Here is a 57671-nt window from a genome sequence, read left to right on the forward strand (position 1 = left end):
AACGCAGGGATCTAGATTAAAATACCTTGGTATAGGAGAATGGGGTGGTGAAGAGGATGGAAAAAGAACGGATGGGCCAATGGTTAGCCTTCACGAATCAGCATCAAGCGATCGAAGCTCGCTTGGAACAAGCCCTCAAAGCAGAAAGCAATCTGTCTTTGAATGAGTATTACGTGCTTTATTACTTAGAAAAGACCCCCAATCATAGCATGCGCCTCAACGATTTGATCGCCCATTTTGATTTGAGTCAAAGTGCGATGTCACGCATGATCATGCGCATGGAAGACAATTTGTGTGGTGTGATCGAACGGCATTCTTGTCAAGAGGATAAGCGGGGGATCTATATTGATTTGACCCAATCAGGGGAAAAGAAACTGCAGCGCTCAAAAGTCGTTTTTGAAAAAGTCTTGGAGGAAATGCTAGACTAAAGATGTTTTCACTTGTTTTCTCCTTGATTCTTTTGTAATATAGATGCATGTGCATGTATATTTTGGCAAAAGAGAAAAAAATGCACCGATTTGCTTTAAGGATCTCCTTAGGTAACGAAGCCAGTCAGATTTACAAAGCGAAATGAATCCAGTGGAAAAGGTGGGAAACCCATGCGAAATGTAACAGACAAAGCAACATTTAAGCGCGGATTACAGTTGAAAAATCGAATCATTATGGCACCAATGACGACCAAGATGTCCTTCTTTGATGGGGTGATTACGAAAGATGAGTTGGCTTACTATGGTTTACGCTCTGGGGAAGTCGGAGCAGTCATCACAGCGGCAGCCAATGTCCAAGAAGATGGCAAGGGCTGGGAAGGGGAATTAGGCGCTTATGACGATGCCTTTTTACCTGGATTAAGCAAATTAGCCAGCACCATCAAAACAAATGGGACCAAAGCCATTTTACAGATTTTTCATGCCGGTCGGATGACGGATGACTCAGTTCTACGAGGCACACAACCCATATCCGCCAGCGCGGTTGCAGCTGAACGACCAAATGCCCAAGTTCCCCGGGAAGTTACGGTGGATGAGATATTAGCGATTATTGAAAACTTTAAAAAAGCTACCGAACGGGCGATCAAGGCGGGGTTTGATGGTGTAGAACTCCACGGAGCCAATACGTATTTGATCCAACAATTCTTTTCTCCTCACTCAAATCGTCGGTCCGATGAATGGGGTGGCTCACTAGAGAACCGTTATCGTTTTATTGAGAAGCTCGTCGATGAAGTATTGGAAACAGTAGACCAATCAGGTGTGAAGGAGTTTATCGTCGGTTATCGGTTTTCACCGGAAGAATTCGAAGAACCAGGGATTCGCTTTGAAGATACGTTGTTCTTAGTGGACCAACTGGCAGAAAAAGGATTAGACTATCTGCACATTTCTCTTGCGGATTATACCCGTAAATCGATTTCAAAAGCGTATCAAGAAAAATCGATGTTGGCGTATGTCTATGAAAAAATCGCTCAGCGGGTTCCTTTGATTGGTGTAGGGGATGTCCGAACGTCGAAAGATGCCGCGGGCTTGCTAGAACATGCAGATTTTGTTGCAGTGGGGCGGGCATTGTTGATCGATCCTCATTGGGGACAAAAAGTCTTAGACGGTCAAGATGAGTTGATCCGCACCACGGTTTCTACTTACGAACGTGAGGAACTCGTATTACAAAACGGCGTTTGGGGTTTTATGGAAAACATGATGCCAGATCGACTAAATGAAGAAAAATAAGTAGACAACCACCTTTGCCTTGGGCAAAGGTGGTTTTTCGCGATTGCCACTCATTTGGGTCACGTTGAGAAAAGCTGTTTTTTTCTCTAATGAAACCTTGTTAGCTTCAAAATAGCGAATCAAGAGAAGAATGTGAGAAACAAGCCTGTAATCGAAAGAAAGAGCGTGAAAAGATTTTTTTAGTTAAAATACACGAATGAATTTTTGCTTTATTTCAATAAATAGTCAAACAATTCAGAATCATTCATTTTTCTTACAAAAAGATAGCGCAAGTCGAGTTGATTGATAAAAAAACAATCAGTTGTTAGACTGAATACAGGTTAAAAAAACAAAAAGGGGATGTAATGATGAAAAAAGGATTCAGAAATTATTTAGGTTCAGATGAGCGGGAGGCAGGCTATAATTTGTCTTGGGGTTCTATCTTTGCAGGGGTCGTAACATTTATCGCATTGTTCATGACACTGTCAATGATCGGCTCAGCAATCGGTTTTGGTTTGGTGGAACCAACATCAAATAATCCATTAGATGGTGTGGGTACAGGATTATTGATTTGGACAGTCATTACCTTTGTCTTGGCATTATTCGGTGCTGGTTTTGTTTCAGGTGTGGCGGCTCGACGTGTTGGATTGGTTCATGGTTTCTTAACATGGGCAACTAGTATGATCGTGATGATGGTTATGCTCTCTTACTTAACGATCGGTGCATTTTCTGTAGTCGGTTCACTTTTAGGAAACGTTGCTTCTGCTGTTGGCAGTGGCGTTGAAACAGTTGCCTCAGGTGCTGGCGACGTCGCTTCAAAAGCCTTCGATGAAATAACAGGAAACATGGAAGACGTCAATACAGATGAATTACAAGCGAATGTCAATGATGTTTTACAAGATACCGATGTTCCTGAATTGCAACCAGACTACTTGCAAAATCAATTGTCTGATGCGACGAACGACATCAAAGATGCCGGCAAAGACATTGCAACCAATCCCAATGATGCTGATAAAATCATTGATGATTTAGCAAGCAAATTACAAGATCGTGCTACAACGATCGGTGATTCAGTCGATAAAGAAGCAATCTCAAATGCAGTGGCTCAAAACACAGATCTAAGCCAACAAGAAGCGGAAGAAGCAACGAACAATATCGTGAACGGCTTACAAGATGCTTCTGATGAAGCACAAAAACAAATCGAAAATGCACAACAAAATCTTGAACAAGCCAAACAAGACATTGACCAAGCAGTGGAAGACGCTCGTCAAAAAGCGGAAGAAGCAAGTGATGCAACAGCCAAAGCGTCTATTTGGGGCTTTGTGGCAATGGTCTTAGGACTCGCTCTTACGTCAATCGGTGGTATGGTGGGAGCAAACTTAGTTAAAACTGCTGACCACGAAAACCGTATCTAATTTTACCTCTCATCAAGAGAGCTAGTGATTTATAAACCAGTGAACAGCGTTCTGCCAAAGAGTCAAATGGCAGCAGCGCTGTTTTCTGCTTTTAAACAAGCGGTTGAAAATCCCCATTGACGAGTGATTTTTCTCATGCTACACTGGCTCTGAGGATTGTTACCGCTTTAGGCGGGCTATACCTATTTTTTTGTGTGAAGAAATCTAAAGAAGAATAGGGTCGTTAAAATGAACGTAACAAAAGTGATCAATAACAACATTGTGATTTCTGAGAATGAGGAAAAACAAGAATTGGTCGCCATGGGCAAAGGCTTAGGCTTTAAGAAAAAGCCGGGCGATGCGATCGACGATACCAAGATTGAAAAAGTCTATCTCAGTACACAAGAGTGGAATGTCACAAAACTAACCCAATTACTTTCTTCTATCCCTATCGAACATATTCAAGCAGCGAATGAGATCATCAGTTTTGCAAAAGTTTCCCTTGGGAAAAAGTTGAGCGAAAAATTGTTTCTGACGCTGACCGATCATATCAATTATGCTATCGAGCGCTATCAAAACGGCATGGAAATTAAAAATGCCTTGCTATGGGAGATCAAGCGGTTTTATAACCATGAATACCTCATTGGCAAAGAAGCGTTATCGATCATTAAAAATCGCTTGGCGATCGAGCTGCCGGAAGATGAAGCCGGCTTCATTGCTCTGCACATTGTCAATGCTGAGTTGGATATGGCGCAGGTCAGTCAAGTATCGGAAATGGCGAAGATCATTCAGCATATCCTAAACATCGTCAAATATCATTTTTCAATGGAGCTTGATGAGTATTCATTGAACTACGAACGCTTTGTGACCCATTTGAAATTTTTTGTCCAGCGCTTATTCAGCGGTACAAAGCTCGATGATGCAGGAACCGGCAGTTTTATTTTTATGTTGAAAGACCGCTACATGAAGGAATATGCGTGTGCGTTGAAAATCAGTGACTACATCAACAAAGAATTCGGTAGACCGTTAGAAGAAGACGAATTGATCTATTTAACTATACACATCAAACGAATAACAAGTGCTTAGGATTGTTACTGGATTGGCAGGCTATACCTAAATGAACTCCCAAGGGGTTTGTTTAGGTATTTTTTTATGGTTTGACACACAAAAAACAAGCGAAAGACCAAAATAGGAGGAACGACATGAATTACAAAGAGTTAGCAAAAACGATCATCACCAATGTTGGTGGGGAAGAAAATATCCAAAGCTTGACCCATTGTGCGACACGCTTGCGCTTCAACTTGAAAGATGATAGCAAACCCCAAGAAAGTACTTTAAAACATACACCAGGGATCATGGGTGTGGTCAATAAAGGTGGGCAATACCAAGTAATCATCGGCAGTGATGTTGGCAATGTCTACAACGAAATCACTGCCCAAACCAATTTAAACAGTGACCAAGAAACAGCAGAAGACGATCGCGGACGTGTTGCGAAAGTCATCGATACGATCACCGGGATCTTCACTCCAATATTACCAGCCATCACGGCAGCTGGGATGCTAAAAGCGGTTCTTTCATTGCTAGTGGTCTTCAATGTCTTGACGGCAGAGAGTCAAAGTTACCAAATATTAAACTTTATGGCGGATGCGGCGTTCTACTTCTTGCCGATTTTGCTGGCTGCTTCTTCTGCACAAAAATTCAAAGCCAATATGTATTTAGCTATGATGGTAGGGGGGATTTTACTCCATCCGAACTTTATCGCGATGGTGACAGCAGTCAATGAGGCAGGCGGCGGCATCCATTTATTCGGCTTGCCGATTTCACCAGTGAGTTATTCATCATCGGTTATCCCAATCATCTTGAGTGTTTGGTTTATGTCTTACGTTGAACCGATCGCCGATAAAGTCTCGCCAAAAGCAATCAAATTCTTCAGCAAACCGTTGCTAACGATCTTCGTCGTAGGGACAGTAGCATTAGTTGCTTTAGGCCCTCTAGGCTACATGATCAGTGAAGCGATCTCTACAGGGATCCAAGCCTTAGAAACGGTTAGCCCATGGATCGTTCCATTACTGATTGGCGCCTTCACACCATTGTTCGTGGCAACTGGTACCCACTATGGATTGGTTCCTATCGGTATCAACAACCGGATGACCACAGGTTATGACACAGTGATCTACCCTGGCATGCTGGCTTCAAACGTCAGTCAGGGAGCTGCAGCTATCGGCGTTGGTTTTAAATCAAAAGATTCTACGATCAAACAACTGGCATTTTCTGCTGGTCTGACTGGGCTATTCGGCATTACTGAACCGGCGTTGTATGGGGTCAATTTGCGGTTTAAAACACCCTTGTATGCAGCAATGATCGGTGGCGGATTTGGTGGTCTATTTATGGGAATCATGCGTGTCCGCAATTTCTCAGGCGGATCACCAGGCCTGTTGACTTTGCCAAGCTATATCGGCGATGACACCTTACGTCATTTGACCAATGCTTGTATCGGTGCGGCAATCAGTATCGTGATCACATTTATTGCGACATTATTCTTATACAAAGACCCTGTCACAGAAGAAGCACCTGAAGCAACACCGACAGACAAAGCGCAAGAACCCGCACATCAAATCAGCGGCGCAGAGATCAAAGCACCTTTAAAAGGGGAACTAAAAAGCTTGCAAGCAGTCAATGACGGCATGTTTTCGGAAGAGATTCTTGGCCAAGGGGTAGCGATTGAGCCAACCGTCGGAGAAGTGCTAGCTCCAGTAAACGGGACTGTCACAGCAGTCTTTGATTCAAAACATGCTATTGGCTTGACCAGTGAGGAAGGCATTGAACTATTGATCCACGTGGGGATCGATACAGTGCAATTAAATGGTGAAGGCTATGCCTATCAAGTAGAAAAAGGGCAAAAAGTGACAGTCGGGGATCCATTGATTACGTTTGATATTGAATTTATTAAAGAAAAAGGCTATCCAGTAATCACGCCGATCGTTATCACCAACAGTACTGAAGTGGGGGACATTTTGACGGCTAACAGTGGCCCGATTACGTTTGGCGATCAAATCATCAAAGTGATCGGCTAAAAAAGGAGAATAAGACATGGGATTTCCAGAAAACTTTTTATGGGGCGGTGCAACAGCCGCCAATCAATGTGAAGGCGGGTTTAATCAAGGCGGGCGTGGGCTTGCCAATGTCGATGTAATTCCGACTGGCAAGGACCGCCGAGCAGTTATTACCGGCAAGCGTGAGATGCTTGCTTTTGAAGAAGGGTATTTCTATCCAGCCAAAGAAGCGATCGATATGTACCATCATTTCAAAGAAGATATCGCCTTGTTTGCGGAGATGGGCTTTAAAACCTATCGTTTATCGATTGCTTGGTCAAGAATTTTTCCGAAGGGGGATGAAGAAACCCCTAATGAAGAAGGCTTGCGCTTTTATGAAGAACTTTTTTTAGAGTGCCGGAAATACCAAATCGAACCCTTGGTGACGATCACTCATTTTGACTGTCCGATCCATTTGATCAAAGAATATGGCGGTTGGCGCAACCGTAAGATGATCACCTTTTATGAAAACCTTTGTCGAGCGATCTTCACTCGATACAAAGGATTGGTGAAGTACTGGCTGACCTTTAACGAAATTAATATGATTTTGCATGCCCCATTTCTCGGTGCTGGGCTGACCTTTGCTGAAGGCGAAAATGAAGAACAAATTAAATACCAAGCTGCTCATCATGAATTAGTCGCAAGTGCGTTGGCAACAAAAATCGCCCACGAGATCGATCCAGAAAATAAAGTTGGCTGTATGCTGGCTGCGGCTAGTTATTATCCTTACAGCTGCAATCCGAAAGATGTCTGGGAAAGCAAAAAAAGCGATCGCGGCAACTATTTCTTTATCGATGTGCAATCGCGAGGAGAATATCCAAATTATGGTTTGAAGATGCTAGCTGATAAAGGAATCACTTTGGAACGAACCGCCGAAGATGCGGCTTTATTAAAAGCCCATACCGTCGATTTTATTTCCTTTTCATACTATGCCTCTCGGGTTGCTGCTTCAGAAGATTCCGGTGTTGAGAAAACGGAAGGCAACTTGTTCCCGACCATTAAAAACCCGTATTTAGAAGCGTCAGAATGGGGCTGGCAGATTGATCCGCTTGGTTTGCGAATCACGATGAATGATCTCTATGATCGTTACCAAAAGCCGCTTTTCATCGTCGAAAACGGTCTAGGAGCGGTGGATACGCCAAACGAAGATGGAAAAATCAATGATGTGTATCGCATCGACTATCTACGTGCGCATATCGCTGCGATGAAAGAAGCGATTGACCAAGACGGTGTGGAACTGTTGGGCTATACTTCATGGGGCTGTATCGATTTGGTTTCTGCAGGAACCGGAGAAATGAAGAAACGCTATGGCTATATCTATGTCGATCGCGACAATGAAGGCAATGGCACATTAGCCCGCAGCAAAAAGCAATCCTTTTATTGGTACAAAAAAGTGATTGCCACAAATGGGGAAGATTTGGCTTAAGCCAGTTAATTAACGATTATCATTAAGGAAAGAAACGCCAGCGGAACAGAACTGCTCATGGAAGCAGCCTGGTTCAGTTGGCGTTTTTCTTATTTAATGAAAGAAATTATTCTGCTTCCTCCCGCTGGATCGGCAGCAGCAAGCGAACGGTGGTTCCTTCGTTGATGCGTGATTCTACAGTCAATCCGTATTTTTCCCCATAGAGCAGCTTGATACGCTGATCAATATTGTCCAAGCCAATACCCGAATAGTGTTCAAAATGGTTGGCGGAGCTGGTTGGGTGCTCTTCATTGAACCCGATGCCCGTATCGATGATCTCAATTTTCAGGCCTTCCTTACTGACACGAGAAAAAATCTGGATCAATCCTGAATCCTCTTCGGGAAAGGCATGCAAGTAGGCATTTTCAATAATCGGTTGCAAAATCATCTTCGGTACGAGAATATCTTCGCAGCCATCTTCTGAAAAAATCGTTGACTGGATGCGATTGCCGTAACGTACGTTCATTAAAACGAGGTATTCTTCCACGATCGCTAGCTCATCCTTTAAGGGGACGATCTCTTTGCGGTTAAAGGTGTGCCGCAACAATTGGACAAAGCTTTCAATCGCTTGGGTGGCGGCTTCTTGTTCGTTTTGCCAGATCAAAAACTTGATGGCAGTCAATGTGTTGTAGACAAAATGCGGTTGGATCTGCATTTGCAACGAGCGGATCTCGAACTTGCGTTTTTCGGCTTCTGTAACCATTAAATGATCGACATAAGATTCCAAGTCCTCTAGCATCAAGTTATACGCACGCCCCAATTCTCGCGTTTCGTATGTCCCGTTGATGGTAACCTTGTCGCTGAAATCGCCTTGTGTGACCGCAGGCAGCTTGGCAATCAGCTGATAAATCGGTTGGGTGATGTTGCGGATGATCCAAAATGCCAGCAGACTAAAAAGTAAAATACTGACGACAGAAATCAAAAGAGCTGGCTTGATCAGATTCATATTGCGTACTAGATGCGATTCATCCAAAACATCGTAAAAAGTAAAATGATACGAATAAAGGGGCAGCTGATTGATGCTAGTATCTCTTTTGACCGTGACGAGATGATCTTCAAACGGCTTGCCTAAAAGGCTCGGATCAGAAGTGGAGAGAATTTGATTTTGTTCATTGACGATATAGATCGAGTGAAGACTGGTATCTAAGAGTTGACGATAAATTGAAGAAAAATCGGATTCCTTTAAGAAAATCAGGGCATAGCCGAAAATCGTTTCTTCTTTCATCAATTTGCGCACGTACATCAAGCCGGGGGAGTCGCTGGTGGAGGTACTTAAGCCTTGGTCCAAGAAATAATACTGACTGATGGCGTCATTGTCATTGATTTGCTGGATAAAGGTACTGGCGAGAAAATCATCCACCGATTGATTGCGAACCGCATCGTTTTGAAAAAAAGTACCCCCATTGACCCCAATCAACACTAAATTTGAGGGGATGTCTTGAAACAAAGAGCGGGTGTCTTTTAATTGCTCGTTTAATTCTAAAATCGTACGGCCTTGATTCATGTCGCCTTCTAAGTATGTTTCAACGGCTTTGCTTTCATCGATGATGTCAAAAATCCGATGGATATTCTCGTTCAGACGCTCATAATCTTCTTGGATTTTTTCCAGTAGCAGCTGATTGGAATTCTGGTACGAAGCGACATAGGCATCTTTCGAGCGACCATAGATCACGACGACGGTTAGCAGACAAACACTAATGACCCCGACGACAACAAAGAGGAAGATCCGACTGAATAATTCATTTTTCTGAATCCATTGGTTGATTTTCATAATTGATTCAACCGCCGATACTTCGATGGGGTGACCTGACATTCTTTCTTAAAGATACGAGAAAAATAGCTGATATCCGAATACCCGACCGCTTCACTGATTTCAGATAGATTCAGATCAGATTGTGTCAGCAGTTCTTTGGCTTTATCCAAACGGGTTTTCTTAACGTACTCAGAAAAGCTCATTTTCAGTTTTGCAGAAAGAAAAGCCGAAAGATAGGTGTAACTAAAATGAAAGGTTTCAGCCAGTTCAGACAAAGACAGACTTTTGGTGTAGTTGTCTTGAATAAAGCGCTGGATCGCAACGAGTAGATCATCTTCATCCAGCGGTGATAATGTCGTCAGCTGTTGACGAATATCATCGATGGTCGCTAACAATAAATCAGAAAAATCTTCCAAATACTGCACGTGACCGATAGCGTGCAAAAATTCAGCTTTTAAGCGGCTAAAGCGTGGAGCAGTGGGAAATTCTTCTTCCAAGCGGGACAGTAACGTGTAAAAAATACTGCTGGCCTGCTGTTTTAAGAATGTCGGATCGACATTGGATAAGATCATGTCATTAAAATATTCCTCAATTCTGGTGATTCCTAATAAAAAGTTGTTGTCTAACAAAGCCCGTAAGAACTTCTTCGTATCAAAGCGATCACTTTCAATGTACAAAAAGAGTTCTTGTTCTGGCACCAACCGTTGTCGTTTATAAAAAAACGATTGTCCGTGGCTTTTGGCTTTAAGGGTCACAAAATGGTCCCGCAACTGTTCAATCTTTTGAAAGGGCACACTGAGAGTAAAGAAGGCGTCTGGCTCGGTAAAACGCAATTGTTCCAACGTTTCTTTCAAAGAGGAATAAACATCCGTTCCTTCTGGATAACTGATCACTAAGCCGGCATCTTTGTTACTGGTTTGAAAAAAGAGCGTCTTTACCTGCGGTTGTGATTGAGTAAATTCCGTTAATGCATGTAGCAGCTGATCATTGGCACGAAAGCCACTAAAATTGGTGGTCAAAATTTGGGCTTGCTGTTGCGACTGATCTAATGCAAGGTAGTCCGCCAAAGGAGCCAACGGTTCTTCATACCCTGCTAAATAGCGATTCAACGATTCTTGCAGCTGCGTCTCCTCAGTCACGGAGCCTTTTGTATGTGACAGCTTTTGTGAGATGTTGTGCAGCGTCTTCAACAAGAGTGTCGGTGTCAGTGTCGGTTTTAAAAGATAATCTACGGCACCATTTCTAAAAGACTGACTGACGTATTGGAAATCATCGTAGCTGCTCAAGACCAAAAAATGGACTTCTGGATATTGTTGTTGAATGATCGTTGTGAGTTGAAGACCGTCCATTTGTGGCATTTTCAAATCCGTGATCACGATGTCGGGATTCAGTTCATGGATCAGCGCCAATGCTTCTTGCCCGTTCGCTGCATCGCCTAAGAGACGGAACCCTTCTTGCTCCCAACGTATCATATGTTTCAATCCATCTCGGATCGTTGCCTCATCATCAACGACTAAGACCGTGCGTAAAATAGTCATGGTATCCCCCCTATATCTCTTCTTTATTATAAACGCTTTCAAAAAAGAAAGGTATTGTAACTTTTTTCTATTTTTGGACAAATTTAGTAAGCTCTTTCATAATCATTGAATACGGTTACAAAATCAGTGTATAGTTAGCCTTGTAAATAAAAGGAAAGAGGGATAAAAATGAAAAAACTACTTGCATCGATGGTAACGGCGGCTGCAGTGCTGACTTTGGCGGCTTGCGGAAACAGCAACACAAGCTCTGGGGATTCCGGCGAGTCCTCAAACAAAGTCACGGTCTGGGCATGGGATGAGACCTTCAACATCAAGGCAGTCAATGAAGCCAAAAAAGTGTATGAAAATCAAGATGTCGATGTGGAAGTTGTGACGATGTCGCAAGATGATATCGTCCAAAAATTAAATACTAGTCTGGCATCAGGAAATACGGACGGACTGCCAAATATCGTCTTGATCGAAGACTACCGCATCCAAGGGTACCTTTCTTCTTATCCAGATGCGTTTAGTGATCTAACGGATATCGTGAATGAGGAGGATTTCTCCAGCTATAAATTTGCGGTCAATAAAGTCGACGATGTCATTTATGGGGTGCCATTTGACAGTGGCGTCGCAGGACTATTTTACCGCACAGATTATTTAACCGATGCAGGCTATGAGCAAGCGGATCTCGAAGATATTACTTGGGATGATTTTATCAGTATTGCCAAAGATGTCAAAGAAAAAACGGGTCACGCTATGATGTCGTTAGACCCAAGCGATCTTGGCTTGGCACGAATCATTATGCAATCGGCAGGCGAATGGTATACCGGTGAAGATGGCTCCACTGTGACCATCAAAGACAATGAATCCTTCAAAGCCGGTCTAACTGTCTTAGCAACATTGTTGAATGAAGGCTTAGTTGAACAAGTTTCTGATTGGGATGGCGGGGTCAATGCCGTTCAATCGGGGAATGTCGCTTCTGCGCCAACTGGTGCGTGGTATTCCAGCACGATTCAAGGCGCGGAAGACCAAAGCGGCAAATGGGCGATCGCTCCAATCCCATCTATCGCTGGCGACAGCAATTCAGTCAATGCTTCCAGCATCGGCGGAGCAGGCTGGTACGTGATCAAAGGGGTTGACGGTGAAGAAAATGCCAAAGACTTTTTAGCCAATACCTTTGCTTCAAATAAAGAATTGATGGGTACATTAGCTACCGAGATCGGTTTGGTTTCAACCATGAATGCTGCAGAAGAAACGGAAGAATATACGTCGGGGCTTGATTTCTATGGCGGTCAAAAAGTCTTCCAAGATTTCTCTCAATGGTCACAAGAAATTCCAGCCGTGAACTACGGCAATCACACCTATGCCATTGAATCTGTCTTGACTGAAAGCTTGCAACGAGTGATCAACGGCGAAGACATCGACAAAGTATTAGAAGAAGCACAATCACAAGTGGAAGCACAAATTGCAAACTAATCGAACAACTTTGCAGAAACTCGTGAGCGATCGCGAGTTTCTGTATTAAGGGGGAATTACAATGAAAAACAAAACAAAAAATTGGTTTGCAAACGGCAATGCCTTTATTACCTTACCCGTCATTTTGATCACGATGCTGGTCTTTATTCCGATGGTCTCGGCATTGTTCACGTCATTCCAATCAGGACCACCGACAGCGATGACCTTTAACAGTCTTGGCAACTATCAGCGGATGTTGAGCGACTCAACCTTTAAAAAAGCCTTTGGCAATACGTTTTTATACTTATTAGTCCAAGTTCCGATCATGCTCTTTTTGGCGCTGATCGTATCGAACATATTGAATGACAAAAAATTGAAATTTAAAGGGCTGTTCCGCACTGCTTTGTTTTTACCCTGTATCACATCCTTGGTTTCTTATTCCTTGATTATGAAAAGTCTCTTTTCGGCAAATGGGTTAGTCAATAACTTTTTGACGCAGCTACATCTGATCGATGCACCGATCCAATGGTTGACGGACCCCTTCTGGGCAAAAGTATTGATTATTTTTGCCATCACGTGGCGTTGGACCGGCTACAATATGATCTTTTTCATCTCAGGCATGCAGAATATCGATCCAAGTATTTATGAAGCGGCAGAGATCGATGGCGCTTCAAAATGGGATCAATTCTTCAAAATCACGATTCCCAACTTGCGTCCAATCATCCTATTTACCACGATCACTTCAACGATCGGTACGCTGCAATTATTCGATGAAGTTCAAAATATTACTGGCGGTGGACCAGCCAATGCTACGACGACCTTGTCACAATACATCTACAATTTAAGTTACAAATTCACGCCAAACTTTGGGTATGCCGCTGCGGTCTCCTTTGTTATCGTGATTGCAATCGTGATTTTATCGATCATCCAAACGAAAATAGGAGGAAAAGAAAATTGAAAACAATCTCACTCACTTTAAAATACGTCTTTCTGGCGATTTTGGCTTTCATCTCTATTTTTCCATTTGTTTGGATGATCCTAGGGATGACCAATCAAACCTTTGATATCGTTGCCGGGAAAATCATGATTGGGGATCAGTTGGTCATCAACTTCCAAAATCTTTTTTCTTCCGATTTGAATTTTACTCGGGCATTAGGAAACTCAGCGGTGATTGCCGTGATTACGACCTTCTTTGCACTGTTGTTCTCCTCCATGGCAGGGTATGGCTTTGAGATCTATCGGACGAAAACCAAAGACCGTATCTTTAATATTCTGTTGCTGTCGATGATGGTACCTTTTGCCGCTCTAATGATCCCGTTATATCGGATGTTCAGCAAGCTTAGCGGCACACCAATCGGGATCAATACCTTCGCTGTCGTGATTTTGCCCTCGGTCTGTACCGCCTTTTTGATTTTCTTTTTCCGCCAAAACATCAAGGCATTCCCTAGAGAATTAGTCGAAGCTGCTCGGATCGATGGCTTGAATGAACTGAGTATTTTCTTTAGAGTCTACATGCCAACGGCTAAAAATACTTATGCAGCTGCCGCGATCATTACGTTTATGGGCAGCTGGAACAATTATTTGTGGCCATTAGTTGCCTTGCAATCACCAGACAAACGGACCGTTCCACTGGTTCTTTCGGCTATGGGTGCTTCTTATACACCTGATTATGGCATGATGATGTGCGGCATTGTGATCGCCACACTGCCAACGGCCATCATTTTCTTCGTTTTACAAAAACAATTTGTCCAAGGTATGCTGGGATCCGTGAAATAAGCGGGGCATCAGCGAACAATTATAAAGTAGAGGGTACGATATGATTCTTTTTGACAAACAATTAAACGTCTTTCATTTAAGCAACGATCAAATCAGCTATCTCATACAAATAGAAGAAGGGGGCAATGTGGCACACCTTTATTTTGGAAAAAAAATCGCTCATTATTCTGGCGGCTATCGTTATCCACGTCTTGATCGGTCCTTTTCGCCCAATCCCCCAGACAGCAGCGACCGACTTTTCTCATTAGACACCTTGATGATGGAATTTCCTGGCAACGGCTTCGGAGATTTTCGAGAAGCAGCTTATAGGATTCGCCAGTCTAACGGTAGCCGAGTCAGCCATTTTGTCTTTAGTGATTACCAGATTCAACAAGGCAAACCCGCCCTAGCAGGATTGCCTCAGACCCATGGTGCCGACGACGGGATCGAAACACTGATTCTGTCCTTAAAAGATGATGTAGCGGGACTCGAACTACAGCTGTTTTACACGATTTTTGAGGATGCGGCAGTGATCGTCCGCTCAAGTAAAGTAATCAACCACGGAAACCAGCCTGTTACGATCGAGCAGTTGGCGAGTCAAGCGCTCGATTTTCCTAACCGTCCCTTTGATTTGATCCACTTGCCGGGGGCATGGGCGAAAGAACGCCAAGTCACCCGAGAACCAATCAATCGCGGCATCAAGCGTTTGGACAGCAAGCGTGGTTCCAGTAGCCATCAGCAAAATCCCTTTGCCGTCATACTGGAACCTAATGCTACGGAGTTTGCTGGGGAATGTTTTGGTTTTAGTTTGCTGTATAGTGGCAACCATGAAATTATCATCGAAAAAGATCCTTACCATCAGACTCGTGTGATAATGGGGATCAACAGCCATCAATTTGCCTGGCAATTGCCGCCAACTGAAAGCTTTCAAGCCCCAGAAGCCATGATTGCTTATAGTGAGGCTGGCTTGAACCAGCTGTCAGCCACCTATCATGACTTTTATGATGAGCATTTGATTCGGGGCAAATACAAAAAGCAAGAACGGCCGATCCTGATCAATAACTGGGAAGCAACGTACTTTGATTTCAATGAAGAAAAACTGGATGCCCTCGTTGATGAAGCGAAGGAGCTGGGAATCGAACTGTTTGTTTTGGATGACGGCTGGTTTGGTCAGCGAGAAGATGACCAAACCTCATTAGGCGATTGGTTTGAAAACGAAGGCAAGCTAGCTTCTGGCTTGGCAGGATTTGCCCAAAAAGTCCATGACAAAGGGCTGCAATTCGGGCTTTGGCTGGAACCAGAAATGGTTTCGGGTGACAGTGAACTGAACCGACAACACCCCGATTGGCTGTTACAAGTACCAAATCGCAAGCCAGCGCTTAGCCGCAGTCAGTATGTGTTGGACTTTTCTCGACAAGATGTCAGAGACCATCTCTATCAGCAGTTAACCCAACTGTTTGATACGGTTGCCATCGACTATATCAAATGGGACATGAACCGCAGTCTGTCGGATGTCTATTCCTTGCTCCTCGATCCTGCCCAGCAAGGGGAGGTCGCACATCGCTATCTGCTGGGCTTGTACGAGTTCCTCGAGAAACTGACCACTGCCTATCCGACGATCCTGTTTGAAGGCTGTTCTGGCGGCGGCGGGCGCTTTGATGCCGGTTTCTTGTATTATATGCCGCAGATTTGGACCAGCGACAACACCGACGCCATCGCCCGCTTGAAGATCCAGTACGGTACCAGTCTGGTCTATCCGCCATCCACCATGGGTGCGCATGTCTCAGCGATCCCGAACCATCAGACCCAACGGGCAACGGATCTAGCGATTCGCGGCAATGCTGCGATGTCTGGCTTGCTGGGCTATGAGCTTGACTTAACACAGCTGACAGAAGAAGAAAAAGCGCAAATCAAAGAACAAATCACTTTTTATAAAAAACATCGGCGCCTGCTGCAGTTGGGCCGCTTTGTTCGACTGCTCAGCCCTTATGAAGGCAATGACGCCGCCTGGCTGTATGTTTCTCCAGATAAAAAAGAAGCGATCGTCTTTTACTTCCGAGTCTTAGCCGAAGCCTCTGCACCATTGGTTACTTTAAAGCTGGCTGGTCTTGATCCTGACCTCACCTATCAAAGCGGGGGAGAGAGCTTCGGTGGCGATGAATTGATGCAACTCGGGTTGTATATAGATCCTCATTTAGCCGGGGATTACGCCACGCAGCGGTTTCATTTTGTTGCAAAAGTGCCCCACAAATGAAAAAAGCGTCCCGTCAAAACATGCTGCTTTGACGGGACGCTTTATTGTGCTGCCGTAAGCTTTTGGCTAATGATCGGCAACTGAGAGGCTATTTTAGAACAAATGATTTATTTTTTTCTCGAGAAGTCGTATGATGAAGGAGGAGGCAGGCAGTTTGCTTCTGACAATCAGTAAGAGGAGGGTGTTCAACATGGACGAACAGCCACTAGCGAATGAAACAGAAGAAGGGTTGATTGCTGCAGGATATCGGAAGTATCGTGGTGAAGCGATCGATATTTATTACAACAAAGAGATCTGCACCCACAGCGGTAATTGTGTGCGGGGCAATCCCGCCATTTTTGAAGTTGGACGGCGTCCCTGGGTGATTCCTGATAATGGGGAAGCAGCCCAAGCGGCACAAGTGATCCATACCTGTCCAAGCGGTGCATTAAAGTATGTGTTAAAGGAGGAACAATCATGGAAATCTTAGAAGAAAATGCTCGATTTGTGTTAAAAGACGGTGACAAAGAAATTGGTGAAATGACGTGGTCAAAAGCCGGTGAAACGCGTATGATCATTGATCATACCTTTGTCGATCCTGCTTATCGGGGACAAGGACTCGCCGAAAAATTAGTGGCAAAAGGGGTGGAAAAAGCCCGCAAAGAACAAAAGAAAATCATTCCTTTGTGTCCCTTTGCCAAAAAAGAATTTGAACGCAAACCAGAATATGCCGATGTTTGGAACCAATAAATCAACCAAAACAACCCCCGCCACCTCAAGAGTCTCTCTTTGAGGTGGTGGGGGTTGTTGTATGACTGATCAATGTTGGAATTGAGCATGGTACAGGCGATAGTAATAGCCTTGTTCTGCCAGTAATTCTTCATGGGTTCCTTGCTCCACGATTTGACCGGCATCCATTACAAGGATCTTGTCTGCTGCTCGAATCGTTGATAACCGATGGGCGATCACAAAGCTGGTTTTGCCTTCCATCATTTTCAAAAAGGCATCTTGGATTTTTTTCTCAGTCAGAGTATCAACCGAACTGGTTGCTTCATCCAAAATCAGCATGGGTGGGTTACTGATCATCGTGCGGGCAATCGTCAATAGCTGTCGTTGTCCGTCAGAGATCTTGATGCCTTGATGACCGATCGGTGTATCTAGTGTTTCTGGTAAGCGCATCACATATTCATACATATAGGCATGCTTTAGGGCATCATAGATTTCTTCATCTGTGGCAGTGTCATTTCCGTATTGCAAGTTTTCTCGTAAAGAGGCATCAAAGAGCCATGTATCTTGCAAGACCATTCCGAAGCTTTGCCGTAATTCTTCTCGTTTCAACTGACGAATATCGGTGCCATCGATCTTGATCGCGCCTTTATCAACATCATAGAAACGCATCAACAAATTGACCAACGTCGATTTACCGGCACCGGTTTTTCCGACGATCGCGACGGTTTCTCCAGGTTTTGCAGTAAAAGTGAAATCTTCGATCAATTTTTGACCAGGATCATAAGCAAAAGACACCTCCTCAAAGGCAATCTCGCCTTTGATCTCACCCAGTGATTGAGATTCTTGGTCATCGGCTGTTTCTGGTTCTTGATCCAACAGCTCAAAGGTTCTTGAAAGTCCAGCCAATGCCGTTTGGATCTGGGTCGTAATTCCTGACAATTCAATGAATGGTTTCGAAAACTGACTGGAGTAGATCGTAAAGCTGGAAATCATCCCAACCGTGACAGCACCTGAACCAGAAAAGTAAAGCAGACCGCCGACAAAGCCGACTGACAGATACGCCAAATGATCGACGAATCGTGAAAGGGGATTGGTCAAAGAAGAAGAAAACTGTGCCTTTTGCCCCCGGACATTCAATTCTTGGTTGATCGTTTCAAAACGGTTTTGGTTGATGGTTTCTCGATCAAAGGCTTTGACGATTTTTTGATTGCCAATCATTTCCGTAACAAAGCCAGAAATTTCGCCGACGATTTCTTGTTGGCGAGCAAAATGCGATTGTGACGTTCGTGCCACGATCCAGTTGACCAAAAAGATGATCGGGGTCGAAACCAATACGACCAACGTTAAGGGCACACTCATTTGCAGCATGACGACTAAGGCGATCAAGACGACCGAAATACCAGAAAACAGCTGGTTAAAGACTGCAGCGACGGCAATGGAAATATTATCCATGTCATTGGTAAAACGACTGACGATGTTGCCGTGGGAGTTTTGGTCATAATAGCGCAAAGGCAATGTATTGAGATGCGCAAAACCTTTTTTGCGCAAATCGGCGACAGATAAATACGCCACGCGGTTGCCCAGTCGCTGGATCAACCATTGACTGACCACAGTCACTAAAACCACTCCGGCAAACAGAAGCAAAATACGATAGAGAGTGCTAAATTGCACTTGATCAGCACCTATCAGCTGATCGACGGCTTGACCAATCTGATACGTCATATAAACCGAGGAGACGCCAGCAGCGATCCCGAGGACAACTGCTGCCCAAGTTTCCTTCGCGTAGGCAGTTAAATAAGGGAGGTAGCGACGAAAGGCCGACCAATCGAATGATTTCTTTTTCATGCTTCTTCCTCCTCTGCCTGTGATGCGACGATTTCTTGGTATTCTTTTGAAGATGCCAACAGCTCTTCATGGGTCCCTTTGCCTACCAAATTCCCTTGGTCTAAGACTAAGATCTGCTGCGCGTCTTGAATGGAGCGAACCCGTTGAGAGATAATGATGACCGTGCCACGAATGCTTTCTTTTAAAGCCATCCGCAAATCAAGATCGGTTTGATAGTCAAGGGCGCTCAGAGAATCATCCAAAATCAAGATATCTGGTTTAGCAATCAACGCTCTGGCGATCGTTAACCGTTGTTTTTGTCCCCCAGAAAAGTTCTTGCCACCTTCAAAAATCGGGGTATCCAGTTGCTGCGGCAAGGCTTCAACGAAGTCACGGCTTTGAGCGATCTCTAAGGCGCGCCAGCATTCTTCATCGGTGGCCTCTTTTTTGCCCCATTGCAAGTTTTCCCGAATCGTCCCCGTAAACAGCACGGCGGTTTGAGGCACCATAGCAATTTTTTGGCGTAATTGCTGTAAAGGCCATTTCCGCACATCGTGACCGTCAACGATCACTTTGCCATCTGCTACATCGTAGAAGCGGGGAATCAATTGGGTCAAGGCAGATTTCCCACTACCGGTTGGTCCAGTGATACCTAAAATAGACCCTGGCGCGACTTGGAAATCAATGTTTTTCAAAGCTAATCCGTATTCTTTTGAAAAGCGGAAATCAACATGTTCAAAGCGAATCGCTCCGACGTTGTTTTTCGGCTGATCCATAAAGACTTCTGAAAGTTCATCGCCGATCGATGGCTCAGTGGTTAAAACTTCGTTGATCCGTGAACCTGATGCTGCCGCACGGGTAAAGATGATCACTAAGTTGGAAACCACGATCAATGCTAAGAGCATTTGATTCATGTAATTGACCAGTGCCAGCACTTGTCCTTGCTGCAAATTGCCTATATTGACTTTGAATCCACCGATATAAAACAACGCGATAATGCCGACATTCATGATCAAGGTGGTGGCAGGCGTCAATAAAGCAGACAGATTTGTCACCCGTAAATAGACCTCACTTAAATCATCAGTTGCCTTATCAAAGCGTTTCGTTTCCGTTTTTGTGCGGGCAAAGGCACGAATCACCCGAATCCCGCTTAAATTTTGACTAACTAGCTCATTCAACTCATCTAAATGGACTTGAACTTTCTTATACAATGGCACGGTTTTGGCGATGATCCAGAATAAGACGATACAAAAGAGCGGTAAAACGAGTAGGAAAATCAAGCCAGCTTGCCAATCAATGACAAAGGCCATAATCACGGAACCGATACTTAAGAAGGGTGCCCGGACCACCAGCCGAATCAGCATCGCCAAAGCAATCTGCATCTGATTGATGTCGTTGGTCATTCGAGTAATCAACGTATCAGTACCGAATAAGTTCAGTTCGCTATGGGAAAGGGTGTTGATTTTTTTCATCAAGCGATTGCGTAATTCTGTCCCGAATCCTTGAGAAGCGACGGAAGCATAATACTGACAGATGACGGCACAGATCATCCCCACCACGGACATCACGATCATCCAGATCGTCATTTCAACGACCTTCGACCAATTGTTTTGCCGTAGGCCCTCATCGACTAAAGCGGCCATCTGCAAAGGCAGAACCAATTCAAACACCGCTTCTAAAAATTTGAAAAACGGACCAAGAATAATCTGTTTGCGATAATCCTTGGCGTAGCGTAACAAGCTTATCATAAAAAACCTCCTAAATTATTTCGGATGAGCAGGATATTCACTGGCTAAACAGGCAAAAACCAAACTATCGGTCCATTCCCCCTTGTTCCACCAGTCTTGGATAAAATGTGCTTCTTGGCGCAATCCAATCCGTTGGCAAAGCTTGGCTGAGGCCTGATTGCGGGCATCTAGCGTCGCTTGGACCCGATGGATCTTCTGACTGGCAAACAACCAGTCCAACAACTCTTTCAAGGCTTCTTGAGCAAACCCTTGTCCGCCAAATGACGGATGGAAGGCATAGCCGATTTCAACGGAAGACGGATGACCAGTAGACCACACCGACAAATCGCCGATGACCGTTTGATCGTGTAGTACCGCCAAAGAAAGACCTGCTTGGTCCGTCAAGGTGTGCTGTTGACATTTTTTGGCAAAAGACGCCGCTGCCGTTTCTGTCTGCCAAGGCTCATGAAGTAAGAAACGGCAAACTTCCGCTTGCTGATAAATAGCAAAGGTATCGGCAAAATCACTTTCTTGAAACGGACGGATCGTTAACCGTTCACTTTCCATACATACCATAGACAGCCTCCATTTCTTTAGGGACATCTTACCATAGAACGAAATAGCCGAAAACATTATCAGAAAAATACAACAACTTTCTTGTAAAAGAGTGTAAATTTCATGAAAATTCTTTCTTTTACAATTAGAACTTGCCAGTTGCTGCCTATTTACCACGCCTGCCAGCGGGCAAGAAAGGTTTTTTGCCAATCCCCCAAGGGCAAAATCACTCGCTGCATTTGAAAACGGTAGGTTTCCCCTTTATAAGTAAAGCGAATCGGGACGAGCATCCCTACAACAGGATCTTTGTGCTGTTTTTTTAGCTCAGCAAGCGGCACGATTTTGTGCTGCAGGACTTTTGTCGAGAAAAGATTCAATGCCAAAATCGTCAATTGCTGATCATCTAAGACGAGCAGGGTACGGCTGGTGATGGCATTGAAGGACTGCCATTTTGCATAACCGATCACAGCTCCTTCCGTCAAATAGGGGGCTGCCAACGCTTGGAAGGTTTTTTTATTTAAAAGAAACATGGGTAGAAAACTCCTTATAAGTAAGAATCGTTTTAGGCAGAGTGTCAACCATCATCGAACAGCGTGAAGAAGCTTAGTCAGTTGTAAATGGCTGCAGCATCCGCCGAACTTTTTCAGTATACGCCTGTTTGAGGGCTAACGGTTCGATTTCTTTGATGGTTGGCCCAAATTGCAAGAGAAAGTCAGCTAGAAAATCAAGCTCATTGTCGGCAATGTGTCCTTCTAAGCAAAGCTCACTAGGACGTTCCACCACTGCCATATCAGGATATTTTTCTTGCCACAAGCGTTCCTTTGCCGATAGATCAAAGCGGATGTGATAGCCCAGTGTTTGTGTCAACACTTGTTGCTGCAGCTGTTTTTCAGCTAACTGCTGCAAGGTATAGCCTGTTTTTTCAGTCGGAGCAAGTTCCTGCATTGCATCACAGCGATAGCGGCGAAAGGCCTGCTTTTGACAATCAAAGGCCAAACAATACCAGTAACCAGCACGAAAATCCAGCTGATAGGGTTGTACGGTCTTGTACGTTTTTTGATAACGCTGATAGGTAAATTGGATGACCTGTTCTTGTACGATTGCTGAAAAAAGCGCTGAGAGGATCGGTGCACTCGTCAATTGAGGCACCCCTTGAAACGAAACCGCCGTCTCCATTTTTTCTAACCAGTCGGTATCTCCTTGATAAAAAGACTGCAAAAGTTTTCGCCGCAGCCCTTGATAGCTCCGATCAAAAGGAGAATCGGACAGTTTTTGTAAGAGCTGTAAAGCAAAGAAAAGGGTATAACGTTCATTTTTGTCAAAGTACAAGGGGGTCAGTTGATTTTTTAAGATCTGATAGCCGCCATAACGACCGGTTTCTACCACGAGAGGCAAGCCCAGCTCTTCCAACGATTGGACATCGCGGACGGCTGTGCGTTTTGAAATCGCAAAGGTTTTCATCAAATCAGCTAGATGAAAAGTGGTTTTTCCTTGTAAATACAATAGCTCCTGAGTTAAACGTTCTGATTTTTTCATTTCTTTCTCCAATGGTGCCAAGTTTTGGCAATATTCACAGTTACACTTATGGTAACAAGAAAAGGAGGAACCAACAAATGATCGAACCAAAAATCGCTTTATTTTTAACCTTAGACGGCAAAGCCCAAGAAGCCATCCACTTTTATCAGGAAACATTAGACGCGACCCTCTTATTCGCCATCACCAACCAAGAATATCAAAAAAAACTTGATCCAACGCTGGAGATTCTTGCAGGTCAAGAACAGTATCTTTCTCATTCCATCCTACAAATCGGAGATTTCCAGTTGCAGCTAGCTGACAATCCATTGATCGAAGGGGAGCCCATTCAAGCAGGGAATCACTTATCCTTGAGTTTGACGATAGACGACACCAAAACAGCTCAAAAGCTTTATCAACGACTAGTGGAAAAGGGCAGTCAGGTGATCCAGGCACCCAGTGAAAATCCGTTTGCGTTTTTTTATGCAAGTGTTCGCGATCCATTTGGTGTAATTATTCAGCTTACTGTCGAAAAAGAAGTTGATACATCAAAAAAGGGTGAATGAAATAAATCGTTTTTTAATAAAATATCCATAGAAGTTGACTAATTATCCAGCTTTCTTTCATCATCAGAATTATTTTTAAGGAATGTTTAAAGGACTTCACAGAAAAAGAATAAAACTTCTTAAAAAAATAGGCGGATCGCAAAAATTCTGGTACAATCGGGGAGAGCAATTCAGGAGAAATGAAGGAGGCACTATGGATAGAAAGACGAGATATAAACAGCAAAGAGCCCACAAAGCGCGCAACAAACGCGTGATTATTGGAGGAATCTTTCTTTTCGCCATTGCAGGCATCGTTTTATTTGCCGGCTATACGTATTATGCAGCAAAAAATTCAGTGGATAAAATGTTTAAAGAATCCGCTGTGATAACCTCTAACAAAGAAAAAGAGGATGGATCACTCAAAACATCCGATGTAAGTTCTAAGTTCGGTGTTTTATTGATGGGTGTCGATAATGATGAGGAACGTGAACAAACAGATCATTTAGACAGTGCACGTACTGATAGTTTGATCTACATGGTTTATGATGGCGAAAATAAAAAAATCGATATGGTCAGCATCCCGCGGGATATTTGGACGAATATCTATGATGGAACTGGAACAGGTACAATCTATACCACAGCAAAAATCAATAGTGCTTATACAGTCGGAGAAGAAGATGCCACGATCGAAACCGTTCAAAATTATTTGCAATTGCCAATCGATTACTATGTAAATGTGAATTTCATAAGTTTTAAAAAAATTATTGATGCAATTGGTGGTGTAACTGTAAATGTCCCTTACGACATAAATCAAGATTATGCCGCAGATAACTCTGGGGAAACATTGATTCCGGAAGGTCGTCAGTTGTTGAATGGTGAGCAAGCTTTGATTTTTGCGCGTATTCGAAAAATGGATACCGATGTTGATCGGGGAAATCGTCAGCAAGAAGTCATTGAAGCAGCAATTCATCAGGCTTTAAAAATTAATAACGTGACGAAATATCAAGAAATTTTAGATTCTGTAAGTAATGACGTAAATACAAACTTTAAATTTGAAGATTTAGTTTCCCTTGCTGGAAATATGATTTCAGGATTTGAAATCAATAGTCATACCTTTGAATGGTATGATGGGGAGTCTTACGATGGTCAGTCCATTGTGTACATCCAAGACTACTCTTACAATGAAATCCGAAACGACATGCTTAAGGCATTAGGCAAGCAGACAGAAGAACAGAGTACCCAAAATCAAAACACAGATGCTCAGACAGGATACGACGACGGGTCTCAAGGAACAGGTTATGGCAGCGAGTACGGTACTGACAACGGAACGGGCTATGGCACGGAGTATGGATCAGATTCAAATTATTAATGAAGTATAATTATCTGAAGCAAGCCAGGAGAAATCCTGGTTTTTTTGCGTTCAAGAGGGGAGCAAATGGTAAATCTTTGTCACAAGCCACTTTCGTTTTCATCTAAGAAGTGCAGTGCTATGCTTTAGATAAGAAGCAGCCTACTGCAGCGAGGCCGACACCGAAGGAGGAACCATGATGGAAAAACAGCAAGAACAAAAAGCCCGAAGAATCGTCTTGTTGACCCATGTCTTAGGGTTGCTCATGAAAGCCATTGGGTACTTCCTTAGCGGCAGTGCAGTTTTAATGAACGAAAGTATTCATAGTATGATCGATTGCATCAATCAAGGGCTTCTAGCCATCGGTGAAAACCGAGCACAGCGAGGACGCAGTGAACTATATCAGTTCGGTGAAGGACGAGCGACCTATTTTTTTAGTACTGTGGTCGCAATGACGGTCTTTTTAGGAGGCGGCATTTTAGCTGTTGTCGAAGCCAGCCGCGATTTGTTGGACCCCACCCACGAAGTGGAGCAGATCCAGCTGGTGGCAGCAATCTTATTTGTCAGTTTGTTTATTGAAGTGACGGCTGTACAAGAGGGATGGCAAGAAGTCAAAGAACAAAACAAGCAAAACCAGCCCCTCGTCCGTTTCTTAAAAGAAAGCCGCGATTCCGATCTGCTTTTAGGCTTCACGGAAAATTTGTTTGCCTTAGGTAGTGTGACGATCGCCATCGTAGGAATCTCATTGACTGCTTTGACAGGCAATCCGGTATTTGATTCCCTCGGGGGCATTTTAGGTGGATTGTTGTTGATTGCTGCTGCTGTCTTTTTAGCCAAAGAATTTTATAGCCTTTTGATTGGCGAAGGGGCATCCGCATCGGATTTACTGGCGATCAAACAAATTTTAGCCGACCCTGCAATCATTCAAATCAAAGATTTACGAACCCTTCATCTCAGTCCAGAGGAACTTCTGATCGTTGCCGACCTTACCTTGAAGCTAGCGCCGGATGAAGAACCAAGCACGTTTATTGATACCATTGAGCAGCAAATAAAGCAGGCCTTGCCTGAACTGCGGGTCTATTGCTATATCGAGAGTGAGGAAATTACCTCTTAAAGTCGAATATACGAAGCGTTCATCGGCTGGTGATTCATCATTCAACCGAAGAATGTTTTTTTTGGGGTAGTGGTGAGTTCGTGTTGATTGAACACAAAGGATCAATGGCTTGTTCTAAATTATAAGCTTTTCTGACGACCAAGAATTAGATTGTAAGCGGAAAAATCCAGCGATTTATCTATTTTTTTAGCAGTAAACAGTTTTTTTGTTCAAAAGTTTGTGTTTTTTTGTTAAAATAAAGTGAGGACAGCAAGCGTTCTCTTTTTAAAGTTATTTTTTTGCCCGAGTTGTAACATTGTAAATCACAACAAATTTATGGTGCAGGTTATCGATAAAAGACAGAGACTCATGCCTGTTTGCCATAGTCCCATTGTCTTTGAATCTCTGGCAATTTTTAGGTGATTCATTCTGTTACGACTGTTTTTTTACTTTGCTTGTGAAGCAAAATCCTTTGCGAACATCTTCATCCATGATAGGTTAGAAGTAGGCCGAATGGTTTTTTCACAAAGTACGTACATAGAAAGATCATTTGCGACTACTAAAAAAGCTACTTCACTGCTCGCAAAATGATCGGCGCTCAACACGCATACCTTTTCCCTCAGCCAGTCAACCTGCGCTTGCTTTTCTTATTGGCTATATTCCCTTCATTCAGCGATCGCCTGAACCAATTCAAATCAAAAATGACTGTGCAAGGTATCTGTAACGATGTATCCCTTCAGAAACGTGGAAACCCTCGGCAAGAAGTTTACAATTAAAAGGAGGAATTTGATGGAAAAATTTTACCAGCAAAAGACTGAAGAGACCTTGAAACATTTTGAAAGTGACCGCAAGCAAGGCCTAAGCGGGAAAGAAGCCGACAAACGCTTAGAAAAATACGGAGAAAACACGATCCAGCAACAAGAATCCCTTTCTGTATGGGAATTGCTGTGGCATAACTTGAACAACTTGATTGTTTATCTCTTGCTAGCAGCTGCGTTACTCTCTTTTGCGATGGGGGAAACGGTTGAAGGAATTGCAGTTTTGATTGCCGTGGTGATCGCTGTGATGACAGGATTCATTACAGAGCTACGAGCGCAAAAATCAATTGATTCACTTCAAAGCATGATTTACACTACCGCAAAAGTGATTCGTGATGGAGAAGTAATGGAAATTGAGTCGGCAAAGATCGTTCCAGGCGATATTCTCGTTTTGGAAGAAGGGGATGCTATTGCGGCAGATGCTCGCTTACTTGAAACGAGCAACTTTGCCTGCATCGAATCAGCGCTGACCGGTGAGTCAGAAGCTGTTGAAAAAGATGCACGAGAAACTTATGAAGAAGATGTTCCATTAGGCGATCGTCGCAATGTCGTTTTCGCAGGAACTGCGGCAACTCGGGGAAATGCCTATGCAGTAGTGACAGAAACCGGCATGAAGACCGAGGTTGGAAAAATCAGTGACATGCTGACGGGTGACAAAAAGCGTCAAACGCCGTTAGATATCGAATTGGACAAGCTTGGAAAAGCAATCATTATTGCAGCGCTCTTTGCTGCTGTGGCAGTTTTGGTCGCAGGTATTTTGACGAATCAGCCATTTGTCGAAATGATCCATATTTCGATTATTTTAGCGGTCGCAGCCATTCCTGAAGCCATGCCAGCCGTTTCGACGATCACATTGTCTCGTGGGATGCGAACGATGGCCGAGCACAAAGCCCTTGTCAAATCGTTATCAGCCGTCGAGACTCTTGGCGCCACCAGTATCATTGCCAGTGACAAAACGGGGACGCTGACAGAAAACCAAATGACGGTCGCCGAGATCATTTTAGGTTCAGGAGAAATGTTCAAAGTGACAGGAAATGGGTATGAACCCAACGGAAAATTCTACAAGGCAGACTCGGAGGATGAAACCGAAATCGATGCAACCAATCATGATGCGCTGCAAGGGATGATCGAAAACGGTGCTTTATGTACCACCGCCACTTTACGTGAAAACGAAGGGCAATACGAGATCCTCGGTGATCCAACAGATGGGGCGTTTGTCGTTTTAGGTCAAAAGATCGGCATCGATCGGCAAAAAGAGCAGGACAGCGGGCTGAAGAAAATCGCAGAAATGCCCTTTGATTCCGACAACAAATACATGGTGACCGTGTATGAAGGAGAGCAACGGACATTGATCATCAAAGGGGCACCAGATGTCTTAATTGATTTAGCTGATGCTACAGAAAAAGAACAACTTCATGAATACAATGACACGTTAGCCAGTCATGGGCAGCGGGTGATCGCTGTCGGTTGCATCAAGGATTATCAAGGTGGAACGGACGAAGCAGAGCTGAAAGCAGCACTGCAGGAAATCAAGATCCAAGGCTTTGCGGGCATCGTCGATCCGCCGCGAACAGATGTCAAAGAAGCAGTGAAGGTTGCACAAGAAGCGGGGATCCGAGTGAAAATGATCACTGGGGACCATCCGAAGACGGCCTCCATGATCGCCAAAGAAATTGGCTTAAAAGACCATGAAAATACCATGACGGGTCGTGAGATCGATGATTTGGTAGGGCAAGAAGGCTTTAACGAAAAAATCGAAGAAGTCGCTGTCTTTGCTCGAGTTTCACCAAAAAATAAATTACAGCTTGTGGAAGCGTTGCGTGAAGAAGGTGATATCGTTTCAATGACTGGCGATGGGGTCAACGATGCGCCAGCACTCAACGGCGCCGATATCGGGATCGCCATGGGGATTCGTGGGACAGAAGTAGCCAAAGAATCTTCCGATATGATTTTGACGGATGACCGTTTTGGAACGATCGTCGATGCTATCAAAGAAGGACGCATCATTTTTGACAACATAAAAAAATATGTTTCCTTCCTGTTCTCTTGTAATATGGTTGAGATCGTGACGATCTTTTTAAGTGTCATCTTCTTGATGCCAATGCCGATCCAACCGCTGCATATCCTTTTCTTAAATCTAGTCATCGATATTGCGCCAGCAATGGCGTTAGCCTTTGAACCAGCAGAAGACGATATCATGAAACGTCAGCCACGGTCGAAAGCTGATGGCCTCGTCAACAAACGCTTCTTAGGACGCATCATTTTAAGTGGTGTTGTGATTGGTTTGGTGGCGTTTGGCTTCTTCAATTTCTTGATGTTGACGGATCACGAGTTGCTTTATGCACAAACAGCGACCTTTACCTTTATGGCAGTAGCACAATTAATGCATATTTTCAACGTTCGTAAGAGCAGCGGTTTTGGCTTAGACAAAACTCTCTTGAAAAACAAACCGTTGATGGGGGCATTGCTCCTTTCCGTAGGTTTGCAGCTTTCAGCAGTCTATGTACCGTTTATGAATGAGCTATTAGACACGATGCCAATTCAAGCCGGCACGTGGGGGATCATCTTCGCTGCTGCAGCGATCTCTACACTGATTGTGATGGGCTTGAAGAAACTCTTCCAATTAAAATAAAATAAATTCTCCAGTATTTTCTCAATACCGGAGTAACGAAGACCCGCAGCCTAATGGCGCAACTTCGCCAAAGGATTCTTGATTCGATCCTTGATGAAGTTCGCCTAGCTGCGGGTCTTTTTTGCTTACTCTTTACAAGCAAAAGAAAATGATTTATACTTGACTAGTCAACAGTTGACAAATCAATGATGAAAGGAGCGGTTTATGCAATGAATTTACGTGAGCTAAGCGGATTGCTGTATCGGATGAAAATCGTGAATCAAGAATTAACGGCGATCTTTGAAAAAGAGACTGGCTTTAGTCTGACCCGTTATCAGTTGCTGCAGTTTTTGAATGAGCAAGGACGCTGTACCCAAAATCAAGTACAGAATGAATTGAAGATCGATAGTGCAGCGGTCACTCGGCATTTGAAGATTCTCGAAGAAAAACAATTTGTAACACGGGAACGAAACAAAGACAATAACCGCGAGATTTTTGTTTCTTTGACACCGAAAGCACAAGCCGATTTGGCTAGTTGTGCTTCAAAGCATGCCAGCTCTGAGGAGTCGTTAGGCATCAATTTGACCGAAGAAGAAGAAGCACAGCTTCTAACATTACTTATGAAATTAGTTCCATGAAAGAAGGCAAACCCATGACAGAATACAGCAATAACAATTTTTCAGAGATCACCTTTGGCCGAAAATCGGTTCGTGTCTATGATGAAACCTACAAAATCCCCCATGAAGAAATGTTGACCATGATCCAAGAGTCAACGACAGCACCTTCCTCAGTCAATATGCAGCCTTGGCGCTTTGTCGTTGTGGAAAGCGATGAGCAAAAAGCAAAATTGAAACCGTTGATTCGTTTCAACGTCCGACAAAATGATACATCTTCTGCAATGGTCTTGATTTTTGGCGATATGCTTTGTCATGAACTAGGAGAAGAAATTTATAACAAAGCAGTAGCAGAAGGCAAAATGCCAGCGGAAGTACGTGACCAACAATTAGCAGCGATCATTCCTCATTACGAAAATCTTACAAAAGAACAAATGAATGATGTGGTGAAGATCGACGCTAGTTTAGCAGCGATGCAATTTATGTTAGTTGCGCGGGCGCATGGCTATGAAACCAACCCAATAGGCGGCTTTGAAGCAGATCAATTAGCAGAAGCTTTTGGCTTAGACAAAGAACGTTATGTTCCTGTCATGATCCTTTCAGTCGGAAAAGCCAAAGAATTAGGCTATGAATCCGTTCGGTTAGACGCAGAACAAATTACGACATTTCTATAAGAGGAGGGAAAACGATGGAAATCATCAATGCAACGTTTTACATCAAAGAAGAAAAGCGGGCAGATTTTTTAGCCGCTGTTACGCCATTAATAGCATCGGCAAGAACTGAGGATGGCTGCCACGGCTATCATCTCTATGAATCATTGAAAGAGGACAATCGGTTTGTCATGGTCGAAAAATGGGCGAATCAAGAAGCGATCACCGTCCACAATCAAAACCCGCTGCTGCAACAATTATTCCAACAAATGCCTGACTTTGCAGCCAAACCGAGCGAGATCGTTGTCGCTCATCAAGGAGAATAAAGATGACGATTTTATCGACGATTTTGATTGTACTGGTTGCCTTAGAATTTTTCTATATTCTCTATTTAGAAACATTTGCCACTACGTCCAAAGCAACAGCGCGGGTCTTCAACGTGACGAAAGCAGAACTTGAACGACCGATCGTTGTGACCTTGTTCAAAAACCAAGGAGTTTACAATGGGCTGATTGGTTTGGGGTTACTGTATAGTATTACCTTTGCTTCAGCACCATTGGAAATCAGTCGCTTGCTGTTGATCTACATTATCTTAGTGGCTGCATATGGCAGTGTGACTAGCGACAAGAAAATTATTTTGACCCAAGGCGGTCTAGCGATCCTTGCCTTGCTATCCACCTTTTTTTAACCAATAAAGGAAGAAGTCCCCCGATCGAAGAAAGCATTTCTATACAATAGAAGCTTTCTTCGATCGGGGGCTTTTAATGTTTGGGCAAAGAGTACTCAGAACGTGAAAAAAATGATAGGATAAGAGAAGGGACTAACGATTTTCTGGACGTAAGCTGGTTGCTGCAAATAAGGCTTTTACTAGAATGGGTGTTAAGATCGCAGCTGTGATCACCTCAGAGACTCCATTCGTTACAGCGATTCCACCGAGGGTCACGAATAAAGCCGAAGCATCGACACCATAGGTAGTGGCAACTAAGCCAGTATATAAGGTTCCCATTAACGTTAAAACCAAAACTGTATTGGTGATGGTCCCAAAGATTGCGGCAACAATCGAAGCAGCGACGACTTTTTTGGTCTTTTTGTAAATGATCGTAAACAAGAGACCAGCCACTAAGCCAACCAACACACGGGGAACCACCGAGATGATTGGGTTGGTGAAAACAGCAATGTCTAAGGGCGTTGTCGGAGAGGTAAACGCACGGATCATGGTAAAAATCCCCCAGACTAAGCCGATGAACATCCCGTCTTTTGTCCCTAAAACGATGGCAGCGACGATCACCGTGATATGGATGATCGTTAAACTAGTGATACCGATCGGAATAAATCCAAGGAAAGGCACCATCGTCTGTAAAATAATAATAGCAGTCAAAATGGCACGAATGACAAGGCGATAGGTTTTGCTTTTTGTATTCATTGTAAACACTCCTTTTTTATAATGACACTCGTGTCATTTTTTTAAGTTAGGTTGATTATACAACAAAATGACACGAGTGTCATTAATAATGTGATGAAAGGAGCCAAAAAAATGGCGAAGAAGCAGCAGAGCGAATTGACTACAGCGGAAAAGAAAAAACAACAAAAGCGTGATTTGATTCTTGAAAGTGCCAAAGTCGTCTTTAGTAAGAAAGGTTTGATTGATGCGACAATGAAGGACATTATCGAAGAGTGCGGCATTAGTCGCGGCGGCATTTATTTGTACTTTCGTTCGGTGGATGAGATTTTTTTGGCAGTGTTAGAGCAGCGTTCCAAACGAAAATTTGATGATGTACGAGAGATGATCATGGAGCATGTACCCTTTGAAACGATTTTAAACAAATATTTTTCCGACCATCGCAAGCGTCTACTCCACAGCATTTCTGACGGTATGCTGCGAGCCGTCTACGAGTATTACTATACGCATAAAACCGAAGCCTCCAGTTCACTGCAGCAAGCTCAACTCGCTGAGACGAAACGGACGATCCATGAGATTTTTCAAGTGGGCGTTCAGCAAGGTGTATTAAAAGATGAAAACTTGGCAGTGATCGCAGAAAACTATATGTTCGTGATTGAAGGATTAGGGATTTTGGCTCTGACCGGTCACATCACAGAACAGACCATTGATGACCAAATCGCCGTAATGAGACAACTACTCCCTTATCGTGAATAACACAGACAAAAAAACTCGCTCTTTTCTAGAAAACACTAGGAAGGAGCTTTTTTCGTCTGTTTATAACTTTGTGAATCAAGCATATTTTGCAGAAAATTAATGTAATAAAAGTGAAATCTACAACATTATTTATTTTTTCTTAAGAAAAAGGACTTTTTCTATGAAGTTTTCTTGAACAGTTGATACATAGGGATTCACTCGGCGTGTCGGTGGGATAGGAGTGGGGAACATGTAATAAAAAAACAGAGCTTATTTATGTAACTAAAATGTAAATCGCTTACGGATTGGGTTTGTTGCTGAACTATGGTAAAATGAAAATGGTCAAATAAATGAAAAAAAAGTTTTAAAATTGAATTTGGAGGATCAGATGAAGAAGAAAATCTTAGCAACAGTGTGTATGTGCGGCATTGTATTGTCATCATTCGGCGGACCTGTGACCGTTTTTGCTACGAATCACGATCAATTGATCGAACAAAAAAATAACGAAATTGATCAGTTGAGACAGCAACGTCAAAGCGTACAAGGGGAAATTGACGGATTGTCTGCAGAAATTGATTCGTTAAATCAAGAAGCAGCAATCATTTTAGCGCAGCAAAGTGATTTGTTGCAAGCGATCGAAGGATTGGATCAGGAAATCAGTCAGTTAGAAGAGCGCATTGCCAAACGCTCGGAAAACATTGAAAAGCAAGCCAGAGAAACACAAGTTAATGGAAAAGGCGACCATTTTCTAACAGCGGTACTAGAGGCGGACTCTGTCAGTGATCTAGTCGGTCGTTTGCATGCGATGACGACGATCATTCGAGCGAATAATGAAGTGATCGAACAGCAAAAAGCCGACCAACAAGCTGTTGAACAAAAGCGTGCGGAATCACAAGAAAAAGTGGCAGAATTGCAAGCAGCACAGAGCCATCTGGAAGCACAAAAAGGTGTTTTGGAAGCAAGCCAAGCAGAATTAAATGTCTTAGTTAGTAATTTAGCCTACGAAGAAGCAACGAAAGAAGAAGAAAAAGAACAGCTGCGTGCGGAAAAAGAAGCCTATGAAGCGGAGCAAGCGAGAATTCGTGAAGAAGCTGCCCGAGTAGCTGCTTTACAAGCCCAAGCGGAACAAGCGGCGCAACAGCAGGCAGAACAAGCTGCAGCGGAAGAAGCAGCCTTGAATGAAGCAGCTGTTCAAGTAGAGAGCACAGAACCTGACGCAGAAACAGAGAGCCCAGCGCCAGTGGAAGAGCCAGAAGCACCAGCAGAAACGCAACCAGAGGAAACGCAAGAATCTGAACCGGTTGAAACACCAGAGGTTCCAGAGGAAACACCAGTAGATACACCAGAAATTCAAGAGCCAGAAACACCAGTGACACCTGCAGCACCGGAGACGCCAGCGGACAGTGCACCTGCAGTTCCTGCACCAACGCCAGCACCGACGCCAGTTACACCAACACCGGTGCCAACGCCTGCTCCGTCACCTGCACCGATCGTGACGCCGCCAGCACCTTCTGCACCAGCATCAACAAATGGTGCTGCAATCGTGGCAGAAGCCTATAAGCATATCGGAAAACCCTATGTGTGGGGTGCCAAAGGACCGGACAGCTTTGACTGTTCTGGGTTTACTCGCTATGTCTTTTTACAAGTAACAGGGAGAGATATTGGTGGATGGACGGTGCCACAAGAAACAGCCGGTACAGTGATTTCCGTTAGCCAAGCACAACCAGGAGATCTTTTATTCTGGGGTTCATCAGGTAGCACCTATCATGTAGCCATTGCTTTAGGTGGCGGACAATACATTCATGCACCACGCCCAGGACAAAATGTTTCTGTTGGCAGCACCGCTCATTTTACACCTAGCTTTGCAGTAAGAATGTAAGAAGTAGCTAGCTGTAGTTTTAAGGAGAGACAAATGGAAGAAAGAAAACAACTTCGTTATCGTGCGAAGAAACAAAAAAGAGGGCTTCTTTACCGTAAAAGTGCGGCGGCAACCGCTGCACTTGTTAGTACGGTGAATATTTTGCCGATGAATGTTTTAGCAGATACTCTCGAGTCAGCAGAAGCCCAAAATGGTGTTCAAGTAGTTGAAACAGCAGAGTCAACCCAAGACACATCGACGCATGATTCAGTGAGCATTGTAGATGATCAAGAAGTGAACGAGGGATCACCAGCAACTCAAGATAGTACCGATCCATCAGAAGCTGAAAGTGCGGATGGAGTAGACATCCAAGAGGTACCCGAAAATGCACCAGCAGATGATGCTTCTGAACAGAATGAAGCAGAAACCGATAGTGATATTCCTGTTCTGTCAGAAGAAGAGCGGATCGCCATTGAAACGAAGGTCATGCCCAACTACAACAATCCAATGGCACGTTCCAACAATCAGCAAGCATTTATTCAGCAAGTAGGACCAATGGCACAAGAAGTTGCCGGGGCAAATGACCTCTACGCTTCGGTCATGATTGCCCAAGCGATCTTAGAATCAGGTTGGGGGCAATCCACGCTGACCACTCTTGCAAATAATATGTTTGGTATCAAGGGATCTTACAATGGACAATTTGTAGAGATGCAAACCATGGAAGATGACGGGAATGGCAATCTCTATCCGATTATTGCTAGGTTTCGTAAATACCCCTCATTAAAAGAATCTTTTCAAGACAATGCGCACGTTTTGAGAACTACCTCATTTTCGCCGGGTGTTTTCTTCTACCATGGGGCATGGAAGTCTAATACAAATTCTTATCGTGACGCGACTCAATGGCTGCAAGGACGTTATGCCACCGATACTTCTTATGCAAGTAAGCTAAACAACTTGATTGAAACGCACAATTTGACCCAGTACGATACATCAAGTGGTGGCGGTTCAAATGATAACAACAATAACAATTCTGAGCAGGCGATCAATAAGCAATTCAGAACAAATGCAGCACTCAATATCCGTTCGGATGCTTCCACTAGCGCCTCGATCGTTGGTTCATTGGCTGCCAATGCAACATTTGAAGCAGTAGCGCAAAAAACTGGTACCAGTGTGAACGGCAATACGACGTGGTATCGAATTCAAGGACGTGGCTGGGTAAGTGCTGCTCACGTGACGGAGATCTCATCGAATACGGGTGGGAATGATAACAACAATAACAACAATGCCGAACAAAGCATCAACAAAGAGTTCCGCACAACTGCTGCCTTGAACATCCGTTCAGATGCATCGACTAGCGCTTCTGTTGTTGGCTCCTTGGCAAGTAATGCGACATTTCGAGCAGTCGCTCAAAAGACGGGAACGAGTGTCAACGGAAACAATGTGTGGTATCGAATTCAAGGACGCGGCTGGGTGAGTGCTACGTACGTGACAGAAGTGAACGCTGGAAGTAATAGCTCTGAGCAAAGCATCAACAAAGAGTTTCGTACAACCGCAACATTGAATATTCGCTCTGATGCGTCTACCAGTGCCAGAATTGTTGGTTCTTTGTTAAACAACTCCTCTTTTCGCGCGGTTGCGCAAAAGACCGGAACCAGTGTGAATGGCAACAACGTCTGGTATCGAATTGAAGGGCGTGGCTGGGTAAGTGCAGCGTATGTTCAAGAAACGAACACTTCCTCATCAAACAGCACCACCTATACCGTACGTTCGGGAGACACTCTATGGGGCATTTCGCAACGCTACAGTGTGACTGTGAATCAGTTGATGCAGTGGAATAATCTTTCTGGCTCATTGATTCTTGTAGGACAGCGTCTTGTAGTCCGTAGATAAAATGAAAAAACATCTGGAACCATTTTTGCGGCTATTTGCCAAAATGGTTCCAGATGTTTTGTTTATTCTTCTTTGAAGCTGTTCATGATCGCTGTTAGCTCGTCTTTTGAAGAGTCGTATAAGCTTTCTAACGTCCAACCATACAACTGAACATAATTATTGTCGGTTTCAAGTACATAATAAATATAGTGGATATTTAGCCCTTCAACTGTCGCTGGGAAATCAACGAAATAGGCCTTCGTGTCAGGAATTGGTAAAAAGGTGGCGGTCGTATCGAAGCTTGTTGCCAAATTTTCTTGAACCAATCCGAGATAAGTTTCTAAATCGGCAAAATCTTGTTTCGATTCAACGACTGCAGCTAAGTATTTCGTTTCTAACGCATCTGACAACATGAAATCATTGTCAGGATTCAATGAAGTGAAATCGGGTACCTCTTGCCAATTACTAGGCAAATCGATGGTATAGTTTGTTCCACTCACGCCTGTGATGGTTTGTTCCGAACTCGGTAAAGCCGCTTCGCTGGAAGAGCCCGTCGATTCTTGCGCGACTTCTGTTGACGAAGTCATAGATAAGCTTGTAGCGCTTGCATTTTCCGTGCTTTCTGAAGCTGGTTTCTCCTCTTTTGGCGTACAGCCAGCAAAAAGAAGTGTGAACCCCAATAAACTAAAAACAACACTTTTTCTCATTATTCTCACGTTCCCCTTTGTTTTCTATTTTCAAATAACCAACATTATTTAGTTAATCGTATAATAGGAAAGGAAATAACGCAATAAAATATTCTCAGTTACTGCATGAAAAGAAAAAAATAAAGGATTGTTAAATAATAAATTTAAAAAAATGAAGCCGAAATAACTGACTGTTACCGCTTATTTTCACTTTTTTCTTAGATTGATGCAAAAGTTGATTATAAATACGGGGCGACTTTTGCTATGCTTTAGAAAAGAAAGGAAGCATTAAAAGAATAGTGAAGTTAAAAATTGTGTCGGTTATATCTATAAAATAATAGTGTGTTTTTTATTTATCTAATTGTTTTGAATAATTGTCAGAATTTTGTTGCGAAATACTATGGCTTCTTTCGATACAAAAAGTAGGGCGACATCAGCGACAGCCGGATAGAGAAAGATAGCTCAAAGCGGCGAGGAATAGAAGAAACATAAGATCTACGTTTAAAAATAATGGAACTAGGGGGAAGGAAATTGTTTTATCAATCAGTAAATGAGTATCTAGTAAAAATGAGAGAAGGATTATCTGCTGAAACCATTAAAGGTGAAATGCCATCAGTCTATGCGTACTGGTTAGCACAGGAAGCAGAATTGAAAAAAATATTGAAAAACAAAGACATGGCTTTTTGGATGGATATCCAAAGAGTTCTCTTGATCGATGCAAAATTAGTATTACTTCGCAGTTATATCAATGACTACGATTTTCACGGATTTTCCGAAGATGAGATCATTGCAAATGTGGAACAAGATCATTTTACCTTTAACAAAGAACTGTGTGGCTATAGTTTGAAAGAACAAGTGCACCCATCAATTATTTTTGGTGATCAATAAGCAACGAAAAAAGAACGTTCAAACAGGGAATAAGCTACTGCACTGATTCAAAATAAGACTGATTGATTTGTGGTATGATTGTGATGACAAGTACGATTGCACAGATCATTGTGACAGTTTGAAAAGGAGCGGATAGGTATGGTTCAATTTGAACGGATCATTTTATTATTTTTCTTGTACTCATTTATCGGTTGGCTTTGGGAAACCATTTATTGCTCACTAAAAGCCAAGCACTTTGTTTATCGGGGCTTCCTTGTTGGTCCCATCACACCCATCTACGGCTTTGGGATTCTTGGCGTTGTCTATTTATTGCGGCCATTGCATGAGCAAGTGATTCCACTGTTCTTTGCGGCAGCGTTGTTGGTTACCGTGCTTGAATATGTGACAAGTTATTTACTTGAGCGTTTTTTTCATGCCTCATGGTGGGATTATAAAGAAGTCCCATTAAATATCAATGGACGGGTGGCATTGCCGATTTCTTTTTTTTGGGGCGTGTGCTGTGTGCTCATTGTTCGATTTGTTCATCCGCAAATGCTGGAGATTGTTCAAACATTGAGTGCTCGCGTAGGATTCTTATTGCCAGTTTTCTTATTAATGGTTCTCTCTTTTGATATGGGCTATACCCTAGCTAACTTGGTTGCCTTTCAGAAAGCGGTGCAACAGGTCAATCAAGCCTTTGAACAGCACAAAAAAGAATTGGCTGAAAATATTGAGCAATATAAAAACGATTGGCAAGGGCGCTTCGCAGCGTTTCCAGAAGAATGGCGCATATTAAAACAGAATCTACCGAGATTGACTTTCCATCAAAGAAGACTCTTAAAAAACTTTCAAAAGTTAGAAATCAATCAGATAAAAAGCAGTCAGGAATTGTCTCGATTTATTGAAGCGATCCGTAAGAAAAAATAGGTTTGTTACGGTAAGATTACAAAAAATAAACCCTTATCAATGCTGATTCTTCCCACTTCTGACTGATTTCAGTTGAAAAAGACGATTAAAACACCCACTATTACGATAATTTGTAACAAATTGTAAAGGTCCTGCAATAAAATTCTTCTTAAGAATTTGTATAATAGGATATGTTGGAAAACATAGTGAGAAGTGAGGGAATTTTTTGAAGGCAAAGAAACTACGAACAATCGTTGTCGCTGTCTTTGCGGCAGGAATCGTTTCTCCAATCTTTGCGCAGGCTGAGTCACTTGAATCATTGCAAGAGCAAGAAAGTGCCGTCATGCAGCAAAGTCAGGAAATCAGTACGGAAGTACAGATTGCATTGACTGATGTGAATGCGAAATACAGTGAGGTAGAAGAGCTAAAAGCTCAAATCGCTGAAAATGAAGAATCATTAGCAACAACCAAAGCAGAAATCAAAACTGCACAAGAAACAATTGAAAAGCGTGAAGCAGTCGTTGCGGAACGTATGAAAGACATCCAAGTCAATGGCGGGGCTACCAGAGACTGGACGGTACTGTTAGAATCATCAAACATCCAAGATTTTATCAATCGTGCCTATGCGATGACGATGTTACAAAACTTGGAAAAAGAAAAGATCGATTCATTAACAGCTGAAAAAGAAAAGCTAGAAGCTTTAGAAGAAAAAGCACAGTCAACACAGCAATCATTGAAAGAAAATCAAACCGCATTAGAATCAGAAGCCAAAACACTGGATTCAAAAATTGCGAATCTACAAGCCCAATTGAAAGAAAACGAATCAACTTTGGCACAAATCGCTTCAAGCAAAGAAGCTGAAACAGCTCGCTTAGCTGCTGAAAAAGCAGCAGAAGAACGAGCAGCCAAAGAAGCGGCAGAACAAGCAGCGAAAGAAAAAGCAGAAAAAGAAGCAGCCCAAGCTGCCGAACGTTCAAGCGCTTCTGAATCACAATCGTCTGCTTCATCGAGCAGCAATACGACTGAAAGCAGCACCTCATCATCGAGCAGCTCTTCAAGCAGTAACAATAGCTCAAATAGCAGCTCAAGCAATACCAACAACAACAATAACAATAGCAACAACAGCAATACAAGCAGTGGTCGGACATTGATGATGGAATCAACTGCCTACTCTTATAAAGAAGCTGGCTCCAGTTTCTTTACAGCAAGCGGTACAGACTTACGTAAAAATCCAATGGCAGTTGCCGTGGATCCAAGCGTGATTCCGTTAGGCACCTTAGTCAATGTTGAAGGCTATGGCGTAGCACTAGCGCTTGATACTGGTGGCGCGATCAAAGGAAATATCATTGATGTTCACTTTGATAACGTAGCACAATGTATCCAATGGGGACGTCGTCAAGTAAAAGTAACGATTCTCGATTAATCAATCAACTAGCAAGAAGCAGCTCACAGAATGAAGTGGCTGCTTCTTTTTTTTGCTTTTAATAGAATAAGGCATAAGTAGAGAGCGTATCGCTGTGTCAGTGCCGACCCGAATGGATACGCTCTATTTTGATTTAAATTGCCCATAAGTCCTTACAATCGTTCTCTCAGTTATTTATTTTGTGGTGATCTAATCATACTAGAGAACGATATGTTTTTTAATACCTAAAATGAAAATGGGGCTGAAGAATCAGTTATGATTCCTCAGTCCCATAAATTAAAGAGCCAAGATTTTCATTTATCAAGGATTGAAGTTGGCATTCAGTTTTTCTTCTAAAGCTTCCCAGTCGTGCTCATCGGGAAAAGTTTTGAATAGCAAATAATCAATGTCTTGGGCATATTCGGTAATGTATTCCGTATAGTTGGTGACGATCAAGTCAATTTGATTTTTTTCCAAATAGCCTGCCGACAATTCATTGGAGTCTGGAAAATAAAATGTCCGAGAGCTGCGCAAATAACGAACAGATTTGCATTTTAATAATTGGCATAAATAAAAGGGGCCTTCAAACAAAAAAGCGATATTCTTCTTTGCTTGCCAGTACAAAGATTTAATAGAGGTAACGTACATCGTAAGACTCGTTCCTAAGTGTTCCAGTGTGATACTGTCCCAAATTTCTCTGGCTAATGGTTGCGTCAACAGATAGTTTTTAAATAGATGGTAATCATCCATATACGCCTCTTCGACAAAATGAACGGTATCCGAAATCATATGGTTTAATAAGGGGGATAATAATTGCTTTATTTTTGCTACCGTAAAAAAGGATTCTACTAAGAGCCGATCACGAGCGCTATCTTGAGTATCTGGCAAACAATCCTTGACAAAGGCTGCAGCAAGCTGCTTAATTTCAGGCCAATGATTATACTCTTTACAAAAGGTTTGTTCGATCGCCAAGTTGCTGATCGAACGACGGGTTTTCACCAATAAGAACAAATAAAGGACTTCCTCATAGGGAAGTTCTTTTTGGTATTGTTCACTCATTGCCTCGTTGATTTCAGAAAATAGCCGAAAATCATTATATTGCTCAAATATTTTTTTTATTTGCTTAGGCAACTCAATACCTTGACCCGCACAATGGCGCTCAAAGGTGATATACAAGTAATAATTGAATTCACCAAACGAACAAGCATGCTGGTCAAGTTGATAACATCTAGAAAAAGCGCTAGCAGTGATATTTTGGATGGCGATCGGCGGAAAAATCGTATGGGCAGTAATTTCCGATTCGTAATAGAAATCATGGAAAAACTTGCGAATATTGATCTCCTCACCAATAAAGCAAATAGGATTGGTTTGGATCTCCAAACGATAGAAAGAAAAAATCGGTTGCACTTTCCGCAAATAGCGAAGAACAGTGCTTTCTGATATATGGTATTTCTCAGCCCATTCAGATGAGCTATAAAGATCATTGTGGAAAATACTTTCGATGATATGGAAGAGAATCTCATTGGCAATCAGCGCACGTTTTTTCGTTAAATAAACAGCGGAATGTTTGATCGAAAAAATATACCCCTTGTGAGAAGAGTCGATCGATAAACAATCGCCAAAGTACTCTTTTAGATCCGTCACATCCGTAACGATCGTTCGCGTGGTACTTCCTGAAATTTTTGCCAAACCTTGAGTCGAACATTGATAATTTTTCTCGAATGCCCTCAAAATTTTCAGCCATCGAATCGTTGCAGTATTAGTAATAAAATTTATTTGAAAATTTCTCAAGACGTGGCTCCTTTCATGAACAAAATCGCAAATCTTACTTATTCATCTTAAAGAAGATAGGGAAGAAAAAACAAATCACGTATTTCATCGATTGGTGAAATCTATACCTGAGTCTATGCGAGATTTTTTGCATTTTCTATAAATCAACTGACGATCGGCATATATATAGGTAGAAACACGTTTTTTCCAGCATGTCGAAGAAGATTGATGGAAATTGAATAGCCAGAGAGGGGGCGAGACGATAAGTGTTTAGTGGTGGAATAAAAATTAAATGATTATTGTTTTTCGGGGGGCGATTGAATATTAAGGGGAACAGAATTGAAGAAAAAAGTCACTTTGCGAAAGACAACTTATAATTTTAACAGGAACGATTGACGTAAATAAATAGCAGCCGCAAAGGAAACCCTAAGTGCGCCAAGAAAAGAATTCAGCTTTGCCAAATTAATTTATAATAACAAGAAAAGTGTATAAAAATACTTTCTGAATTTCTTATCTTTTCTATTTATAATGAAAAGATGTTGAGAAAGTGAACGAATATAATCTCTTAAGGTTATTTTTCTATAATGTGACAACCTTCAAAGGTGATGATAACAACGATTATAACTGAATTATTCATTATTTAAAATGAGGGTTTAAATAAACTGTCAAGTAAAGTAGACGTTATTTATGGTTTTTTAAAATAACTGATGTTTGGCATTATATAAGTCTTTTATTGACGAAAAATATACCTTAATAAATAAAAAACGGGAATTTCCTTTATTTAATGATACATTTCTCTTATAATAAACTAGAATTGCCTTTATTATGTGAGAGGAAGGCAGAATGCTTAAACAAGCACAATTGAAGTAGGGAGTGTGTTCATGGGAAAGCCGTTAATAAAGACTTTGACTGTTTTAGCCGTTGGTATTGGCGCCGTTGCAATTTGTTTAATTGGTTACCGACAAAATAACCAAAGGCAATATCAGCAGCGAGTCGAATATGCACAGACAGCGATTGCAAGCGAGCGAGAGCGCTTGAATGAACTGTCCGGAGAAATTACTGGTATGTACAGCAACGAAGAGCAAACGTTTTTACGAAGTGATCTTAGCGAAGAAGAGGTTTTGAAAACTGTCGCGAAACTATCAGCAGTAAAAGTATCTGCAGATGATTACGGAATCGAAGAGAGCGCATTACCGAGCGAATCTGTTGAGATTCAAGAAAAGAAACAAGCGCTGGATGATCAACTAAAAGAGATCGAGGCAAAAGTGAAAGTACAAGCTAATACAGCAGCGCTGTTTACTGAAGGTGTTTCGAATTGGCAAGTTGCTGAGAACAATGTCACTATTAAAGAGGATCTAAAAGAAACGGACTTAGGGAATGTCCGTGAGGATTTAAATTTTCTTGAAGATGGTCCGTGGAAAGACCTTGTTTCTGCTTATTTAGAGTTTGCGACCACTCAATTGGATCGCATTACACAAATTCAAGCCAGCTTGAATGCTATGCTGCAAGATAATGTTGTAACTAGCGAAGCGACTTTGGATGGCTATTTAGCTCTGATTGACAGCATCAATCAAGTGCGAAATCAAGTACTTAAAGATTCTTTTACAGAGTCCGCTAATTCAATTGCGGCTCAAATGGGGTATACAGGCTATACCAGTTATATTCCCTCAGCTTCAACTGAAAGTTATTCTGACGATACATCAACAGGAGACGGTACTGGAACAGAGACAAGTTCAGCGTCTTACTATTAAATAAGATGAAACGTGCTGAAGGAAATTTTAGATAACTGGAGGAAAGCAAATGTCAAAAGGAAAAAAAATCTTTTTAATCATCTTTTCAATCGTTGCAGTTTTAGTCATCGGAATGATCGGTGTCGCTGCAAAATTATATTTTGATGTATCAAACTCAATTCAAGAAACCTATCAATCAGTCGAACGTGATCGAGAAGATCGTCTACGTGAAAATGATGTCGACCTATCCCAAAAAGATTCCTTCTCGGTTTTACTGATGGGGATCGATACCGGTGATTTAGGAAGAGTCGAACAAGGACGTTCTGATACCATGATGGTGGCGACCATCAGCCCACAAGACAATCAGACGACGGTGGTGAGTATTGGAAGAGATTCCTATGTTGATATCGTTGGACATGGGACGACAGATAAAATTAATCATGCCTATGCTTTTGGTGGACCAGCGATGGCAATGAATACCGTAGAAAAATTCTTGGATATTCCGATCGATCATTATGTATCAATCAATATGGCTGGTTTGAAAGAATTAGTCGATGCGGTTGGCGGCATTGAAGTTGATAATGAAATCACCTTTTCGCAAGATGGCTTTGATTTTGCTATCGGACGTACATCACTAAATGGCGAACAAGCCCTTGCCTATTCAAGAATGCGTTATGAAGATCCAAACGGCGATTATGGACGTCAAGAACGCCAACGTAAAATCGTTGAAGGGATCGTTAAGAAAGTCTTGAGTCTTGATGGAATCACCCAATATCAAACGATCTTAAATGCCGTTGAGCAAAACATGAAGACAGATATGAGTTTCGATGACATGCGAACCTTAGCATTTAACTATCGCAGTGCCTTTCAAACGATCAAACAAGATCAGTTGCAAGGGGAAGGATTCATGCAAGACGGCATCTCATATCAGCGTGTGAGTGACGAAGAACTAGCAAGAGTTCAAAAAGAGTTGAAAGCTCAACTAAATCTAGAGAATGAATAGGAAAGTGGAGAAAAGATGGAAGAAACAATTAGCTTAAAAGAAATATTCGCAATTCTACGGAAACATTTAGCTGCTATTTTTATTTCAATGTTTGCTGGTTTAGCTTTAGCAGGGATATTCACCTTCTTTGTCATTACACCGAAATACAGTTCACAAGCTCAGTTGATTGTGACATTGCCTCAATCCGAAACTACCAATGCCAACGATGTGAATACAAACTTGCAAATGATCAATACGTATAAAGATATGATTGTCAGTGACTTGGTTATGACACAAGTAAAGGATCGTTTGGAGTCTGAAAATAACCTTGACTTGACTGTCGGACAATTGAAAGAATCCATTTCGATCAACCAGTCACAGAACTCACAAATGTTTTCCATTCAGGCAACTAGTACAAATGCAGTGTCAGCGCAAAATATTGCCAATACGACAGCATTGGTCTTTCAAGAAAATGCTCAAGATGTTATGAATGTTGATAAAATCTCAATCATTTCAAGTGCGGTAGCTAGTACTACACCAGTTTCACCTAACAACAAACTAAATCTAGCTATTGGTCTGGTATTAGGGATCATGGTCGGTGTCGGTTTAGCCTTCTTATTGGAGCTACTAGATCGAACTGTCAAAGATGATAAATTTGTAACCGAAACATTAGGCTTTACCGTATTGGGTACTGTACCCCAAATGTCACCAAAAGAATTGGCTGCGACCATTCAGAAAAAGCCAAGCGCACCATTTATTAAGAAACCGCAAGGCGACAAAACGGCAGAATCACGCCGTAGTCGTAGCCGGGTCTAGGAGGGAACAATGATGGCAAAAAAACAAGAACGTACTGGGACACAGACACATGCAGTAAGTTTGATCACGCTAATTGATCCTTCTTCACCAATCTCAGAGCAATATCGTACGATCCGTACAAATATTCAATTTGCGTCTTCAGCAGATAAACAAATCAAGACCATTGTTGTTACTTCTTCTGGTCCAGGTGAAGGAAAATCGACAACTTCAGCTAATTTAGCGGTTGTTTTTGCAAAATCAGGACAACGAGTATTGTTAGTTGATGCCGATATGCGAAAGCCTACTGTATACAAAACATTCAGCTTAAACAATGCGAGTGGATTGAGTACCGTATTAAGTACCTCAACGAGCGTCCTTGAAGCAGCTCAAAAAACGGTGATTGATAATTTATCTGTCTTAACTAGCGGACCAAAACCACCAAATCCATCTGAGCTACTTGGGTCAGCACGAATGAACCAAGTGATGGAAGAAGCGAAAAACCTTTACGATGTGGTTATCTTTGATATGCCACCAGTTGTAGCAGTCACCGATGCACAAATCATGGCATCGAAAGCAGATGGGACGATCTTAGTGGTTCGAGAAAATGTTGCACGTAAAGAATCCTTAACAAAAGCGAGAGATCTTTTGAATATGGTTCAAGCAAGAATCATTGGGGTGGTCTATAACGGTGCCGAACACTCGAAAGATTCAGGTTACTACTATTATTATGGAAATTAATTAATTTGAAGGAGACGAGAGAAATGATTGATTTACATTGCCACATTTTACCAGGAATTGATGATGGTGCAGAAGACATCAATGCGAGCATTGCTATGGCTGAAAAAGCGATTAGCCAAGGAATTACGCATATCCTTTGTACCCCACATCATAACAATGGAAAATACCGCAATCCGAAGTCAGAGGTCATTTCTCTCGTTACCTCTTTACAAGAAGAATTAGACGCACGGAACCTGCCCTTGACAGTTCTTGAGGGGCAAGAGGTTAGGATAACAGGAGATTTAATTGAGGATATACAGAAAAATGACATCCTTTTTACAGATCTTGATGATACGTATATCTTGATAGAATTTCCTACGATTGAAGTGCCTACGTATACAGAACAAATATTCTTCGATTTACTACAGCTGGGAAAGATTCCAGTCATTGTCCACCCCGAGCGGAATGCTCATTTTAGAAAAGACCCTAACAATCTCATCCCTTTTTTGGATATGGGCTGTTTGGCACAGTTAACTGCGCCAAGTTATGTCGGCGTATTTGGAAAAGAAATCCAAAAAACAGCAAAAACAATGGTTGAACATAATCTTGTTCAGATGGTCGCTTCGGATGCCCATGGCGTTACAAAACGCACCTTTAATTTAAAAGAAGCTTATGAGCAAATTGAGCAAGATTTTGGCATGCTCAAAGTAACGTTGATGAAACAAGTAGCAAAAGATTTGATAAACGGGGATCAAATCAGTTTTCCAGCTTTTACAGAAGTGAAAAAAAAGAAATTCGGGTTATTTTAGGGGGCAACTGGGTTGTTTGAATTAACGAGAAGAAGAAAAATTGTAACTTTGATAGTTGTAGATAGTTTATTGATCATAGCAGCGAATATAGCAGCAGTTTATTTTATGAAACCCTTTGTGGCGATCCCAAAAGAATTTACATTGATGTCGGTGAGCCTTTCTGTCGGTTTCTATCTTTTTTATGGTTCAGTGTTTCGTGTTTTTTCTCGAATCAATCGTTACACGAACTTGAAAGAAATGATTGCTATCTTCTTGGCTGTATCATGCAGCGCTTTTACTTGTAACGTGATCTTGTTTTTCGGTGATGAAACCTATAGCGTGCGCTTAGTGATCTTTACGTACTTTCTTTCGCTCTTTCTGATTATTGCTAGTCGATTGATATGGCGGATCTATATAGAAAGAAAAAACATGAGAGGGGCATCCAATGAGGTTGTTAAGAATACCTTGATCGTCGGTGCAGGAGAAGGCGGCCGTATTCTTTATAATAGCTTTGTAGGTTCGAAAACGGCAAGTGACATTAATATTATCGGATTTGTCGATGATGATCCGAATAAACGAAACACTTATCTTTCTGGGAAAAAAGTCTTGGGTTGTATAAGTGATTTACCTGATTTGATTCAAAAGTATGAGATCAATATGGTTACGATCGCTATTCCATCCTTGTCACGGAAAAAATTGCGGAGTATTTTTAGCTTAATTGAACCTTTGCATGTCAAAGTCAACACGATGCCATCAATGGAAGAAATCGCCTCTGGAAAAATCAGCACATCACGTTTGAAGAAAATCGATGTCGTTGATTTGCTAGGCAGAGACGAAGTCAAATTGGATATCGACTCCATCAAAGATCAAATTACTGGAAAGACGATATTAGTGACTGGTGCTGGTGGATCGATCGGTTCCGAAATCTGTCGCCAAGTGATTCAATTCAATCCTAAAAAACTAGTTTTGTTAGGACATGGCGAAAACTCGATTTACTTAATTGACCGTGAGTTGAACATCAATTTTAAAGATAATATTACCGAAATCGTTCCTGTTATAGCCGATATACAAGATCGAGAAAAGATGTTTGAAATCATGAAGGAAGTCAAACCGGATATCGTTTATCATGCGGCAGCACATAAACACGTACCGTTGATGGAATACAATCCTAAAGAAGCAGTTAAAAACAATATTTACGGAACGAAAAATACCGCTGAAGCTGCCAAAGCTGCGAAAGTGAAAAATTTTGTAATGGTGTCTACGGATAAAGCCAATAATCCACCAAACGTCATGGGGGCAACAAAGCGCATCTCCGAGATGATTGTTACGGGCTTGAATGAAAAAGGTTGCACGAAATTTTCTGCTGTGCGTTTTGGCAATGTCTTAGGTTCAAGAGGCAGTGTGATTCCAGTATTCCGTGAGCAAATAGCAAAAGGTGGACCGATCACAGTAACTGATTTTCGTATGACCCGCTATTTCATGACGATCCCAGAAGCTAGCCGATTGGTTATTCAGTCAGGGGCACTTGCTAAAGGTGGCGAAATCTTCATTTTAGATATGGGCGAACCGGTGAAAATCGTTGATCTTGCGAAGAATATGATTCGTCTAAGTGGTTATAGTGAAGAAGAGATTGAGATTATTGAAACCGGGATTCGACCTGGGGAAAAATTATATGAAGAGCTTTTGCTGGATAAAGAACGAAATGATGAAGCAGTCTTTGAGAAAATTTTTGTTGGGAATATCAAAGGATATTCATTGGAAGAGGTACTTTGTTTTGTAGATGCACTTCCTAAAGATAGTGCTACATTGGCTAATGAAATTGTGAAATTTGCAAATGCTTCAAACAAATAGGAGTGGGTTTTATTGTATAAGGATGGATTGAAACGAATCATTGATTTTATTTTATCGTTAATGGGGATTGTTGTGTTATCACCGGTTTTATTACTTTTATGTTTAGCAATAAAACTAGATTCTAAGGGAGCAATTATTTTCAAGCAAAAACGGGTTGGTAAAAATAAAACCCATTTTAACATTTATAAATTTCGGACAATGAAGATCGATACACCGAAAGAAATGCCGACACATCTTTTAGCAGACCCTGATTTTTATATCACCAAGGTCGGAAAATTTTTAAGAAAAACCAGTTTGGATGAACTGCCTCAGTTGTTCAATATTATCAAAGGTGATATGGCTGTCATTGGGCCTCGTCCAGCGCTATGGAATCAATATGATTTGATTGAAGAACGTGATAAGTATGGGGCAAATGATATTCGTCCAGGATTGACTGGGTTGGCTCAAATTAGTGGTCGAGACGAGCTTGAGATTCCAATTAAGGCCAAGTTAGATGGCAAATATACGGATAATATTAGTTTAAGGATGGATATAAAATGCTTCTTTGGTACGATTACTTCTGTTTTCAAAAGTGACGGTGTCGTTGAAGGCGGGACTGGAACGATGAAGAAGGAGGAAATCGAATGAAACGAATCCTAATTACAGGAGCGAACAGTTATATCGGTACATCCTTCGAGAAATGGATGCAGCAATTTGGCGATAACTATCAAATTGATACAATTGATATGCATGGAGATCAATGGAAAGAAAAAGATTTCTCTCAGTATGATTCTGTTTTTCATGTCGCAGGAATTGCTCATGCAGATGTATCAAAAGTCAGTGAAGAAACGAAACAACTTTATTATAAAGTGAATTGCGATCTTGCAGTTGAGACAGCAGAAAAGTACAAAAACGATTTAAATGGAAAAAACGGACAATTTATTTACATGAGTTCGATTATTATTTATGGTGAGGAAACAAATATAAATAAGAAGCGTGTTATTACTCCAGAAACACAACCTAATCCATCCAATTTTTATGGTGATAGTAAGTGGAAAGCAGAAAAAGCTTTAATAGAAACACACAACAAAAATTTGAATATAGTAATTTTGCGACCACCAATGATTTACGGGGAAAATAGTAAAGAGAATTTTCGAGAACTTGTAAAATTAGCGAATAAGCTTCCAATTTTTCCATTAGTAAATAATCAGCGATCAATGTTATATATTGAAAATTTGTGTATAGTCATTAGAGAAATTATAGACAAAAATAAAGAGGGGGTATTTTTTCCTCAAAATAACGAATATGTTCAAACGAGTACCCTCATTAAATTGATAGCAAAAAGTACAAATCATAATCTGTTTATCTTGAATTATGTAAGTTTATTGATTAAGGTTTTAGGCTATTTTCCAGGTAAAATAGGTAAATTGACAAACAAAGCTTTTGGTAATCTAATTTATGCTCCGATTACAAGAAATCCAGATTTTGTAGATTTTGAAGAATCTGTTAAAAGAAGTGTAGGTATAGATAGAAATGAGTAAAAAGATATTAGTAGTATCACAATATTTTTATCCAGAACAATTCAGAATTAATGACATATGTACTTCGTGGGTTAAACGAGGCTATGAAGTTACTGTCCTTACGGGGATACCTAACTATCCTCAAGGAGATTTTTATAAAGGATATAGTCTGAAGAAAAGACGAAAAGATGATTTCGATGGCGTTAATATAATTAGAATTCCAATAATACCTAGAAAAAGCAACAGTATAATGATGGCTTTAAATTATCTTTCTTTTGTTATATCCGGATTATTTTGGAATCTGAATAATAAAGAAAAATTTGATATGGTATTTATTTATGAGGTATCTCCTATGACGCAAGCAATGCCAGGGATTTGGATTGCGAAAAAATTAAAAATTCCCTGTTATATCTATGTAATGGATTTGTGGCCAGAGAATTTTGAAATTATCACAGGAATCTCAAATAAACTGATAATTAAGACTTTAGATAACATGGTCGATTATATTTATAAAAATTGCACCAAAATTTTTACAGCCTCGGAGAGTTTTAAAAAGAATATTGAAAGTCGCGGACATGATTCAAATAAAATTTATTTTTGGCCTCAGTATGCGGAAGAATTTTATCGTCCTAATGCTTTAGCAAGTGACAAAATAAAACAAGATGATAAGATTAATATTACTTTTGCCGGTAATGTTGGGATGGCTCAAGGATTGGATATATTACCTTCTATTGGTGAAGATTTAAAGCGTAGGGATTCCAATATAAGATTTAATATTGTTGGAAACGGTAGATATTTATCAACATTAAAAGAGGAAATAGAGCAAAAAAATCTTCAAGAATATTTTTGTTTTATAGATCCTGTGCCACCAACGGAAGTATCAGGAATTTTTTCGGCGAGTGATTTTTCATTTGTCTGTCTTCAGGAAAGTGAGATCTTTTCGATGACCATACCAGCGAAACTTCAATCTAGTATGGCTTGTGGAAAGCCTATACTACTATCTGCTAGTGGAGAATCTCAGACAATTGTCAAAAACGCCGATTGTGGATTCGTTAGCGATGCAGGAAATATTAGCCAATTACTAAATAATCTAATGCTAATTGAGTCACTTACCAGAGATGAAATTGTTCATATGGGGAACAACTCAAGAAACTACTTTTTAGAGTATTTTGAAAAAGAACTACTTTTAGATAAAATGGATAATTATATAACAGAGGAGACATATAATGTTTGAAAATAAAACACTGCTAATAACTGGTGGTACAGGGTCTTTTGGAAATGCTGTTATGAAAAGATTTCTTGACTCCGAAATAAAAGAAGTTCGTATTTTTTCTCGAGATGAAAAGAAACAAGATGATATGAGAAAGAAATACAACAATGACAAATTGAAATTTTATATTGGGGATGTACGCGATATAAATAGTGTTAAAAATGCAATGTACGGAGTAGATTACATATTTCATGCGGCTGCTTTAAAGCAAGTTCCTTCATGCGAATTCTTTCCGATGGAAGCTGTTAAAACAAATGTCATGGGTACGGATAATGTTGTGACAGCTGCTGTTGAGATGGGGGTAAAAAAAGTTATTTGTCTTTCAACAGATAAAGCTGCTTATCCAATCAACGCAATGGGGATTTCAAAGGCAATGATGGAGAAGGTTTTTGTAGCAAAAGCGAAAACTGTGACAGATGAAAATACAATGATTTGCGGAACGCGGTATGGTAATGTCATGGCATCCAGAGGTTCTGTGATTCCATTATTTATTGAGCAAATAAAAGCAGGAAAACCGTTAACTGTAACGGACCCGGGCATGACTAGATTCTTGATGAGTTTAGAAGAAGCCGTTGAATTAGTTGTTTTTGCATTTCAAAATGCAAAAGCAGGAGACATCATGGTTCAAAAATCGCCTGCGTCAACGGTCGGGGATCTAGCACAAGCAGTGAAAGAACTTTTTGAAGTCGAAAATGAGATTCAAATTATAGGCACACGTCATGGTGAGAAAAGATACGAAACCCTTCTTACAAAAGAAGAATACCTCGTTGCGAAAGATATGGGTGGCTTCTATCGTGTACCAGCCGATACTAGAGATCTTAATTATGAGAAATATTTTAGTGAAGGCAGTACCGAGTTGACACACGAAGGTGAATACAATTCTGATAACACAGAACGACTATCCGTAGAACAAATTAAGGAAAAATTATTAGCATTAGATTATGTTCAAGAAGAGTTGAAAGAGTGGAAAAGTCGATGAATATTTTAGTTACAGGAGCCAATGGATTTGTAGGTAGAAATTTAATTGCAGAGCTTCGAAACGAAGGTTATGAAAATATTTTTGAATATGATATAGATACTCCTCCACATTTATTAGATGAATACTGCTTAAAAGCAGATTTTATTTTTCATTTAGCGGGCGTAAATCGGCCCAAGGAAGAAGAAGCGTTTATGGAAGGAAATTTCGGTTTCACCTCAGTTCTTCTAGATAAACTAAAGGAATACAACAATACCTGTCCAGTAATGATATCATCCTCTATTCAAGCTGCTCTTAACAATGCTTATGGTCGCAGTAAGAAAGCTGGAGAAGATCTCTTACGAAAATATCAAAGTGAAACTGGAGCGAAAGTCTACATTTACCGATTCTCTAATTTGTATGGAAAATGGTCGAAACCAAATTATAATACGGTAGTAGCGACTTTTTGTTATAAAGTAGCTCGAGGTGAAGAAATAACCGTTAATGATAAAAATGCGGAAATTGAACTTTGCTATATTGATGATGTTGTTAAGGAATTGCTGCATTGCCTTCAAGCAAAACCATTTATTGTCGACGACTTTTGTTCAGTAAGAGAAACGGATACAGTAACTGTGGGCACTTTGAGAGATATAATTCTTTCTTTTAAAGAAAGTAGAAGAAATCTATCTGTACCTCAATTGAATCGTAGAATAGAAAAAAATCTGTATAGTACATTTCTTAGCTTTTTACCAGAGGATGAGTTTTCATATCCTTTAAAGATGAATATCGATGATCGCGGATCATTCACCGAATTTTTGAGGACTGAAGATCGCGGACAAGTCTCAATTAATATTTCAAAGCCGGGGATTGTTAAAGGAAATCACTGGCATCATACCAAAAATGAGAAATTTTTGGTAGTAAGTGGAAAAGGCGTCATCCGCTTTAGAAAGATTGATTCTAAAGAAATAATTGAGTATTTCGTTTCTGGTGAGAATTTAGAAGTAGTCGATATACCTGTTGGCTATACCCATAATATTGAAAATTTAGGGGATACTGACATGGTCACTGTTATGTGGGTAAACGAAACGTTTGACCCTGAAAATCCTGATACTTATTACGTGGAGGTCTAGCATTGAGAAAATTAAAAGTTATGACAGTCGTTGGGACTCGTCCAGAAATCATTCGCTTATCTGCAGTTATTAATCGTTTAGAGAGTTCTGAAGCGATTGACCATGTACTTGTACATACTGGTCAAAACTATGATTATGAACTAAATGAAGTTTTCTTTGAAGACTTTAAATTAAAGAAGCCAGATTATTTTTTGAATGCAGCAACAGGTACAGCCATTGAAACCGTTGGGAATATACTGATCAAAATAGATCCAATTCTTGAAGAAGTAAAACCAGATGCATTTTTGGTCTTGGGAGATACCAACAGTTGTTTATGTGCAATTGCCGCGAAGCGAAGACACATTCCTATTTTTCATATGGAAGCTGGAAATCGCTGTTTTGATCAAAGAGTACCAGAAGAAACAAATCGAAAAATTGTTGACCATACAGCTGATATTAATTTAACGTATAGTGATATCGCCAGAGAATACTTATTGAGAGAAGGGCTTCCAGCGGATCGAATCATTAAAACCGGTAGTCCCATGTTTGAAGTGCTGAATTCTAGAAAAGAAGATATTGAGAACTCACCTATTTTGGAAAAACTAAGTCTTAAGCAAAATGAGTATTTTTTAGTATCAGCACATAGGGAAGAAAATATTAGTTCAAAAGAAAATTTTCATGATTTAGTGGATTCACTAAACTCAATTGCTGAAGCATATCAATATCCAATTATTATCAGTACTCATCCTCGGACAATGAAAATGATAGAATCAGAGGGTATTCAATTCCACGAATTGATTCAAACCATGAAACCTATGGGATTTAATGATTACAATAAGCTTCAAATGAATGCTAAAGCTGTTTTAAGTGATAGTGGTACGATTAGTGAAGAAGCATCGATTCTTGGATTCAAAGCTCTAAATATCCGTCAGGCACATGAAAGACCAGAAGCTATGGAAGAAACTAGTGTGATGATGGTTGGGTTGAAGAAAAACAGAATTCTTGAAGGATTAGAAATTATAGAGACACAAGAAGATGATACTCTCCGACAAGTATCAGATTATTCAATGCCAAATGTGTCTGAGAAGGTTTTAAGGATTATTGTTTCTTATACAGATTATGTGAACAGGGTGGTGTGGAGTAATGAGTGAAATATTAAATTGTATAATTTTTTATGACAATTATGAAGAAGTTGCTTCGTATGTTCTTCAATTAGAGGAACAAAATCTTAATGAAAAGATTAAGTTAGCTATTACAGTTAACAGAGATACAGAGGGAAGAGCAAAATTGTTGAGTAGTTCCCAAATTGATATTAATCTTTTTTTTCCAAATGAGAATTTGGGATATTTGAATGGATTATTTTATAGTTATGAGAGTTTTTTGAGGGAAGGATTATCTATTAAATGGGTCGTTTTTTCTAATACGGATATTGAAATACCAGATAAGAATTTTTTTGAGAAATTGTTGGCTTCAGATTATTCAGAGGATGTATTTTGTATAGCACCCTCAATTTTTGAAAAAAATAGAAAAGTATATGAAAATCCGCAATACTATGAAAGATATACTTCAAAATCAATAAAAAGAAGAATATTTATCTTTTCACATCCTATATTATCTAAGTATTATTTAGCTTTATCACAAGTCAAATCAAGTCTTTCTAGAAAGAAAAAGAAGAATTCTTCCTATGTTTATTCTGCTCATGGGTCTTTCTTTATTTTAAAACCAAAATTTTTAAATGAGTTGGAAAGAAATTACATGTCATTAATGTATAGCGAGGAAGCATTCATTGCGGAAGAAATCCGTCTATCAAATGGAAAAGTTTATTATGATGATACACTTGAAGTTATACACAATGAAAGCCAAACAACAAGCAAAATAGACTTTAAACAAAAAAGTAACTATATCGCAGAGTCACTTTTGAAAATATACAACCAATATTTTAATGAGGACTTCATATGAAAGGTACAGTTTTCTTAGCAAATATCAATTATAGCGAAAGTAGTGGGATTTTTAAAAAGATATATGTACAGAGTAAAGTCATATCCAATGATTCTTCATGTTTTTTAGTTTGTAAAAAAGAAGAAAATATTTTTATTTTACATTTTGTTAATGGAGAAATATTAAATGAAGAGACAACGGAAATTATCCCAACTGTAAAAAATTTAATTCGTATTTCAAAGAATATTATAAAAGAGAACCCTATTGATAGACTCTATTTTCGGAACACATTGAAACCGACACTTAAACAAGTTATGCTCTTTCGGTTTGCTAGAAAGAATGGTTTAAAAGTTTTTTATGAAGTACCGACATATCCTTATTTTGGAGAACAGATAAATTCATCTACCAATAAGATTCTCACTTTCTTTAAATTAGTTTATGATAAAATTATTTTTTACGCATCTTATTTATTTATTGATAAAGTTATTGTTGTAATATCAAATACTTCAGTTAGACTAAAGAAAAAATTTGTTGAAATAACAAACGGTGTTGAAATTGATAGTTTTAATATTAATATGAGTCACAATTTAAACCCAATAAAAAAATTAACTTTTATTGGTGTGGGTACACTCTATAACTACCATGGCTATTCAAGATTAATAAAATCAATAAAAAAATATAATGAACAAAACAGAAATTGTAATATAACTTTCGAAATTGTCGGGGATGGTCCTGCAATTAAAGCTTTGAAGAAAGATGTTGAAAATTTAAGAATGGAGAACATTGTTCGTTTTCATGGTAAAGTTTATGGTGAAAGTTTAGATTTAATCTTTTCAAAAGCAGATATTGGTGTAGGAGCCTTAGCTTTATACAAAAGAGATGCAGATATAGATACAACTCTAAAAGTTGTTGAATACATTTCACGAGGACTACCAGTATTGACATCGGGAATAGTAAGGGGAGTAAATTTTGAGGATATGATTTTTCATGTAGAAAACAGTTCTAAAGATATTGATATGTCTCATATTATTCATGCTTATATTCATTTTAGAGAAACATCTACAATGACAATTTTAGAAGAAAATAGGAAAAGCTATGACTGGAAAACTATTATGGAGAAAGCTTTAATATGAAAAATAGTAATAAAATAAAAATTAGCAAAACAGAATTAGTTGTATTCATATTTACAATGGTTTTTCTAAATGAATTCAGAGGAATAGATATTCGTATTTTTATTTATATATTTTGGTTTTTATATTCTCTTATAAAAAGAGTCAAAAAGAATATTTTAATTTCTAAAAGAGAATTAGAATTTTTGATTATAATTGTGTTTTTTTTAGTATATATTGGTATTAATATTTTTTCTCATCAAAACAGTGAATTGTTCTTCTTTATGAAAATATTAAGATCAGTTATTTCGTTTATAGTCATTTATCTTTTCTTTGAAGACACGTTAGTTTCTTCAAAAGAAATGTATTTATCATTTGTATTAGCTACTTTAATTCATTCTTTTGCGGTTATTACGAGTAGCTTTTCAGATTCTGCTAGAGTTTTTTTTGAAATGTTTAGCGGATATGATAAGAAGTTTCTCCCAATGAGAGCTAGCGGAATGTTTTCTGGTTATGATTTTGCAGGATTTTTTATAAATATAGCATTTTTTATTCTTGGAGTAATTACTGTCACAAGAAAAAATAAGAATTTTTCAAGTTATTTAGTTCTTTTTTTTCTTGCTCTATCTGTGATATTCACCTCACGTTTTAATATTGTTATGTTGGCCTTATCTGTGATCACCTTATTTTTTTGTTCGTTAAAAATTGGGAAATATGTTGATAAAATAATATTTTTTATTTTAACAATTTTTATAACGCTTGGCGGAATACTCTTCATGATTATCTCTATAAATTTAAATATAGAATTAAAAATGATTTTGTTACAAAAGGTACCAGTATTAAATATATTAAATAATGATATAACGGATAGTTACGCTAATTATAATCTTTTAGATATAATATCAGAGCAATTCCCATTACCAGAAGGAAGTGATTTTTTCTTCGGACTGAACACGAAAGCACCAGCCGATCCTGGATATATCAACACAATATTTTATGTTGGGATAATTGGACTAATATTTGTTTTGGCTTTTTACACTTATTTATTAACA

At 40.7% G+C, this 57671-nt stretch carries 51 protein-coding genes (1 of these 51 only partly in view); 41 read left to right on the top strand and 10 right to left on the bottom strand.

The features are described from left to right. Positions 1 to 56: 56 nt before the first annotated feature. From IGI89_RS10710 to IGI89_RS10735, 6 genes are all read left to right on the top strand, one after another. The gene (locus IGI89_RS10710; RefSeq protein WP_016613534.1) at positions 57 to 428 is read left to right on the top strand and encodes a MarR family winged helix-turn-helix transcriptional regulator; all 372 of its coding nucleotides are present in this window, start codon (positions 57 to 59) and stop codon (positions 426 to 428) included. Between the two features lie 171 nt (positions 429 to 599). Further along, positions 600 to 1712, top strand: a complete 1113-nt coding sequence (locus IGI89_RS10715; protein WP_061054377.1) for an NADH-dependent flavin oxidoreductase — start codon at positions 600 to 602, stop codon at positions 1710 to 1712. A gap of 347 nt (positions 1713 to 2059) precedes the next feature. Beyond that, positions 2060 to 3106, top strand: a complete 1047-nt coding sequence (locus IGI89_RS10720; RefSeq protein WP_008378859.1) for a hypothetical protein — start codon at positions 2060 to 2062, stop codon at positions 3104 to 3106. A 228-nt stretch (positions 3107 to 3334) separates the two neighbouring features. Further along, the gene (licT, locus tag IGI89_RS10725) at positions 3335 to 4171 is read left to right on the top strand and encodes a BglG family transcription antiterminator LicT (RefSeq protein ID WP_438735643.1); all 837 of its coding nucleotides are present in this window, start codon (positions 3335 to 3337) and stop codon (positions 4169 to 4171) included. Between the two features lie 116 nt (positions 4172 to 4287). Beyond that, entirely contained in the window at positions 4288 to 6159 is a 1872-nt protein-coding gene (locus tag IGI89_RS10730; protein ID WP_430607009.1) for a beta-glucoside-specific PTS transporter subunit IIABC, read from the top strand. Between the two features lie 16 nt (positions 6160 to 6175). Continuing rightward, the gene (locus IGI89_RS10735; RefSeq protein ID WP_438735644.1) at positions 6176 to 7603 is read left to right on the top strand and encodes a 6-phospho-beta-glucosidase; all 1428 of its coding nucleotides are present in this window, start codon (positions 6176 to 6178) and stop codon (positions 7601 to 7603) included. Positions 7604 to 7709: 106 nt separating this feature from the next. Here the strand turns inward: IGI89_RS10735 and IGI89_RS10740 are convergent, their stop codons facing one another. Together IGI89_RS10740 and IGI89_RS10745 are read right to left on the bottom strand one after the other, a co-directional pair. After that, positions 7710 to 9413 carry a sensor histidine kinase gene (locus tag IGI89_RS10740; RefSeq protein WP_438735853.1) on the bottom strand — a complete coding sequence of 568 codons (1704 nt, stop codon included), beginning with the start codon at positions 9411 to 9413 and terminating at the stop codon, positions 7710 to 7712. After that, on the bottom strand, positions 9410 to 10933 hold the full coding sequence (locus tag IGI89_RS10745; protein WP_438735645.1) for a response regulator transcription factor: 1524 nt from the start codon (positions 10931 to 10933) through the stop codon (positions 9410 to 9412). Before IGI89_RS10745 ends, IGI89_RS10740 begins: the two co-directional genes overlap by 4 nt. A 168-nt stretch (positions 10934 to 11101) precedes the next feature. Between IGI89_RS10745 and IGI89_RS10750 the strand changes: the two genes are divergently transcribed. From IGI89_RS10750 to IGI89_RS10775, 6 genes are all read left to right on the top strand, one after another. Continuing rightward, a complete protein-coding gene (locus IGI89_RS10750; protein WP_167826785.1) occupies positions 11102 to 12391 on the top strand; it encodes an ABC transporter substrate-binding protein in 1290 nt (429 codons plus the stop codon). Positions 12392 to 12452: 61 nt separating this feature from the next. Beyond that, a complete protein-coding gene (locus tag IGI89_RS10755; protein ID WP_438735646.1) occupies positions 12453 to 13328 on the top strand; it encodes a carbohydrate ABC transporter permease in 876 nt (291 codons plus the stop codon). Then, on the top strand, positions 13325 to 14146 hold the full coding sequence (locus IGI89_RS10760) for a carbohydrate ABC transporter permease (protein ID WP_008378833.1): 822 nt from the start codon (positions 13325 to 13327) through the stop codon (positions 14144 to 14146). The genes IGI89_RS10755 and IGI89_RS10760 overlap by 4 nt, the downstream gene beginning before the upstream one ends. 40 nt (positions 14147 to 14186) lie before the next feature. After that, positions 14187 to 16379 (top strand): alpha-galactosidase, encoded by a 2193-nt coding sequence (locus IGI89_RS10765; protein WP_429969754.1) that lies wholly within the window; start codon positions 14187 to 14189, stop codon positions 16377 to 16379. 190 nt (positions 16380 to 16569) lie between these two features. After that, complete coding sequence (locus IGI89_RS10770) at positions 16570 to 16848, top strand: (4Fe-4S)-binding protein (protein ID WP_008378829.1); 279 nt, start codon at positions 16570 to 16572, stop codon at positions 16846 to 16848. Next, positions 16836 to 17108 carry a GNAT family N-acetyltransferase gene (locus IGI89_RS10775; RefSeq protein WP_005234932.1) on the top strand — a complete coding sequence of 91 codons (273 nt, stop codon included), beginning with the start codon at positions 16836 to 16838 and terminating at the stop codon, positions 17106 to 17108. Before IGI89_RS10770 ends, IGI89_RS10775 begins: the two co-directional genes overlap by 13 nt. A gap of 69 nt (positions 17109 to 17177) precedes the next feature. On the opposite strand, the gene IGI89_RS10780 is transcribed toward IGI89_RS10775, so the two are convergent. From IGI89_RS10780 to IGI89_RS10800, 5 genes are all read right to left on the bottom strand, one after another. Further along, positions 17178 to 18932 carry an ABC transporter ATP-binding protein gene (locus IGI89_RS10780; protein WP_061054371.1) on the bottom strand — a complete coding sequence of 585 codons (1755 nt, stop codon included), beginning with the start codon at positions 18930 to 18932 and terminating at the stop codon, positions 17178 to 17180. Next, positions 18929 to 20659: an ABC transporter ATP-binding protein gene (locus IGI89_RS10785; RefSeq protein ID WP_194188374.1), complete on the bottom strand. Its 1731-nt coding sequence runs from the start codon at positions 20657 to 20659 to the stop codon at positions 18929 to 18931. Before IGI89_RS10785 ends, IGI89_RS10780 begins: the two co-directional genes overlap by 4 nt. Positions 20660 to 20674: 15 nt before the next feature. Beyond that, positions 20675 to 21214: a GNAT family N-acetyltransferase gene (locus IGI89_RS10790; protein ID WP_429969755.1), complete on the bottom strand. Its 540-nt coding sequence runs from the start codon at positions 21212 to 21214 to the stop codon at positions 20675 to 20677. 149 nt (positions 21215 to 21363) lie between these two features. Beyond that, positions 21364 to 21723 (bottom strand): hypothetical protein, encoded by a 360-nt coding sequence (locus IGI89_RS10795; protein WP_016621521.1) that lies wholly within the window; start codon positions 21721 to 21723, stop codon positions 21364 to 21366. A 73-nt stretch (positions 21724 to 21796) separates the two neighbouring features. Beyond that, positions 21797 to 22729: a helix-turn-helix transcriptional regulator gene (locus IGI89_RS10800; protein ID WP_429969756.1), complete on the bottom strand. Its 933-nt coding sequence runs from the start codon at positions 22727 to 22729 to the stop codon at positions 21797 to 21799. 77 nt (positions 22730 to 22806) lie between these two features. Here IGI89_RS10800 and IGI89_RS10805 point away from each other — a divergent pair, with 77 nt between their 5' ends. The 8 genes from IGI89_RS10805 to IGI89_RS10840 all read left to right on the top strand — a co-directional run bounded on the left by IGI89_RS10805 (position 22807) and on the right by IGI89_RS10840 (position 31072). After that, a complete protein-coding gene (locus IGI89_RS10805) occupies positions 22807 to 23271 on the top strand; it encodes a VOC family protein (RefSeq protein WP_244732108.1) in 465 nt (154 codons plus the stop codon). 193 nt (positions 23272 to 23464) lie between these two features. Further along, the gene (locus IGI89_RS10810) at positions 23465 to 24619 is read left to right on the top strand and encodes an LCP family protein (RefSeq protein ID WP_034868433.1); all 1155 of its coding nucleotides are present in this window, start codon (positions 23465 to 23467) and stop codon (positions 24617 to 24619) included. Positions 24620 to 24794: 175 nt separating this feature from the next. Next, a complete protein-coding gene (locus tag IGI89_RS10815) occupies positions 24795 to 25712 on the top strand; it encodes a cation diffusion facilitator family transporter (protein WP_400451144.1) in 918 nt (305 codons plus the stop codon). Positions 25713 to 26480: 768 nt separating this feature from the next. After that, a complete protein-coding gene (locus IGI89_RS10820; protein WP_429969757.1) occupies positions 26481 to 29141 on the top strand; it encodes a cation-translocating P-type ATPase in 2661 nt (886 codons plus the stop codon). A gap of 209 nt (positions 29142 to 29350) precedes the next feature. Beyond that, complete coding sequence (locus tag IGI89_RS10825; RefSeq protein WP_008378808.1) at positions 29351 to 29758, top strand: MarR family winged helix-turn-helix transcriptional regulator; 408 nt, start codon at positions 29351 to 29353, stop codon at positions 29756 to 29758. A 14-nt stretch (positions 29759 to 29772) separates the two neighbouring features. Continuing rightward, positions 29773 to 30408, top strand: a complete 636-nt coding sequence (locus IGI89_RS10830; RefSeq protein WP_008378805.1) for a nitroreductase family protein — start codon at positions 29773 to 29775, stop codon at positions 30406 to 30408. A 14-nt stretch (positions 30409 to 30422) separates the two neighbouring features. Further along, a complete protein-coding gene (locus IGI89_RS10835; protein WP_400451140.1) occupies positions 30423 to 30710 on the top strand; it encodes a putative quinol monooxygenase in 288 nt (95 codons plus the stop codon). Between the two features lie 2 nt (positions 30711 to 30712). Further along, positions 30713 to 31072: a DUF1304 domain-containing protein gene (locus IGI89_RS10840; protein ID WP_016613516.1), complete on the top strand. Its 360-nt coding sequence runs from the start codon at positions 30713 to 30715 to the stop codon at positions 31070 to 31072. Positions 31073 to 31204: 132 nt separating this feature from the next. Here the strand turns inward: IGI89_RS10840 and IGI89_RS10845 are convergent, their stop codons facing one another. Next, positions 31205 to 31807 carry an ECF transporter S component gene (locus tag IGI89_RS10845; protein WP_309419495.1) on the bottom strand — a complete coding sequence of 201 codons (603 nt, stop codon included), beginning with the start codon at positions 31805 to 31807 and terminating at the stop codon, positions 31205 to 31207. A gap of 111 nt (positions 31808 to 31918) precedes the next feature. On the opposite strand from IGI89_RS10845, the gene IGI89_RS10850 reads away from it, so the two are divergent. From IGI89_RS10850 to IGI89_RS10860, 3 genes are all read left to right on the top strand, one after another. Next, complete coding sequence (locus IGI89_RS10850) at positions 31919 to 32539, top strand: TetR/AcrR family transcriptional regulator (RefSeq protein WP_429969758.1); 621 nt, start codon at positions 31919 to 31921, stop codon at positions 32537 to 32539. Positions 32540 to 32906: 367 nt separating this feature from the next. Continuing rightward, a complete protein-coding gene (locus tag IGI89_RS10855) occupies positions 32907 to 34397 on the top strand; it encodes an NlpC/P60 family protein (protein WP_438735647.1) in 1491 nt (496 codons plus the stop codon). 33 nt (positions 34398 to 34430) lie between these two features. Continuing rightward, a complete protein-coding gene (locus tag IGI89_RS10860) occupies positions 34431 to 36266 on the top strand; it encodes a glucosaminidase domain-containing protein (protein WP_429969760.1) in 1836 nt (611 codons plus the stop codon). Positions 36267 to 36328: 62 nt separating this feature from the next. On the opposite strand, the gene IGI89_RS10865 is transcribed toward IGI89_RS10860, so the two are convergent. Then, the gene (locus IGI89_RS10865) at positions 36329 to 36952 is read right to left on the bottom strand and encodes a hypothetical protein (RefSeq protein ID WP_005234960.1); all 624 of its coding nucleotides are present in this window, start codon (positions 36950 to 36952) and stop codon (positions 36329 to 36331) included. A 489-nt stretch (positions 36953 to 37441) separates the two neighbouring features. Between IGI89_RS10865 and IGI89_RS10870 the strand changes: the two genes are divergently transcribed. From IGI89_RS10870 to IGI89_RS10880, 3 genes are all read left to right on the top strand, one after another. Then, positions 37442 to 37819 carry a DUF7006 family protein gene (locus tag IGI89_RS10870; protein ID WP_005234961.1) on the top strand — a complete coding sequence of 126 codons (378 nt, stop codon included), beginning with the start codon at positions 37442 to 37444 and terminating at the stop codon, positions 37817 to 37819. Positions 37820 to 37957: 138 nt separating this feature from the next. Next, positions 37958 to 38725, top strand: a complete 768-nt coding sequence (locus tag IGI89_RS10875; protein WP_438735648.1) for a putative ABC transporter permease — start codon at positions 37958 to 37960, stop codon at positions 38723 to 38725. A gap of 205 nt (positions 38726 to 38930) precedes the next feature. Beyond that, a complete protein-coding gene (locus IGI89_RS10880; protein WP_194199525.1) occupies positions 38931 to 40127 on the top strand; it encodes a 3D domain-containing protein in 1197 nt (398 codons plus the stop codon). Between the two features lie 300 nt (positions 40128 to 40427). Here IGI89_RS10880 and IGI89_RS10885 read toward each other — a convergent pair whose 3' ends face one another. Beyond that, the gene (locus IGI89_RS10885; RefSeq protein ID WP_016621502.1) at positions 40428 to 41897 is read right to left on the bottom strand and encodes a helix-turn-helix domain-containing protein; all 1470 of its coding nucleotides are present in this window, start codon (positions 41895 to 41897) and stop codon (positions 40428 to 40430) included. A gap of 860 nt (positions 41898 to 42757) precedes the next feature. On the opposite strand from IGI89_RS10885, the gene IGI89_RS10890 reads away from it, so the two are divergent. The 15 genes in view from IGI89_RS10890 to IGI89_RS10960 are tightly spaced (at most 49 nt apart) and all read left to right on the top strand, a layout consistent with a single transcriptional unit that may run on beyond the window. Beyond that, positions 42758 to 43627, top strand: a complete 870-nt coding sequence (locus IGI89_RS10890; RefSeq protein WP_016621501.1) for a hypothetical protein — start codon at positions 42758 to 42760, stop codon at positions 43625 to 43627. Between the two features lie 49 nt (positions 43628 to 43676). Continuing rightward, positions 43677 to 44609 (top strand): LCP family glycopolymer transferase, encoded by a 933-nt coding sequence (locus IGI89_RS10895; RefSeq protein ID WP_005234969.1) that lies wholly within the window; start codon positions 43677 to 43679, stop codon positions 44607 to 44609. 15 nt (positions 44610 to 44624) lie between these two features. Next, positions 44625 to 45404 carry a YveK family protein gene (locus tag IGI89_RS10900; RefSeq protein WP_008378786.1) on the top strand — a complete coding sequence of 260 codons (780 nt, stop codon included), beginning with the start codon at positions 44625 to 44627 and terminating at the stop codon, positions 45402 to 45404. Positions 45405 to 45413: 9 nt separating this feature from the next. Then, a complete protein-coding gene (locus IGI89_RS10905; protein WP_005234973.1) occupies positions 45414 to 46121 on the top strand; it encodes a CpsD/CapB family tyrosine-protein kinase in 708 nt (235 codons plus the stop codon). A 23-nt stretch (positions 46122 to 46144) separates the two neighbouring features. After that, positions 46145 to 46909: a tyrosine-protein phosphatase gene (locus IGI89_RS10910; RefSeq protein WP_008378782.1), complete on the top strand. Its 765-nt coding sequence runs from the start codon at positions 46145 to 46147 to the stop codon at positions 46907 to 46909. Between the two features lie 12 nt (positions 46910 to 46921). After that, a complete protein-coding gene (locus tag IGI89_RS10915) occupies positions 46922 to 48739 on the top strand; it encodes a polysaccharide biosynthesis protein (protein WP_438735649.1) in 1818 nt (605 codons plus the stop codon). Positions 48740 to 48751: 12 nt separating this feature from the next. Continuing rightward, positions 48752 to 49366 (top strand): sugar transferase, encoded by a 615-nt coding sequence (locus IGI89_RS10920; protein WP_042890468.1) that lies wholly within the window; start codon positions 48752 to 48754, stop codon positions 49364 to 49366. Then, a complete protein-coding gene (locus IGI89_RS10925) occupies positions 49363 to 50259 on the top strand; it encodes a sugar nucleotide-binding protein (protein WP_438735650.1) in 897 nt (298 codons plus the stop codon). The genes IGI89_RS10920 and IGI89_RS10925 overlap by 4 nt, the downstream gene beginning before the upstream one ends. Then, positions 50252 to 51472 (top strand): glycosyltransferase family 4 protein, encoded by a 1221-nt coding sequence (locus IGI89_RS10930; protein WP_016621495.1) that lies wholly within the window; start codon positions 50252 to 50254, stop codon positions 51470 to 51472. The genes IGI89_RS10925 and IGI89_RS10930 overlap by 8 nt, the downstream gene beginning before the upstream one ends. Continuing rightward, complete coding sequence (locus IGI89_RS10935) at positions 51465 to 52487, top strand: polysaccharide biosynthesis protein (RefSeq protein WP_016621494.1); 1023 nt, start codon at positions 51465 to 51467, stop codon at positions 52485 to 52487. Before IGI89_RS10930 ends, IGI89_RS10935 begins: the two co-directional genes overlap by 8 nt. Beyond that, positions 52484 to 53593 carry a capsular polysaccharide biosynthesis protein CapF gene (locus IGI89_RS10940; protein WP_016621493.1) on the top strand — a complete coding sequence of 370 codons (1110 nt, stop codon included), beginning with the start codon at positions 52484 to 52486 and terminating at the stop codon, positions 53591 to 53593. Before IGI89_RS10935 ends, IGI89_RS10940 begins: the two co-directional genes overlap by 4 nt. Positions 53594 to 53595: 2 nt before the next feature. After that, positions 53596 to 54723, top strand: coding sequence for a non-hydrolyzing UDP-N-acetylglucosamine 2-epimerase (gene wecB, locus IGI89_RS10945; RefSeq protein ID WP_438735651.1), 1128 nt, complete (start codon positions 53596 to 53598; stop codon positions 54721 to 54723). Continuing rightward, the gene (locus tag IGI89_RS10950) at positions 54716 to 55531 is read left to right on the top strand and encodes a hypothetical protein (RefSeq protein WP_016621491.1); all 816 of its coding nucleotides are present in this window, start codon (positions 54716 to 54718) and stop codon (positions 55529 to 55531) included. The genes wecB and IGI89_RS10950 overlap by 8 nt, the downstream gene beginning before the upstream one ends. Next, entirely contained in the window at positions 55528 to 56643 is a 1116-nt protein-coding gene (locus IGI89_RS10955; RefSeq protein ID WP_016621490.1) for a glycosyltransferase, read from the top strand. Before IGI89_RS10950 ends, IGI89_RS10955 begins: the two co-directional genes overlap by 4 nt. After that, on the top strand, positions 56640 to 57671 hold the 5' portion of the coding sequence (locus IGI89_RS10960; protein ID WP_016621489.1) for a hypothetical protein. 183 nt of this gene lie beyond the right edge of the window; only the first 1032 of its 1215 coding nucleotides appear in the window; its start codon is at positions 56640 to 56642; its stop codon lies off the right edge, out of view. The genes IGI89_RS10955 and IGI89_RS10960 overlap by 4 nt, the downstream gene beginning before the upstream one ends.

Origin of the sequence: Enterococcus sp. AZ141 (assembly GCF_051714385.1) — a bacterium.
GTDB lineage: Bacteria > Bacillota > Bacilli > Lactobacillales > Enterococcaceae > Enterococcus_D > Enterococcus_D entomosocium.

Bases quoted from the DNA above. Each gene is read 5' to 3' on its own strand.
- IGI89_RS10840 (WP_016613516.1), top strand. From the start codon at position 30,713: ATGACGATTTTATCGACGATTTTGATTGTACTGGTTGCCTTAGAATTT.
- IGI89_RS10795 (WP_016621521.1), bottom strand. From the start codon at position 21,723: ATGTTTCTTTTAAATAAAAAAACCTTCCAAGCGTTGGCAGCCCCCTAT.
- IGI89_RS10805 (WP_244732108.1), top strand. From the start codon at position 22,807: ATGATCGAACCAAAAATCGCTTTATTTTTAACCTTAGACGGCAAAGCC.
- IGI89_RS10935 (WP_016621494.1), top strand. From the start codon at position 51,465: ATGTTTGAAAATAAAACACTGCTAATAACTGGTGGTACAGGGTCTTTT.
- IGI89_RS10785 (WP_194188374.1), bottom strand. From the start codon at position 20,659: ATGATAAGCTTGTTACGCTACGCCAAGGATTATCGCAAACAGATTATT.
- IGI89_RS10860 (WP_429969760.1), top strand. From the start codon at position 34,431: ATGGAAGAAAGAAAACAACTTCGTTATCGTGCGAAGAAACAAAAAAGA.
- IGI89_RS10890 (WP_016621501.1), top strand. From the start codon at position 42,758: ATGGGAAAGCCGTTAATAAAGACTTTGACTGTTTTAGCCGTTGGTATT.
- IGI89_RS10765 (WP_429969754.1), top strand. From the start codon at position 14,187: ATGATTCTTTTTGACAAACAATTAAACGTCTTTCATTTAAGCAACGAT.
- IGI89_RS10710 (WP_016613534.1), top strand. From the start codon at position 57: ATGGAAAAAGAACGGATGGGCCAATGGTTAGCCTTCACGAATCAGCAT.
- IGI89_RS10735 (WP_438735644.1), top strand. From the start codon at position 6,176: ATGGGATTTCCAGAAAACTTTTTATGGGGCGGTGCAACAGCCGCCAAT.
- IGI89_RS10750 (WP_167826785.1), top strand. From the start codon at position 11,102: ATGAAAAAACTACTTGCATCGATGGTAACGGCGGCTGCAGTGCTGACT.
- IGI89_RS10775 (WP_005234932.1), top strand. From the start codon at position 16,836: ATGGAAATCTTAGAAGAAAATGCTCGATTTGTGTTAAAAGACGGTGAC.
- IGI89_RS10910 (WP_008378782.1), top strand. From the start codon at position 46,145: ATGATTGATTTACATTGCCACATTTTACCAGGAATTGATGATGGTGCA.
- IGI89_RS10835 (WP_400451140.1), top strand. From the start codon at position 30,423: ATGGAAATCATCAATGCAACGTTTTACATCAAAGAAGAAAAGCGGGCA.
- IGI89_RS10790 (WP_429969755.1), bottom strand. From the start codon at position 21,214: ATGGTATGTATGGAAAGTGAACGGTTAACGATCCGTCCGTTTCAAGAA.
- IGI89_RS10825 (WP_008378808.1), top strand. From the start codon at position 29,351: ATGAATTTACGTGAGCTAAGCGGATTGCTGTATCGGATGAAAATCGTG.
- IGI89_RS10830 (WP_008378805.1), top strand. From the start codon at position 29,773: ATGACAGAATACAGCAATAACAATTTTTCAGAGATCACCTTTGGCCGA.
- IGI89_RS10925 (WP_438735650.1), top strand. From the start codon at position 49,363: ATGAAACGAATCCTAATTACAGGAGCGAACAGTTATATCGGTACATCC.
- IGI89_RS10950 (WP_016621491.1), top strand. From the start codon at position 54,716: ATGAGTGAAATATTAAATTGTATAATTTTTTATGACAATTATGAAGAA.
- IGI89_RS10845 (WP_309419495.1), bottom strand. From the start codon at position 31,807: ATGAATACAAAAAGCAAAACCTATCGCCTTGTCATTCGTGCCATTTTG.
- IGI89_RS10905 (WP_005234973.1), top strand. From the start codon at position 45,414: ATGATGGCAAAAAAACAAGAACGTACTGGGACACAGACACATGCAGTA.
- IGI89_RS10820 (WP_429969757.1), top strand. From the start codon at position 26,481: ATGGAAAAATTTTACCAGCAAAAGACTGAAGAGACCTTGAAACATTTT.
- IGI89_RS10730 (WP_430607009.1), top strand. From the start codon at position 4,288: ATGAATTACAAAGAGTTAGCAAAAACGATCATCACCAATGTTGGTGGG.
- licT (WP_438735643.1), top strand. From the start codon at position 3,335: ATGAACGTAACAAAAGTGATCAATAACAACATTGTGATTTCTGAGAAT.
- IGI89_RS10740 (WP_438735853.1), bottom strand. From the start codon at position 9,413: ATGAAAATCAACCAATGGATTCAGAAAAATGAATTATTCAGTCGGATC.
- IGI89_RS10720 (WP_008378859.1), top strand. From the start codon at position 2,060: ATGAAAAAAGGATTCAGAAATTATTTAGGTTCAGATGAGCGGGAGGCA.
- IGI89_RS10810 (WP_034868433.1), top strand. From the start codon at position 23,465: ATGGATAGAAAGACGAGATATAAACAGCAAAGAGCCCACAAAGCGCGC.
- IGI89_RS10955 (WP_016621490.1), top strand. From the start codon at position 55,528: ATGAAAGGTACAGTTTTCTTAGCAAATATCAATTATAGCGAAAGTAGT.
- IGI89_RS10745 (WP_438735645.1), bottom strand. From the start codon at position 10,933: ATGACTATTTTACGCACGGTCTTAGTCGTTGATGATGAGGCAACGATC.
- IGI89_RS10870 (WP_005234961.1), top strand. From the start codon at position 37,442: ATGGAACTAGGGGGAAGGAAATTGTTTTATCAATCAGTAAATGAGTAT.
- IGI89_RS10900 (WP_008378786.1), top strand. From the start codon at position 44,625: ATGGAAGAAACAATTAGCTTAAAAGAAATATTCGCAATTCTACGGAAA.
- IGI89_RS10940 (WP_016621493.1), top strand. From the start codon at position 52,484: ATGAATATTTTAGTTACAGGAGCCAATGGATTTGTAGGTAGAAATTTA.
- IGI89_RS10850 (WP_429969758.1), top strand. From the start codon at position 31,919: ATGGCGAAGAAGCAGCAGAGCGAATTGACTACAGCGGAAAAGAAAAAA.
- IGI89_RS10770 (WP_008378829.1), top strand. From the start codon at position 16,570: ATGGACGAACAGCCACTAGCGAATGAAACAGAAGAAGGGTTGATTGCT.
- IGI89_RS10930 (WP_016621495.1), top strand. From the start codon at position 50,252: ATGAGTAAAAAGATATTAGTAGTATCACAATATTTTTATCCAGAACAA.
- IGI89_RS10800 (WP_429969756.1), bottom strand. From the start codon at position 22,729: ATGAAAAAATCAGAACGTTTAACTCAGGAGCTATTGTATTTACAAGGA.
- IGI89_RS10865 (WP_005234960.1), bottom strand. From the start codon at position 36,952: ATGAGAAAAAGTGTTGTTTTTAGTTTATTGGGGTTCACACTTCTTTTT.
- IGI89_RS10780 (WP_061054371.1), bottom strand. From the start codon at position 18,932: ATGAAAAAGAAATCATTCGATTGGTCGGCCTTTCGTCGCTACCTCCCT.
- IGI89_RS10715 (WP_061054377.1), top strand. From the start codon at position 600: ATGCGAAATGTAACAGACAAAGCAACATTTAAGCGCGGATTACAGTTG.
- IGI89_RS10855 (WP_438735647.1), top strand. From the start codon at position 32,907: ATGAAGAAGAAAATCTTAGCAACAGTGTGTATGTGCGGCATTGTATTG.
- IGI89_RS10875 (WP_438735648.1), top strand. From the start codon at position 37,958: ATGGTTCAATTTGAACGGATCATTTTATTATTTTTCTTGTACTCATTT.
- IGI89_RS10755 (WP_438735646.1), top strand. From the start codon at position 12,453: ATGAAAAACAAAACAAAAAATTGGTTTGCAAACGGCAATGCCTTTATT.
- IGI89_RS10895 (WP_005234969.1), top strand. From the start codon at position 43,677: ATGTCAAAAGGAAAAAAAATCTTTTTAATCATCTTTTCAATCGTTGCA.
- IGI89_RS10815 (WP_400451144.1), top strand. From the start codon at position 24,795: ATGATGGAAAAACAGCAAGAACAAAAAGCCCGAAGAATCGTCTTGTTG.